Source organism: Mucilaginibacter mallensis (assembly GCF_900105165.1).
Classification (GTDB): Bacteria; Bacteroidota; Bacteroidia; order Sphingobacteriales; family Sphingobacteriaceae; genus Mucilaginibacter; species Mucilaginibacter mallensis.
This window is the reverse complement of the sequence record NZ_LT629740.1, coordinates 3,114,259-3,171,929: the sequence shown is the minus strand read 5'-3', so window position 1 is coordinate 3,171,929 and position 57,671 is coordinate 3,114,259. Positions and strand designations below refer to the sequence as shown.

Below are 57,671 nucleotides of genomic sequence, written 5' to 3'. Positions count from 1 at the left end.
CATCGAAAATAATTTAGTTGTTGATGCTACTAATGAGGATTGGGGCTGTCTCGGTATCAGCGCGGGTTATGTAAAAGGCATCAGGATCGAGCATAATGAGGTTTGTGATGTATCTTATTCCGGCATCAATGTAGGCTGGGGGTGGACTAAAGCCGCCAATGCTATGAGCGATAATATTATCCGTGCTAATAAAGTCCATCACTACGCCAAACACATGTACGATGTAGCGGGCATCTACACCTTATCGGCGCAGCTAAATTCTATTATCGACAGCAATTATGTAGATAGCATTTACAAAGTTTCCTACGCGCATGATCCGCAGCATTGGTTCTACTTATATACCGATGAAGGCTCATCTTACTTCACAGTAAAGAATAACTGGTGCCCGTCTGAAAAATTCCTGAAGAATGCCAATGGTCCCGGTAATGTATGGGAAAATAACGGGCCGATGGTGGCGGAACATATAAAGAATGCCGCAGGCTTGCAAACGTCTTATAAATACCTGTTAAATGGTATAAAAGTGAATACGGATTATCAACCCATAAATCATTAATATGTTAAAGCGACTGTTTGTTTTATTGTTGATAGGCATTGGTTTTATGACCGTTTATGCTCAATCCCCGATGAGTAACCCCGTGATTGTAGAGATAGTTGCAAAGAGCTCAGCTTTCAAATTTGGTGCTTTTGCCGACATGAAAGGTTATGGAATTGAGAACATTCAGCAATGGAATAACCGAGTGATAGTTTATGCAAATACAGACCGTCTACAGCAATTAAAAGATCGCCTAACAAAGGAGTATCCGGCAGATCAGGTCATATTATTTGAGAACCCATTCTACAATTTCAACAGAAAATATTGCAGCGATAAAACCGTAGCCAAAAAGTGGGATAACATTATCCTTTCTGCAAATCTGGTGAAAGATCAGAAACTTCAGCAGGAATATCTGAACTACCATGCAAAGCAGTTCCAAAAATGGCCCGAGGTATCGCAAGGCTTTTGTAATGCTGATTTTCAGCAACTGCTGGTATTTAAAACCGGTAGGCAGTTGATGCTGGTTATCAGCATACCCAAAGGCGAAAGCCTCGATAAATTAAACCCGCTCACTACCAAGAATAACCCGCGTGTGAACGACTGGAACAACATGATGAAGAAATATCAGGAAGGTATTTACGGGACTAAAAAAGGCGAAGTGTGGGTGTTTTTTAAAGATGTTGGCGACAAGAAATTTATTGAATAACAGAAAAGATAGATAAGATATTTATGTTAAAGTTAGGCATATTAGGATTAGGAGAAGGCCGCAGCACTATGTCGGCAGCATTAAACAGCGCTAAATACGAGCTGAAAATGGTGTGTGATATGAATATTGAAGTGTGTAAACAACGCGCGGAAGAGTTTAATTTTCACCAATACACCACCAGTTATCAAAAAATGTTGGATGACCCGAAAATCGATGTCATCGCTATTTATACCCCCGATCATTTACACGCCGAGCATGTTAAACAGGCTTTGCTGCATAACAAGCACGTGATCTGCACCAAGCCATTTATTGATGATCTAGCCCAAGCCCAGGAGCTTTTAGATCTGGTTGAACAAACCTGTAAAAAAGTATTCGTGGGCCAGAGTTCCCGTTTTTTTGAGCCTGCGAAAAGGCAAAGAAAGGATTATGAAGAAGGTTTGCTAGGCGATCTGATCACCATTGAAAGCCATTATCACGCGGATCATCGGTGGTTTTTGGAAAAACCATGGGCGCTTGAGCAAGCATTCAAATGGTTATATGGTGGGCTAAGTCACCCGGTAGACTTTATACGCTGGTACATGCCCAATGTTGAAGAGGTAATGGGCTATGGCATGATCAGCAATAATGGTAAAGTCGCCGGACTAAAAAATGAAGATACCATGCACTTTATTTTTAAAGCGACTGATGGTCGCATTGCGCGGGTAAGCGGCGCTTACACCGGTTACACTCAACCCACGCAACGCGATAGCGGTATGAGTGTAATATTAAGATGTGCCGAAGGCGCGTCGCAGGCAGATTATCACGAACTGCGTTATGCTGTTACAGATAAAACAGGTGAAGAAAAAATCATTTACTGGGGTGATAAAACGCTGAAATATTATTTCAGGTTTGGGGGGCAGAGCCATCACGCCGGTGAGTATCAAAACTATCTTGAATACTTTGCTGACTGTTTAGAGAGCGGGGAAACAGCTTTTCCCGACATTAAAGAGGGTATAGGCACTGTTGCGTTGTTACAAGCAATGGACAGGTCATTAAAAACCGGGCAGCCTGTAAAGGTTGCCGATATACTTGACGAATACCAGTTATCACCTGAAAAATTAAGCGCATGATGGTAGCAATGGGCAGTTTGGTAACCAATTTAACAACGCTGGATTACGCCATTGTAGTGGCCTACATCATTGTGCTGATGGTTATTGGTTACAGGGCCAGTTTTGCTAAAAAGAAAAAGACGGATGAAACGCTTTTTCTCGCTAATAAATCATTGGGTTGGGCAAGCATAGGCTTTAATATGTGGGGTACCAATGTAGGCCCGTCGATGCTGTTGGCTTTTGCCAGTATCGGCTATACAACAGGTATTGTAGCTGTAAATTTCGATTGGTATGCTTTTGTATTCTTATTATTGTTGGCGGTAGTTTTTGCACCCAAATACCTGGCAGCCAAAGTAAGCACCATGCCTGAATTTATGGGCAAACGCTATGGTGATTCAACCCAAAATATATTGGCCTGGTATGCGCTGATCAAGATCCTCATCTCATGGCTGTCGTTAGGCTTGTTTGCAGGCGGCTTTTTAGTGAGGCAGATATTGGGCATCCCTATGTGGGAATCAGTAATTGTACTGGTGTCCTTTGCTGGACTGTTCACCTTTGCCGGAGGATTGAAAGCCATTGCCAAAGTTAATTTCTTCCAGATGATATTGCTGATAGCCGTATCCTTATTACTCACAGTATTGGGTGTTATAAAAGCGGGCGGACTATCCGCAATATACCACAAAGTACCGCATGATTACTGGAACCTGATCCATCCCGCAAGCGATAAAAAATATCCCTGGTATGCTATTTTATTAGGATACCCGGTTTCAGCTATCGCTTTCTTTTGTACTGATCAGGCAATGGTTCAGTCAGTTTTGGGTGCTAAAAACCTGGAGCAGGGGCAATTGGGCGTAAACTTTATCGCATGGTTAAAAATATTGTCACTGCCGCTCTTTATCCTTACGGGGATATTGTGTTTTATCCTTTATCCCGGCTTAAAAGACCCTGCCGAAGCCTATATGACCATGGTTACCCATCTTTTCCCGCCGGGACTTAATGGTTTGGTGATCGTAGTGCTGATAGCCGTACTGGTGGGCACTATCGGCTCATCACTCAACTCATTGAGTACTGTGTTTACTATGGATGTTTATGTCAAAAAGTTTAATCCCAATGCCACCAACAAACAGATCATTAAAGTAGGCCGCATAGCAGTAGTAGCAGGTTGCCTATTTGCTGTTGCCGTAGCATTAGCTATCGATAATATTAAGGGGCTTAACCTGTTTGATGTATTCCAATCGGTTCTGGGCTTTATAGCCCCGCCGCTGGCTGTTGTTTTCCTGCTCACGGTATTCTGGAAAAGAACCAGTCGTAAGGCCGTGAATACAGTCTTATCTGCCGGTTCAGCATTTAGTTTGGGTGTTGGTGTGCTCTACCTGTGGGTTTTTACACCTGATAAATACCTCATTTGGCCGCATTATTTACTGCTGTCGTTTTACATTTTCGCATTCCTAATGGCTTTGGCAGTTGTTATTTCATTGCTGGATCAAAACCCTGTGATGTATATCCCCGATAAGCTGATAACCATTGTTAAGCCCACTAAACGGGTAAAAATTGCCTGGAGCGTTTTAATTATTGTAATGATATGCCTGTACCTGGTATTTAACGGACATTAATTTATGAAGAAGGATCAAACAGTTAACTTAAAATATGCAGTAGTAATTGCCCTGCTTGGCTTTATGCTGTTCAGCGGTACAGCAAAAGCGCAAAAGGCATCATGGATATGGTACCCCGGCGATTACGAAGTCTGGCTCAGCAATAAAATGCAGAACAGGCGTACCGAGCGTGGTACATTCCTGCCGCCATTCTGGAAACTCGATAGCCATTATGTATTGATGAACTTTCATAAGGATTTTGAACTGGCAGAACCGGAAGATGCTAAATTGTATGTAGAGGGCCAACACAATATTAGTTTGGATGGTACTACAATCCGTGGCTATCCTAAAACTATTCACATCCCGGCAGGCAAGCATCGAATCAGTTTAAAAGTATATAACCAGGCCAATGTGCCCGCCATATTTGTACAGGGTAGGCATTTGGTGTCAGATACCTCGTGGCTGGTAACTTGCGAGGATAAGGAATGGATCGATGCCTCGGGAAAAACATCGGATGTATCGGCCACAAAATATTTAATGGCAGGCAGCTGGGGTTTTAATGATCCTGTGGTGCTGCCATCAACTTATCATTTACCTGTTGAACCTAAAAAGGCAGTCAGCATAGATGAAAAGCCGCATCATATGTTTGTGGATTTCGGCAAGGAAACCTTTGGTTACATCAAATTAAACGGCATAAAGGGAAAAGGAAAAGTATCACTCTACTTTGGCGAATCACCCAATGAGGCAACGGATACAGCAAGATGCGAGCTGGCAGATAAAGTTGATATCGATCAACGAAGCGGTGATTATACCTTTAACGGTTCGAGGGCATTCCGGTACGTAAGCATTTATTATGATGATAATATCAGCATTAATGACGTATCCATGCTGTACGAATATTCACCTGTAAAGCAGCGGGGGAGTTTCAGATGTTCTGATGAAGAGGTCAATAAAATATGGGATGTAGCAGCCTACACGCTGCACCTGAATACCCGCGAATTTTTTATAGATGGCATTAAACGCGATCGGTGGGTATGGTCGGGTGATGCTTATCAGAGCTATCTGATGAATTATTACCTGTTCTTTGATTCGCCTACGGTTACCCATACGTTACTGGCACTTAGGGGCAAAGATCCGGTAACCAGCCACATCAATACTATTATGGACTATACGTTCTATTGGTTCCTGGGCATCAATGATTATTACCAATATACAGGCGATAAAACTTTCATCCAACAAAATTACCCACGTATGCAAAGCATGATGGATTTCTGTTTATCGCGCCGCGATAAGGATGGTTTTGTACAGGGCCAAACCGGGGATTGGGTATTTATAGATTGGGCCGACGGACTGAGCAAACAAGGCGAAGTAAGCTTTGAGCAGATCCTGTTATGCCGTAGCCTGGAAACCATGGCCGAGTGCGCCAAACTGGCTCATGACAGTACCAGAGCTGTAAAATATGCCCAGATAGCCGCTTACCTGAAAGCTAAGATATTCAGCTATTATTGGAACGATCAGAAACACGCGTTAGTGCATAGCCGCATCGATGGCAAGCCAACGGATAACGTTACTCGCTACGCCAACATGTTCTCCATATTTTTTAATTACCTGGATGAGGCCAAAAAGCAGGATGTAAAAAAATATGTATTGCTGAACAATGATGTGCCTAAAATCACCACGCCGTACATGCGTTTTTATGAACTGGAAGCCCTGTGCGCCATGGGTGAGCAAAGCTATGTGCTAAAGCAAATGAAGGATTACTGGGGAGGCATGCTCAAGCTGGGCGCAACCTCATTTTGGGAAGAATATAACCCGGCAAAAAGCGGTGCCGATGTTTACGCCATGTATGGCAGGCCCTACGGCAAAAGTTTATGCCATGCCTGGGGCGCAAGTCCTATCTACCTTTTAGGGAAATATTATTTGGGCGTAAAGCCAACATCGCCCGGTTATAAGGAGTATATAGTTGAACCTAATTTGGGGAGCCTGCAATGGATGCAGGGGAGTATACCTACGCCAAATGGCGATATCAGGGTTTATGCCAGCACAAAAGTAATAAAAGTAAGCGCCGATGATGGCGTAGGCACACTGCGTTTTAAGAGCAAAACTAAGCCGGTTTGTAAACAGGCTAACATCGTATCAAAAGATGATAATGTTTACGAGCTACAGATACAAAAAGGGCAGAATTTAGTGGTTGATTATAACGCGATGTAATGATGGCAAGTCCCTTTAAATATATTCTACTGTTTTTAAGTATTTTACCGTGCTTGAGTATTGCACAATTGGTAGATAAAACCCCCGCGCCGGTGCCTGTAGTACCTGATGTTTATCATTTCGATCCGTGGGAAGATCCCGCTATAGATGGCATAAATCGGCAGGCGGCTCATGCTACGGCATATTCTTACAGTAGTATTGAGGATGCTTTAAAAGGCAACAGGGAGCAGTCGGGGAGAATGATATCACTGAATGGTTATTGGGATTTTCGCTATTCACCAATGCCTGCTGATACGCCAAAAGAATTTTACAGGAACAGGGTAAAAGGGTGGGGTAAGATCATTGTACCATCGAGCATGGAGATGCAGGGCTATGGCAAGCCCATTTACAAAAGTGCGGTTTATCCGTTCAGGCCGGTTAACCCGCCGCACATGCCAACAACTGATAACAGCGTAGGTAATTATCAGCGCACATTTACTATTCCTGCAACCTGGAAGGATATGAACATCACACTGCATTTTGGTGGGGTAAGCTCCGGGTTTAAAGTATGGTTGAATGGCAAGTTTTTAGGCTATGGCGAGGATAGTTTTTTACCATCGGAGTTTAACATAACGCCTTATCTCCAAGCAGGTGAAAATGTGTTATCGGTACAGGTGATCCGCTGGACGGACGGCTATTTTCTCGAAGATCAGGATCAGTGGCGTTTAAGCGGTATTCACCGCGAGGTGATGTTATTGGCTGAGCCAAAGCTGCGTATCGCCGATTTCTTTTATCAAACTAAGCTAGATAAAGATTACAAGGACGCGCTTTTTGAATTAAGGCCGAGAATGGAAAACCTCACCGGCGAAGAAATCCACGGGTATAGATTGGAAGCACAATTGTTTGATAAACATAATCAGCCTGTTTTGGCAAAGCCGATGGAGAAAAGTGTGGAAGATATTATCAACGAGATCTATCCACGTCTGGGCAATGTTAAGTTCGGATTGATGGAAGCTGAGATAAAGAACCCCGATAAATGGAGTACAGAAGAGCCAAATTTATATACATTGACGCTGGCATTAAAAGATACAACCGGGCATATCCTGGAAGTAAAGAGCTGCAAAGTTGGTTTCCGGAGTATTGAATTTTCTAAAACCGATAGTAAGCTGCTCATAAATGGTAAAGTTACCTACCTGTATGGCGTAAATATGCCCGATCATGATCCTGTTAAGGGTAAAGCACTATCGCGTGAAGATATTTTAAGGGATGTCCAAACGGTAAAGCGCTTTAATTTTAACTGTATCCGTGCAAGTCATTATCCTAAAGATCCTTATTTCTACGATCTGTGCGATCAGTACGGAATTATGGTAATTGATGAAGCTAATTTAGAAACCCATGGCCTCGGCTCAAAGTTAAGCAATGACCCTACCTGGGCTTGCGCTTATATGGATAGGATGACCCGCATGGTTATGCGTGATAAAAATCATCCGAGTATCATCATCTGGAGCTTAGGTAATGAAGCCGGTCGCGGCCCCAACCATGCAGCAATGGCAGCGTGGACGCATGATTTTGATATTACCCGCCCGGTACATTATGAACCTGCGCAAGGAACGCCGCAGGCCGAAGGTTACGTTGAACCTGATGATCCGCGATATCCCAAAACAAATGATCACTCGCACCGTATTCAAAACCCTATAGACCAACCTTATGTAGATATTATCAGCAGGATGTACCCTGGCTTGTTTACAGCTGATCTGTTGGCTAATCAACAAAATGGCGATCACCGCCCAATATTTTTTGTTGAGTATTCACACGCCATGGGTAACTCCAACGGCAATCTGAAAGAGTTTTGGGATATATGGCGTAATACGCCGCGCATCATCGGCGGAGCCATATGGGAATTTAAAGATCAGGGTTTGCTTAAAAAGGATGCAAACGGCACGCCATTTTATGCCTTTGGTGGTGATTATGGTGAAAAATATTATGATGATTTCACCATTAAGGGCCTCGTTGCACCCGATGGCAGACCCAAACCTGCGATGTATGAATGCAAGCATGTTTTCCAGTCTGCCGAATGTAAATTGGTTGATACGGCTAAAAGAATGATCAATATCAAAAACTGGAATTCCGTTACATCATTAAACCATTATACGGTAACGTTACAGGTTAGAGAGGATGGTAATGTCATCATGAAAAAGATTTTACCGGCTATCAACTTGCCTGCCATGAAGGATACCACGCTATCATTATTACCATATCTGCCCGCTATGAAACCCGGGCATGAATATCTGGTTGATATTCACTTTACTTTACCCGGGGATGAGCCCTGGGCACCAAAAGGATATGAAATTGCGGAAGATCAGTTTGCATTAACAGGATTGCCGGTTATCAGTAAAAAAATAAAGAGCTATCCCGGACTGCAATTGCAGGAGAATACAGATGCCTATGTAATGAGCGGCAAAAATTTTAAGGTAATCATCAATAAAAATAATGGTGCTTTAAGTTCATATATCTCCAACGGTCAGGAACAGGTATATGCACCTTTATTGCCACATTTTACCCGTCCGCTTACAGATAACGACCGCCGTGGCTGGAAATCTAATAAAAAACTAAAGCCATGGTATGTAGATAGTGTGAAACTAAAAAATGTATCGTCACAGAAATTAAATAATGGCTTAATTAAAATAACCAGTAATTATACGCTCATCAATGATAGTGCCGCAGTACAGGTTAACTACATCATAAATGGTAATGGGATTGTTAAGGTCAATTATGCATTAAGCACTCAACCGGGCTTGCCTAATATACCCGAGGTAGGCATGCAATGCGGTATTAAACGCAGCTACGATAACATCAGCTGGTATGGCAGGGGATTGTATGAAAACTATGTCGACCGCCGCACAGGCTTCGAGGCGGGTATCTACTCACAACCCATCAATGAGTTTAATGAGCCTTATGTTGTGCCGCAGGAGACCGGTAATCGTACAGATGTTCGATGGATGTATTTGTCAGATAAAAATGCTAGCGGTTTTCTGGTAGTAGCTGATAGCCTGCTCAGCATGAACGCATGGCCTTATACCGAAAAAAATATCGAAGCGGTAAAACATACCAACAAACTAAAAGATGCCGGTTTCATCACTCTGAATATCGATCTGCTGCAAATGGGTGTGGGTGGTAATGATAGTTGGTCGGATGTAGGTGCGCCTTTGGATAAATACCAGATACCGGCTAAAGCTTATAATTATAGTTTTTACCTGCTGCCATGTGCTGCCAATGCTGAAAAAGCGGTTAAACTATCAAGGGAAATAAAGTTTAATGCGGCTAATTAATGATATGAAGAAGCTCATCCTTGTAATAGTAATTTATGTGTGTTGCCTTAACTGGTTTGCCTTGCAGGGATATGCGCAATCGAAAACTAAACCGGCCGACGAGCTTACACAAGCCTTTTTACATCCACCCGAAGCCGCAAAACCGTGGATCTATTGGTACTGGATGCAGGCCAGCGTGAGTAAAGCAGGTATAACCGCCGACCTGGAATCAATCAAAGAAGAAGGGATTGAGGGTGCTTACCTGATGCCTATAAAAGGCCCGGCAAACCCGCCTTACATGTCACCGCCTATTGAGCAGTTAAGCAAACCCTGGTGGGAAATGGTAAAATTTGCCATGAGCGAAGCTGACAGATTGGGTATAAAACTTGCCCTGCATGATTGTGATGGCTTTGCTGTAGCCGGTGGGCCATGGATCACACCCGAACTCTCCATGCAAAAAATAGTATCGTCAAAAACATGGGTAAGCGGTGGTAAAATGTACCATGATACCTTAACTAAACCACAGAGTTATAAAGGCTATTATAAGGATATTAAAATATTTGCTTATCCATCGCCGCAAGGCAGTGGTATAAGTACTAAAACTATTGTTCCTAAAGTTACGGCCAGTACTCATGTCGATGTGCAATACCTGGCTGTGCCCGGCAATAAAACAAGCTTTGCCAGCAGCGAACCATGTTGGATCCAGCTATCATTTGAGCAGCCATTCACCTGCAGGTCGTTAATCATTCATACTAATGCCAGTAACTATGAATCGGAAAGGTTGTTGGTTGAAACTAGCGACGATGGCATAAACTTTAAACCACTAACCCGCCTTGACCCGCCACGCCATGGCTGGCAGGATGGCGATGCGCCCATCACTAATGAAATTATACCTACTACTGCAAAATATTTTCGGTTTGTATATGATAAGGCAGGATCGGAACCGGGGTCAGAAGACCTGGATTTTGCCAAATGGAAACTTTCTTTAAGGTTATCAGGCATTGAACTATCTGCAGAACCGAGGATCCATCAATATGAAGGCAAAACCGGGGAAGTTTGGCGGGTAAGTAAGCGTACTAATACCCAGCAATTGCCAGATGATTTGTGTGTACCACAGGATAAAATTATTGATATTACTGATAAATTGGATGCGAGCGGCAAGCTAAACTGGGATGTTCCCGCAGGCAACTGGACAATCCTGCGCATTGGCCATACCTCAACCGGGCATACCAATGCAACCGGCGGTGCAGGAGCAGGATTAGAGTGCGATAAATTTAACCCGGCTGCAGTTACACTGCAATTCAATAGCTGGTTTGGAGAGGCGGTTAAACAGGCCGGGCCTGAACTGGCTAATCGTGTGTTAAAGATCTTTCATGTGGATAGCTGGGAGGCGGGCAGTCAGAATTGGTCGGATAATTTTGCTGTGGAATTTAAAAAACGCCGGGGATATGACCTGATGCCATATTTGCCTGTAATGGCTGGTGTACCGGTGCAAAGTGCATCAGTCTCTGAAAAAGTATTGAGCGATGTAAGGCAAACCATAGCCGAATTAGTATCGGATAAATTTTTTGGCACCATGGCTAAGCTGGCGCATGCGCAGGGGTGCAGCTTCAGTGCGGAAAGTGTTGCGCCAACCATGGTGAGCGATGGCATGCTGCATTACAGTCAGGTTGACATACCTATGGGCGAATTCTGGTTACGCAGCCCTACGCATGATAAACCAAATGATATTCTTGATGCAGTTTCGGGTGGGCATATCTATGGTAAAAATATTATACAGGCAGAAGCATTTACAGAGTTGCGCCTGATGTGGGATGAAAACCCTGCCATGCTTAAAGCCATTGCCGACAGGGAGTTTGCTTTAGGTATTAACCGCTTTACATTCCATGTGGATGTGCATAATCCATGGCTTGATCGTAAACCGGGGATGACACTGGACGGTATTGGCACCTTCTTTCAGAGAGATCAAACCTGGTGGAAACCCGGTAAGGCTTGGGTGCAATACCTGCAACGCTGCCAGGCTATGCTGCAAATGGGCTACCCGGTTACAGATATAGCCGTTTTTACAGGCGAGGAAACGCCTCGTCGTGCTATTTTACCCGATCGTTTGGTTAGCACTTTACCCGGCATATTTGGTGGGGAAAGAGTAAATGCAGAAGCTATCCGCCTTGCCAATAAAGGTGAACCCATGCGCACTATTCCCGATGGCGTAAATAGTTCGGCAAATATGGCTGAGCCACAACAATGGATAAACCCTCTGCGTGGCTATGCTTACGACTCGTTTAATCTGGATGCTTTATTAAGATTAGCAACGGTTCGAAATGGCAGGATTGAATTACCTGGCGGAGCAAGCTATGGTGTATTGGTGATACCGGGCGTACATCCGATATCGCCGGATAGTAGTTTGATGTCGCCGCGGGTCATAAGGAAAATACAGCAGTTGATTAAGAATGGTGCGACTGTGATTTGGGATACCCACCCAACACAAGCGCCTGGCATGGCTGATGATGCTGTTGTTAAACAGGTGGCTAATGAATTATTAAACGCATCAGGCACAAAAGGTAGAGTAATTACCGGGCCTTATACGGATGAAAGCTTTGATAAATTGGGGATAGAGAGGGATGTTATCGTTACTGACTCCACAGGAGCATTTGTAGCAAACATTGCCTGGAATCACAGGGCGGGTTCGGGATTTGATAGTTATTTTATTTCGAACCAGGAATTCCAACAGCGAACCATTACACTGTCATTAAGAACATCAGGCAAAGTGCCTGAATTATTTGACCCGCTTACAGGCGAGATAAAAACTGCAGGTAACTGGAAAATTGTAAATGGCAGGACGGTATTGTCCATAAAGCTGGATGCCAGCGGATCGGTGTTTATAGTTTTACGAAAATCTGTAGCTATCGCCTCAGTTTCAAAACATCAAAACTGGCCAAGCATAAAGCCGGTGCAAACACTTAAAGAAACATGGGTAGTAAAGTTTGATAAAGCATCTGGCGGCCCGGAACAGCCTGTTGTTTTTAATGATTTGGATGATTGGAGCAAAAATGGCAATGATGCCATAAAGTATTATTCAGGAACGGCAAGTTATAGCCAGCGCTTCAATTGGCAGGGTAATAAGCAAGCTGGTGATATATGGCTCGATCTGGGCAAAGTAGCCAACCTTGCCGATGTGTATGTTAACGGCATCCATTGCGGCACCGCGTGGACCTATCCTTACCGTGTTAACATCGGCAAGGCCTTAAAGAATGACAAAAATGAGATCAGGATCGAGGTTTCAAACACCTGGGCTAACCGCTTAATTGGTGATCATACTTTGCCTAAAGAGAAGCAAATCACTTGGACAAATGCTGTGTACAGGCTGGATGGCAAACCTTTGCTGCCTGCCGGATTATTGGGCCCGATACAAATAATAAAACTGGATTATTAATGAATTTGATGATAAAGAGTGTGTTGATTAGACTGGCAATAGTAATAATTGGGATTTTAGGTGTTAAAAGCGCGTATGCACAGGATAAGGCGCTGGTAAATACATCCGCCAGTCCATATGCTAAGCTAAGCAGTGTAAATATGGGTGATGTAAGCTGGACAACTGGTTTTTGGGCCGACCGTTTTAAAGTTTGCCGTGAGACCATGATTCCGAATTTATGGAAGATATACAGCGATCCGAAAATGGGTCATGCCATTCAAAACTTTGAAATTGCTGCAGGGCTAGATACCGGTTCACACGTGGGGCCGCCATTTCAGGATGGGGATTTTTATAAGTTATTTGAAGCAGTAGCAGCCATGTATTCTGCTACGCACGACCCAAAGCTCGACCAGTTGATGGATAATACCATCGCGCTTTTTGCTAAGGCGCAACGTGCTGATGGCTATATACACACGCCTACATCAATCGAAGAACGCAATCACCCCAAGCAGTCAAAAGCATTTGAAGACAGGCTGAATTTTGAAACTTATAATCTTGGGCATTTAATGACAGCTGCCTGTGTACATTACCGGGCTACAGGAAAAAGGAATTTTCTGGATATCGCCATAAAAGCAACTGACTATCTATACAATTTTTATAAAACCGCCTCGCCGGAGCTGGCACGCAATGCTATTTGCCCATCGCATTACATGGGCGTAGTGGAGATGTACCGCACTACACATGATCCCAAATACCTCGAACTGGCTAAAAACCTGATCGATATTCGTGGCTTAATGAAGGACGGTACAGATGATAACCAGGATCGTATCCCATTCAGGCAGCAAACCGCGGCAACAGGACATGCCGTAAGGGCGAACTATTTATATGCCGGCGCTGCGGACGTATATGCTGAAACAGGTGATACCACTTTACTGCACACCCTCAATTTGGTTTGGAATGATGTGGTTAACCGCAAAATGTATATTACCGGGGGATGTGGTGCCTTATACGATGGCGTATCACCCGATGGTACATCATATCTTTTAAAAGATGTACAGGAAGTGCACCAGGCTTACGGCCGCGATTACCAGCTGCCAAATTTTACCGCCCACAACGAAACCTGTGCCAGCGTAGGCAATGTGCTATGGAACTGGCGGATGTTACAACTTACCGGCGATGCCAAATATGCTGATGTAATGGAGCTTACCTTGTATAATGGAATGCTATCGGGGATAAGTTTAGATGGAAAAAGCTTTTTTTATACAAATCCATTGAGCGTTGATGATGACTTGCCGTTCAGGGACAGGTGGTCGAGGGATAGGGTGGGTTATATTGCTTACTCAGATTGTTGCCCGCCAAACGTAGTGCGTACTATTGCAGAGGTAAGTAATTATGCTTACAATATATCCGGTAAAGGCCTGTGGTTTAACCTATATGGTGGCAATAAATTATCTACTAAACTAAAAGATGGTTCGCCGATAAAATTAACCCAGACAACGGATTATCCGTGGAACGGAAATATCAAGATCCACTTTGATGAAACACTGGGAAAAGAATTTTCTGCTTTTTTACGCATCCCTGGTTGGTGCAAAAGTGCGACGTTAATGATTAATGGGAAGCCTGTGGGTATTAAACTAATCTCTGGTGAATACGTTGCTGTAACCCGTAACTGGAAAATAGGTGATGAAATGGAATTGCAATTGCCTATGCCTGTAAAAATGATGGAAGCAAATCCACTGGTAGAAGAAACCCGCAACCAGGTAGCCGTAAAACGTGGCCCGATAGTTTATTGCCTAGAATCAGTTGATTTGCCAAAGGGGAAAAAGATAGCTGACATAGCGCTATCACCAAAAGCAAAACTGAAACCGCAGTTAATAAAAATTGCTAACTGTGATATTATGAGTTTAACCGGCGTTGCTGATATAAGGGATGAAAATAACTGGAACAATAATCTGTATAAAGAAGTTTCATTAGCTAACCCAAATACCAAACTCAACATTCGGTTAATACCCTATTATGCCTGGGATAATCGCGGGCATGTAAATATGGAAACCTGGATACCTTTCGATAGGTAAGCTAAAGCATATTGATAATATCTTTTTCGCGTTCCTTAGGCAAAACGGTAAGCGATTCAACCTTACCATTTTTAACGGTGGCTTCAACAGTGGTGTTGTAAGGGGCGTGCAGTTTAAAATGTACGTTCCATGTTTTGGGCCATGCCGGGAACAGATAGATCTTTTTATCATCAACCTGCATCAGCATTTCCTGTAAACCTATCATGCCTGAACCGCCCCAATTATGGTCTGGTGTCCAGTCAAAACCCGGTCCCCAAAAAGCAGGAAAACGACGACCGGAGTTCTTAAGCTTAAACACGGTAAGATCAGCGGCTTCTTTAATCAATCCCATCCGCGCAGCAAAAATATTATCCTGTTTCCAGCCAATGCCGCTCCTGAATTCTATAGCCAGTGTATCATATTTCCAGGTGTTAATGGCTACATCCAGATCAGGCTTACCTACACCGTAAATTCCCCATGGGAAAACCGGGTAAAGCTGCATACTCTCTATATTATTTATCCGCTCCCAGCTTTTGGCCGGAGCGATGGTTTTGTGCCCTTCTATCTGTGTAAAGTTAATAGGTGGGATGCGTTTAAGCATGATTTCCCAATTTTTTCGTTCCGCATCGGTTAAATATTGCGGCGGTAATTTCAGCAGGGTAGTAAGTACAGTTTGCAGCGCGGCTATAGTTGAGGTAGAGTTATAAGCCATTTTATAGGTCTCGCCCGATGAACCGGGAAACAGCACCAAATGGCCATTTGCATCAAAAATGTTTATATCACGTTTTTTTGCAAGATACTGGTAATGCTCATTAAAAAAGGTAAGGCAACTTTCAATAAACGGAATGTATGGTTTAATATCTTTGCCCGTGTAGTGTTCTGTTTCGAGCATCATCTGGCAAAATTCCAATGCAGTATCCCACGTATATTCAAGCCAGGCATTATATTCTACACCCTTATCAAAATTTGTAGGGCGTTTTAATCCGTATTCGCCCATGTTTGGCAAGCCGAAGTTTTCAATTTGTTCGGTAAAGCAAGCACCATTATGCCCCCAGTAAACTTTGCTACGCAGTTCGGCATTGTGTAATGATCGTAAGTAGAAATCAAACTGCGGTTTCATCATGTCGAGATCGCCGCTTTTAAGCATGGGCCAGTAAACTAAACGCTGGTTTTGCGCGGTCATTAAGCCGCCGCCCCAGTTCCTGAAATCGGGTGTGAATTTATAAGTGGTATCAACATTTACGGGGTCATAAGTAAATAAGCCGCCGTTAAATTTTGTTGGATAAGTACCATACGCATTACACCCCAGCATATACCTGAACAATTGGTAATTGCGCCCGGCCTGCCATTCTGGACTTTGTGGGTTAGTATTATCCGGATTGATGAATATATAACTGCGTTCCCAATATTGTTTCCACCAATTTTGTGTGTTTTGTAAAGCTGTTTTTCTGTTTGAGGCAGCGTCACGAACAACACTATCCAGTTTTTGCGCCCATAATTGAGATGAGTTTACATAGCTTGTGTTTAAATATACCTCGATATTTTGTGTTGTTTTTGCCTTGGTGCTTTGCAGCCGCCAGCCCTCAAAATCGGTATTTTGATATTTGCCTTCGTTTGTTCCGGCAGCTTGCATACCATCGGCTTTCAACATACCGCCGAAGACCAGATGAGCAAGCGGGTTAAACATTCCGGATTTTACCGCATCCATGCCTTGCTCATGTACAGTAGCATCAAAAACTGTTGAATCCTGGTTTTGATGATAGAATTGTACCATGTTATTTTTAAAGGTGATATTATCCTTAAGTGTTTTTACAACCCCATCTTTCGACCATTTACGCGAATCCTGGTTGTTTTCGAGGCCATTTGCGTTGCGGTCGCGGTAACGCCAGCTTTCATAATCAGCTTCGGTTTTTATGGGCTCACTGCTGTTGATCTCTACATGCACAACCGGGCGATAAACATCAACCCAAAGCTTTACCTGTGTGCTTAAATTGCCGTTTTTACCATCAATGATGACCGAGCCATCCTGTAAATGCAGTTGTTGCGAAAAGTCAGTGCCGCCAAATGGGTTAGGGAATAATTTGATCGTTACACGACCAAGTTTCAAAAAAGTGTTATTCTCATCAAATGTGCCGCTTTTTGAAACATAGAAGTATAGCTCACCATTTTCCACCCAAACATTCAGGCCGATATCCCCACCACCGCAGGGCATGGATTCGCCGGAATTCTTACTTTGGCTTGTCCATGTTAAATTATAAGCGCTCAATTCCTCTGTTTGTGCATCAGACTTAAAAAAAGACAGACTGGCGAGGATGCACAAGAGCAAAAATCTAAGCTTCATTTATTTTTCAGGGATTTGTTCAATCAGCCACTTTACCAAATCGTTGGCTGCTTCAAAGTTTTGAAAATCATAAGGCAATTTACGCCCGTCGGTATATTCGTTATAAAACCATGGGTCGCCAACGGCAAAAACAGTGCCCTTGCCATATTTTGCTACCGCGATGATCACATCGTTTTTATCCGTTAATGCCGACGTAGCAGGAGGGCTCACCTTTAAAGTACTGATCTCTTTTATGTAGATCTTTTTTGCAGTCTTAAATATTTGATTTCCTTCGGGAATATAAATAGCGGCTTGTTCAAACTTATTGCCCTCTACATGATTACGGCTATCCTCGTTAAACTGTATGCCGAATTTTAGCATCAGGTTGTTCAAATGTTTAAATTCGGCGTTGCCGGTATCATTATTCAAAACCACCAATACACCGCCTGCATGTACCCACTCACTTATAGCTTTAATATGCGGTTCCTCAATATATTTTGTATTCGGATTTTCCTTCGGGATATCCGGGTCAACGATGATATAAATATTTGATTTACTTAAATTTTGAACGGTAGGAGCATCATAAAGTATCTTCGTTTTTACCCCGTAATTATTAAAAATATGGCCGAATGTAGAGAAACCATTGTTGGTCATCTCATCCCATTTGTAATGATAAGAAACAATTTTACCAGTTATATCCTCCCTGTGCTCATCATTGAAATAGCTGTCGACCGTTACCACTTTTCCATTACCTGCTGATAAATTAGCCAAACGCTCGATCTCCACGCTGGCCTGTATAAATACGCCAATGCCTTTAGGGTCGTTTTGTACAACCTTTTCGCTCAGGTAATATTTGTAGCTGCCATCACGGTAAGGTTTACCACCCAGGCCACCTACACTAACGGTGCCATTTAAATTAACCTGTCCGTTAGCATCGGTAGTAATAAATTTGTCAAGAATGCCCTGATAGCCCTTTTTAGCTATAGCTAAATAACTGGGGGGCAGATAACCTTCCCTCGCACCTTTGGCTAATGCATATACAAACATACATGAGGCTGATGCTTCAGGATAGTTCCCGATTTCAGTAGCCTTATCCATTACTTCATACCATAAACCTGTTTTTGGATCCTGGTATTTTTGTATGGCGATGGCGAGGCGGTTTAAAATAGCTAACAATTTAGCACGGTTTGGATTGCTGGCCGGGAATTTATCCAGTACATCAACCAAAGCCATAGCATACCAGCCATCGGCACGGCCCCAAATGTTTTGCGATAAGCCTGTTTTGGGATCGGCCCATTTCTCGGCACGACTTTGATCCCAGGCATGGTATAATAATCCCGTTTTTGGGTCACGGGCATGCTGCTCTATCACGATAAACTGTTTGGCGATATCATTATAGTCGGTATCTTCATGAAAAGCATAGGCATATTCAGCATAAAAAGGTTCGGCCATGTACAGGCCATCCAGCCACATTTGGTTGGTATATTTATTTTTATGCCAGAAACCACCCTCCGCATTACGCGGCTGATCTTTTAACTGATCGCGCAGCAATAGGGCAGCCTTATAGTACTTGGGTTTTTCGGTTACATTGGACAGGAGCATAACTGAACGCCCGCACATAATATTATCCAGACTAAAATCATCCTTTTTATAACCTTTTATAGTGCCATCATCCACTATCAATCCATCCATATAATTTTGGATGTATTTGAAATACTTTTTATCGCCGGTTTGCATCCAAACACCTTCTATGCCTTTAAGGACTACACCTTGCTCGTAGGTCCAACGGCCTGCCGTATCGGGCCACAATTTCATGGCAGTAGCAGCCATACGCTGTGACCATGGCTGTTGTGCATTGACGATAGTAAAACATGCAAAAAACAATATAATCAGGCAGATGATTTTTTTCATAGGTAGATGATGGACTGAATAAATATTTAACGTTTTATAACGAAACCCCTCTTTTCCATGGTATAAAATCATTTTGTCCATGCCTTACTGCGCTTACTTCTATTTCGCCGCTGGCAACTTTAACAATGTAATCGAGGATGCGCTCGCCGGCCTGCTCAATGGTTTCATCACCTTCAACAATAGTGCCGGTGTTGATATCCATGATGTCGCTCATGCGGCTAAACAGTTTTGTATTTGTAGCGATCTTAATAACTGGGGTTATCGGATTGCCGGTTGGCGTACCTAACCCTGTGGTAAATAATACCACATTAGCGCCTGATCCAACCTCAGCTGTGGTTGATTCCACATCATTGCCGGGTGTACAAAGCAGGTTAAGGCCGGGTTTGGTTACTTTTTCAGGATAATCCAATACATCGGTTACAGGCGAGGTGCCGCCTTTTTTTGCAGCACCTGCTGATTTTATGGCATCAGTGATCAAACCGTCTTTTATATTACCCGGTGATGGGTTCATATAAAAGCCGGAACCCACTTCCTCAGCACGCGCGCTATAAGCCCGTACCAGCGATGAAAATCGTTCGGCTTTGCTTTTATCTATACAACGGTCGATTAAATTCTGCTCCACACCGCATAACTCAGGAAACTCAGACAGGATAACTGAACCACCAAGTGACACCAGCAGATCGGAAGTATAACCAATAGCCGGGTTGGCCGAGATACCCGAAAAGCCATCAGAACCACCGCATTCCAAACCTATCACCAACTTGTTTAAAGGCGCGGGTTTGCGGGTAACTTCGTTAGCTTGTATTAATCCGGCAAGGGTTTGGCGGATGGCCAGTTCCATCAAATCAGTCTCTAGACCTACTTTTTGCTGATCCAGAATATAAAGAGGCTTGTTAAAGTCAGGTGCGCGTTTGGCAATTTCTTCCTGCAAGGTTTTAACCTCAGCATTCTGACAACCTAAACTTAAAACTGTTGCACCTGCCACATTGGAGTGGGTGATATAGCCAGCCAGTAAACCACATAAAGCGGTTGAATCCTGACGGGTGCCGCCACAGCCGCCTGTATGGGTTAAAAATTTAATGCCATCAACATTAGGGAATAGTTTATCCTGCCCGGCTTGCGCGGTATCGCTGCCAATTTCGGTATATAATACTTCTTCTATACCGCTGCCGGTACGTATTTTATTGATCAGTTGCTGCGCCTTTATCTCGTATGTCTTTTTGCGACCATAGCCTAAAGGTTTTATTAAAGCTTCCTGCAATACTTCGATATTGCGATTCTCACAAAAAACCATAGGGATCACCAGCCAATAATTGGCAGTGCCCACATCACCATTAGAGCGGTGGAAGCCATTAAAAGTGGCATTTTCCCATTTAGTGGTATCAGGGCCTTCCCAATCTAAATGATTGGTGCCGGTAACAAAACCGCTGGCAGCATGTTTAATATTAGTGATCGTTAACAAACCGCCAGCGGGGATATGGCTTTGTGTGCGGCCTACCAAAACACCATACATAATAATATCAGTTCCTTCAGGCAGATCATTTATTGCAAATTTGTGCTTGGCTGGTATAAATTCAAGGGGTTTATAAGTATCGCCCTGGTAAGTAACTTCTTCGCCGGTCTGCAGATCAGTGAGGGCAACCATTACATTATCTTTTGGATGTACCTTTGTGATTTTTTGTTTCATAGCTCTATATTTTTATACGGCAGTTAATTCTGTTATTCCGCCTGCCATAATTTTATCCAGATTATTTGTTACGGCCCGTTTAAAGCCGGGTAATACAGTAAGGTCTGTATCCCAAAGCTTCTGATTACTCAGTATCTGTTCTACTACTAAATTGGTATCGCTTGTTTGCCAAACTTTACAAAAATAAGGCGCCTGGCTATCATTAACTATATATTCACTGTCATTTATTGTGCCAGCATAAGTGCCATCCTCTTTTTGGGTTACTTTCATAAACTTGATGAAAGCTGCAAAGCCAAGTGCCATGTTGGGCGGTACAGCATGGTTTATTTTATAGTAGTTTAATAATAAGGGTAATACACGCATTTTAAGTTTGGCGGTATATTGCATAGAAATACTTAACCACTCATGCCTGATGTGCGGGTTGCGGAACCTGTCGAGCACCTTACCTGCAAAATCAGCTGCCGCATGCGGACTGATCTTGTAAGGTATGGATTGGATGATCTCCCCAAAAGCAAGCTGAGTAATAAAGTTTAAAAAGCCTTCATCATCCATCGCTTCCTTAACGGTATCAAAGCCCGAAAGGAATGCAAGCGCGCAGCTCAATGTGTGCGAACCATTCAATAAACGCAGTTTCAATTCCCTGAATAGTTCGATATCCGGCGTTATAACCACACCTTTATCGGTTCTGCTGAATGATAGAACCGCTGCCACGTCCTGATCGCCTTCAATGGCCCATAAACTATAGGTTTCTGACATTATATTTAATTTATCAGTATAACCACGTTCGGCTTCTAATTGTTGTTCCAACTCTTTTGATGGTCTGCCCGGAACAATCCTGTCCACAAGTGAATTGCAAAATTTATTATGATTTTCCAACCATTGCACAAATTCGGGCTCCATGTTATTTAAACGGGCAAGCTCAAATACAATAGCTTTTAATTTAGTGGCATTATCTACAATAAGTTCTGTTGGGATAATGATCAAGCCGCTATCGGATTGGTGATTATAGGCTTTATAACGCTCATATAAAACAGCCAGCAATTTCCCGGGGAATGATGCAGGAGGAGTGTTATATACATTGTCATCCTTATCAAATTGAATGCCGACTTCAGTTGTGTTGGAAATAATTACTTTTAAGTCGGGGCTTTTAGCCACTTCAAGTACAGCATCCCAATCACTCGCGGCAGATAATACCCTGCTGATGGCAGAGCAAATAATTTGCTCACTTACTTCTTTCGAGTCTTCAATTCCTTTGCCGTAGAAGGTGTACAAGTTGTCCTGATCGTCAAAATCAGTTGATGAACCTTTGTCGGTTGATTTAATAACCACAACACGACCATTGAAAACACCGTTACGGTTGGCTTTGTCAATAAAATAATCGGGCAGGCCCCTCAACAATACGCCGGTACCAAATTGCAGAACTTTTTCAGGCAGATTGAAAATGCTTTCGTCCGGTACTTGTAAACCCGGGACATCTATATTTTTAAAATTATCTTTTGATAGGATCATGATGCTTGATTATTAATTGATCGCTTCCACGTTCCAGCTATCTTTGCCGGAAAGTATATTCTTTATAGTATATGTTTTTATTTCTGCTGATGTTAACTGATGCGACCATGCTGCACGACCGGCTTTACTGGCACCCGGGCCTGTGCTTTCATATTCGGCAAAGTAGGCGGTTTTTTCATTGTCCGGGTTCCGCCAGTTATCCCAGCCGACAGGTATAATATGAGCACCCATTTCGGTACGGATATATACTGACCGGGCATAGGGCCGCCATGGTCGACCGAGATGTACTTTTTTAACAGATGAATCGGCTATGAGTTTACAATCAAAAAACACAAAGCCAAATTGCTGTCGCGGGGTAGTGGATGGCGCTGTGATATAGGAATCAGACAGGTTTTTGATCACGCAATGATCAAAGACTGCCATAGCTTCGCCAAAAATAAAATCCGTTGTCCCCTGAATAAAACAATCTTTATAATACTGACGGCTATTTTCTGTAGCCGCGTATAAAGTGTCCTGGTTGCCCAATAAATTGCAATTCTTTACAACGCACCTGTCGCCCTCAACGTGCAATGCTACAGCTTGCCCAACCCGTCCGGATGCGTTCTCAATAGTTAGATTTTCAACCACAAAATCATTCCCTTGCACTAATACAGTGTAAGAGGTATAGGTGGTGAACTTATCCTTGCCAAAAGCATCTTTACCACCTGGATTTGCTTTGCCTGAGTAATCGCTGTTAGTGATGATCGTGTGTTCTTTATCTTCGCCTATTAATGAGATTTTGGTTTTCCATGAGGGTATAACGAGTTTTTCGTGATAGGTCCCAGGTTTTATATTGATGATTACCTGTTGTTGCGAAAGATCGCGTACCGCGTTTACTGCTTCCTGTATAGTTTTAAAATCACCGCTGCCATCCTGCGCCACGGTAAAATGCGTAGGGTAGGTGGCAGTCTGCGCTATCAGCGTAGCTGATGAAAATAAGATTAAAGTAAACAGCAATAGCTTTTTCATTATTTAACTATTGTTAGTGAGTTATTATCTGCGCCGGTTTTAAAATCTGTCTTATTAACAGCTTTGGTAACATCAGTATTAGAGACTTTTATTTGTGCAGATTTTTTGCCGCTTACAGTAAACAGTGTTTGCGCATTTGAGTAAGTGATATTGTTAAAGCTGATATCATGGCTATTCTCAATATTAATAAGCGGCGATGTGTTTTTGCAGTCCAGTTGAACGTTTTTAAGGCTGATGCCCGTTCCTTCAATAATGTCAATCCCTTGATTTGTTTTTAATACCAAATTTTGCAGATTGATGTTTTTGATATTCATTTCAGGCAAACCGCGTACTTGCAAGCCTTTTTCAGCACCAATACATATCACGTTATCTACATGAAAATTTCTGAATTGTGGAGTTGCTTCGGTAACCGAGACAACTTTTTCATCACCAGCCGAATCTTCGCCGGGCGATTTACCCATGTAATACATGTCAAACAATATAGCATCGGTAACAATATTGCGCATGCTGATGTTTTTAATGTAGATGTTCTCCACAATACCGCCACGGCCGCGGGTAGTTTTAAAACGCAGACCAACATCGGTACCAATAAAAGTACAGTCGGATACAAATATATTACGTGCCCCGCCTGACATCTCGCTGCCGATAACAAAGCCGCCATGCGCACGATAAACAACATCATTTTTAACCACCATATTTTCCGTAGGTTTTCCCCTGCGACGACCCTCTTCATCCCGACCTGATTTTATGCAGATACCATCATCACCTGCTTCAAATGTACTGCCTTCGATCAATACATTTTTGCATGATTCCACATCAATGCCATCACCATTCTGCGCATTCCATGGGTTTTTAACGTGGATATTTTCCAATGTCAAATCCTCGCATATTAAAGTATGCAGGCACCACGCAGGGGAATTCTGAAAGGTAACACCTTGTAACAATACCTTTTTACAATTGGTAAGCACCAGCATATTAGGCCTGAAGAAGTCTTTCATCGAAGCATAATCTTCCAGTTTTTTACCGGGTTGTATAACGCCAGCATCGGGCGTTTTAAACCCGTCGACATAACTTTGGGATGGGTACCATGTTTTGCCGTTCTCGCTTAGTACGCCGCCTGATGTTGTCAGCGCTTTCCATTCGTTATCGGTAAGCCTGTCTTTACCAATAGCGCGCCAGGCTTCGCCGTGACCGTCAATGATGCCGTCGCCGGTAATAGCTATATTTTGTAAATCGGTGCCTGAAATAGGGGATTGGTTGCGTACCGCTGCATGGCCCTCATAGTTGCCTTCAACAAGCGGGTACTGGCTTTTATCGTCAGTAAACTGTAACAGAGCTGCACGGCTTACATACAGGTTTACATTTGATTTCATTACGACCGGCCCGGTAAGCCATAAACCCTGTGGTATTAGTACAACACCACCGCCTTTTGCGCTGCAATCGGCTATAGCTTTATTTATGCTTTGTGTGTTAAGCGTAACGCCATCTGCTTTAGCACCATAATTTACGATGTTTAAGGTATCCTTTTTAAAAACCGGAGTGCTCACTTTAGGCAAATGCTGCCACGAGAATTGCTCATTTTGAGCCGATGCTATTTGAGCGGCTGAAAACAACAAGGTGCTGATAAAAACGAATCTTTTTAAAATGAGCATTTCCGGTACAATTATTTGAGCAGGATACTATAATAGCTTGCCTCAAATGTTTTTGGTTTATAAATAAGTGTTTAATTCACTCTTATAGCAAATCTAAATACTCTGCACCAATAAAAAGCGAATATGAGTAACTAAAAACACTCCAACGTTATCGTAAATTACTGGTTACGAAAGGCTTTTTTGGAGTGTTTTTAATTGAGTATGAGATGTTGGCTCACTTAAAGGAGAAGTAGTTTTTGGCGTTATAATAGCAGATGTCCTGTACAATCTTACCAGTCCATTCCAAATCGGCAGGCAGTTCACCTTTCTCAATATCTTCGGCCAGCAGGTTACACAATAAACGCCTGAAATACTCGTGACGCGGATAGGATAAAAAACTGCGGGAATCGGTAAGCATACCTACCAGCTTACTTAATAGTCCCATGCTTGATAGGGAATTGATCTGCTTAGTCATGCCATCTTTCTGATCCAAAAACCACCATGCCGAGCCAAATTGTATTTTGCCCGCAACAGTACCATCATTATAATTACCGGCCATTGTTGCAAAAAGCTCGTTATCACTTGGGTTTAAATTATAAAGGATGGTTTTTGCTAATTGATTAGTGCTATCCAACCTGTTTAAGAAACGTGACAGCGCTTGCGCCTGCGTGAAATCACCTATGGAGTCATAGCCGGTATCCGGGCCGATTTCCCTGAAAGCACGCTCATTGTTGTTGCGCAATGCCCCCAAATGATATTGCTGCACCCAGTTTTTTTCATGGTCCCATATGGCAAATTCATATAGCATAGCTGATTTAAATTTCAACTTCTCAATTGCCTGTAATGGCACATTGTATCGGATTTTATTGAAGATAGCTGTTATTTCTGCCTCAGTATAATCTTCGGCATAGATCTGTTCCAAACCATGATCGGACACGGTACAGCCATTTTCAGCAAAGTAATCGTGGCGTTTTTTAAGGGCAGTCAGGTAATCCTGGTAATTGCCTATTGATGTATTGCTTACTGCTTCTACTTTATTGATGTACTCATTCAATGCTTTCGGATCATCAGCATTCATCGCCTTATCCGGGCGGAAAGCAGGGTAGACCTTAGTATTCCAGTTGACCTGTTTTATTTGCTGATGATATTCAAGGTTATCTATGGGATCATCAGTAGTGCAGATCACCTCCACATTCATTTTAGTAATGATGTTTTGTACAGTGTATGCCGGGGTTTGCAGTTTCGCGGTACAATCATCATATATAGCTTTGGCTGTTTTGGGCGATAATATATCATGCACATCAAAATAACGCTGCAACTCTAAATGTGTCCAGTGATATAAAGGATTGCGCAGGGTGTAAGGTACGGTAGCGGCCCAGTGTTCAAATTTTTCAAAATTAGTTTTAGTGCCGGTGATGTATTGCTCGTTAACACCATTGGCGCGCATGGCACGCCATTTATAATGATCGCCTTTAAGCCAGATTTCGGTAAGATTGGCAAAGCTTATATTGCCTGCAATCTGTGCAGGATCAAGGTGACAATGGTAATCTATAATAGGCAAGCCTGCAGCATAATCGTGGTATAAACGTTCCGCAGTTGCGCTTTGCAATAAAAAATTCTTATCTAAAAAAGGTTTCATAATATAGTATGGCAGTTTATCTGCAAACCAAATGTAGGACAGTTGTTAGCCTTAGGCAACATTTGGCGTATTATTATTTACTCAAACGTTGCAGTAGCTATTATATTCAATTTATTTAGAAATAAGCACTGGTTGTGATGAATCCCTGATAAACAATTCAGTAGGCAATACCACCTTTTGGAATTCGGTAATTGGGCGTTTAGTTTCAATAAGCCCGATCAGCATTTCGGTAGCTTTCTTGCCCATATCAAACCCTGGTTGGTATACAGCGCTTAGTGATGGATTTAAAACTTCGGCCAGATGGGTATTGGTAAAGCCCAATAAGGCAATATCCTGTGGTATTTTAACACCTAACCTGTGTAAAATCGTCAACGTTGTTGTTGTTATTCTTTCTGATGCCGTAAATATAGCTTCGGGACGATCAGTTGATTGAATGAGTTCAGCCAGCACATTCTCGATTTCGGCCAGGTCACGGCCCCCATGCAGGCAGTATTTTATATATTTTTCATCAATGGGGATATTGTTTTCTTCCAGGGCGAGTTTATAGCCTTTCAAACGTTCAGCAGTAATAGATACATGCGGTGAACTGGTAACATGCGCAATTTTACGAAAACCGACATCAATTAAATGTTTGGTAGCCTCATATGCTCCTTTACAGTTGTCGGCAATAACGCTATGTGTTTCAAGCTCATCCGTTACACGGTCGAAAAATACAATGGGCAGGCCCTTATCATGCAAATATTTAAGGTGATCAAGGTTCCTTGTTTCTGTTGACAGGGAGATCAACAGGCCATCAATTGCCCTTACTGTAAGGTGATTAACATTTGATAATTCCAGGTCATATGATTCATGTGTTTGGGTGATGATAACATTGTATCCTTTGCTATATGCGACCGATTCAATGCCATTTATCACCTGCGAGAAGAACTGGTTATCAATGGTCGAGATAACTATGCCCAGCGATTTACTATTGCCTCGCTTTAAGCTTTGGGCCATAGGGTTAGGTTGATAGTTATGTTTTTTGGCACATTCTAAAACCAGTTTTTTTGTTTTTTCACTGATCTCATGACTGTCTTTCAGCGCTTTTGAAACTGCTGAAGCTGATATACCCAATTCCTTCGCGATATCTTTAATGGTAACTGCCCCAAAGTTCATCTTATCCTATTTAAACAAATTAATTATGAATACCGGGCCATTGGTTATGCCCAAAAAGTAAACATAAGAAATTAAAGATAAATAAAGTTAATCTGTACTTAAAAGCAGGGTTACACGCCGCCAAAAATAGAAAATCCACCATCAACACAGATCATTGAACCGGTTACAAACTGCGATGCATCGCTCAGTAGCCATACCAGCGCGCCGATCAATTCATCCGGGTGACCGAAACGTTTAAATGGTGTTTGTTTGATAACGAGCTCGCCTCGGGGGGTATAGCCACCTTCTGGCTTGGTAAGCAGGTTACGGTTTTGTTCAGTAAGGAAAAAGCCGGGAGCAAGGGCATTCATCCGGATAGCATCGCCATAACGGTTGGCCAGTTCAACCGCAAACCATTGGTTATAGCAATCAACTGCTGCCTTACCAATATTGTAGCCCAATACTTTGGTTATGGCCCGTTTTGAGTTCATGGAAGAAATGTTCACAATGCTACCCCGGCCGGTTTGGGCAATAGCTTCACCAAAAACCTGTGTAGGGATGATGGTTCCCCAGGTGTTTACCTCCATGGTTCGCTTCATGCCGGCAATGTTCATTTTAAAAATGTCATCCTCATTTTGCAAAACACCCTCGGGCATGTTACCACCTGCGCCGTTTACTAATCCATCTAAACGACCAAAAGTATCCAGTAGTTTGGTTTTGGCGGTTTGTAGTTCTGCTTCATCCAAAACATCTGCTACCATAGCCACAGCTTTACCACCATTTTGATTGATTGCTGCTGCACGTTCTTCGGCTACGGCCGCGTTCCTGCCTAAAATACCTACTGCGCCGCCAGCCTCAACAATGCCGTTGATAAATGAGTTGCCTAATATGCCTGTGCCACCGGTAACAACAATTACTTTACCGGCTAATGAGAATTTATTTTCCAATGTTGTAGTTTTAATTTGGTGATGATTATCTTAAATCGGTTATAGCAATAGGGTCCATGTCGGTATAATCCAGGTTTTCGCCGGCCATACCCCAAATAAAGCTGTAGCTTGCTGTACCACTGCCTGAATGTATGCTCCATGGTGGCGATACTACGGCATCGTAATTATCCATGGTGATATGCCTTGTTTCGTTGCCCTCACCCATGTAATGGAAGATCTTTTGACCCTGGGGAACATCGAAATAAAAATAAGCTTCCATACGGCGGTCGTGTACATGTGAAGGCATGGTGTTCCATACACTGCCATCATGTAAAATAGTTAAACCCATTACCAGTTGGCAACTTTTTATGCCCTCTAAATGGATGTATTTATTTATTGTGCGATGGTTTGCTGTTGATGCTGAACCTAGTGTTACCTTAACCGCATCGGAATGAGTTAATAATGTGGTTGGATATACCGCATGAGCAGGAGCAGAGAGCATATAAAATACAGCCGGAGTCATTGCGTCCTTACTTTCAAAGGTTACCCTTTTTGTGCCTTTGCCAATGTACAGGCAATCCAGTTTTTTAAGATTGTACTTTACACTGTCGACAGTAACTATACCATCACCCGCAACGTTGATGATGCCGATCTCACGGCGCTCTAAAAAATACTCCGCACGCAAGTTGGGGTAATTAGGTAGTTCCAGTTGATGATTTACAGGATTAGCAAAGCCTACGATCATCCTGTCATAATGCGTATAGGCACAATTTATCTGATCAGGCTGAACCTGTTTGTCTATCAAAAAACGCTCTCTTATTAAAGCTGTTTGATAGGTTTTAAAATCATCCGGGTGTACGCTATGTAATACTTTCAAGGGTGTATGATTTAAATTATATAATTGCAATTACAAGTCTACAACGTTATGATATAATAAGAAAGACATTGTATCCATATTTCTACTCAAACGTTAAAGTAAATAATCAGCGCTTAATTTAGCACTTTTAACGAGTTAGCTTGTATAATTGATAATTCAAATCACCAATTGATAAATCATTAACTATGAACATCTTCCCGAATATTAAAAAGATCGCGCTATTTATTGCATTAATTTTCGCGAGCCATTCGTCCTTTGCGCAAACAGATTCACCCAGTAAAGTAAAGGCTGCAAATAAGTGGGTTAAAAGTAAAGTATGGGCCAAAAACCTTGAAATTAAAGTTTACCCTGATATAAACAGCGTTGAGTTTAAACGCCAGTACGAAGCCAATAAAACTATGTGGGATAAATGCTTCGCCTTTTTGGCTGATACCGCGAAACTGGCAAAATTAGCACCGGGTAAATACCCAATTGATGGAGAAAATGCCTACGCATCTATCACTGATATGCCTACCCGTACACCTGATGTAGCTAAATGGGAATCGCACCGTAAATACATCGACCTGCAATATGTGATTAAGGGGGAGGAAACGATAGGGGTGAGCCCTATAGCTACCGCTACCGTAACTGTTCCTTATGATGATAAAAAGGATGGCGCAAATTACACCGCGGATGGTAAATATTACCTGGCAACGCCAAGCGTATTCTATTTATTCTTCCCATCCGAAGTGCATAAGCCCAATATTAAAGTTGATGGTTACGATTCTGATAAGAAATTAGTTATAAAGATTAAATATGCTGAATAAGCACAGCGCATTGTAAGATTGAAATTGTTGTACGTTAAATTCTAAAAAACTACTGTCATTTCGAACGTTAGTGAGAAATCTTTTTCGTGTGCTGAGTCTACAGCAGAAGTTTTCTCCTCGTACCTCGTTCGAAATGACATGATCTTTTAATTTGGTTAAATCTTCTTTTATAAGATTAATCGCAAAGCAATATTTAATCTTTACCCGTTATACTGCAATTTTTGACGGTTTTAAAGTTAACAGCCTGATGATAGTCCACGCTATTATATATGCTAATGCACATACGGTAAACATGATCAGGTAAGCATCTTTAGGGTAGGAGGTATTTAGTATACCTGATAAGCGCTGAATCAACACACCTCCAATACCACCGGCCATTCCACCTATACCGGTTACTGAACCAATGGCTTTTTTCGGGAACATATCAGATACCGTGGTAAACAAATTTGCTGACCATGCCTGGTGTGCTGCTGCGCCGATGCAAATTACCGCGATGGCCAATATAGATGCATAGTCGCCAAATACTGCTTTATTGCCAAAGTATTGTGTTAATAGCAGGAACAAAGGAAATAGTGCAATAATAAACATGGCACGCATACGTGCTTTGTATACAGGTGTGCCGCGATTGATCATCATGCGGGGTAGGTTGCCGCCGAAAGTACTGCCGAAGATAGAGATGAAGTATACGGTAAAGGTGGGCCACATAATATGATGAACATCCATACCGAATTGCTTTTTCAGATAGTCTGGCAACCAGAATAACAGGAACCACCACACGCCATCCGTAAGGAATTTACCCCAGAAAAATGCCCATGTTTGCGGATACCTGAATAATCTCCCCCATGAGATATTTTCGTGCAGGGCCACATCTTCGGATGGTGCCGCATGTACAACCAGGTCGTCCTCATGTATCAGATCAAATTCCTCTTTTGTGAGATACTTGGATTTAGCAGGCGGATTATATAATAAGAACCAAAATATCAGCCATAAAAAGCCAACAGCGCCGGTTATAATGTAAGCCATTTTCCAGCCTGTAGCTTCGCCCCAATGAATGAGGCACCAGGGCACAAACAGGGCCGCTATCATAGCGCCGATATTGGATCCGCTGTTGAAAATGCCTGTTGCCAGTGCGCGTTCCTTTTTAGGGAACCATTCGGCAACTGTTTTTATTGATGCTGGAAAATTTCCTGCCTCACCAATGCCAAATAAACTCCTTACAATGGTATGTACTACAACTGAGCTACCTGCAAAAGCATTCAGGATACCAAAAGTCGACCATATAATAAGCGATAACGCTAGTCCCATTTTGGTGCCTATTTTATCAATAACCAAACCTGCAACTACAGTAATACCTGCATAAAATGCAGTAAAACACGCGGTAACGTAAGAGTATTGATTATCCGTCCAGCCGAAACCGCCTTTGGCTATGGGTGTGCAGAAATAATCCTTCACATAGCTGATCACCTGCCTGTCCATATAATTTATGGTGGTAGAAAATAGGAGCAGAGATGCTATTACCCATCTGTAGTTTCCAACCTTGGTTTCATTGGTCATAATTCGGTAGATATTAACTTATTTGGCGGCTTTTACAAGCTCCATCGCCTTAATAGTATCGTTATATAATTGGTCGTATAATCCTTTGGTCAATACATCCTTGGTAATGAGTTTGCTGCCCAAGCCTACAGCGCAAACCCCGGCCTTAAACCAGTTGCTGATGTTCTCAATATGCAGTTCAACACCACCTGTGGGCATAAATAATTGCCCTGGGAATAATTCCTTTATCGAACTTAAAAATGAATGCCCCAAAATATTGGCCGGGAATAACTTGATCAAAGCCGCACCATTTTGCTGCGCCGTGTAGATCTCGGTAGGTGTCATACAGCCGGGGCACCATAGTATGCCATGCTCATGGGCTACTTTTGCTACGGCTGGGTTTACAATGGGTGCAACTATAAAATCAGCGCCTGCAGCCACAAAATCCCTTGCTTCCTGTTCTGATTTTATGGTGCCTATGCCCAAGTGAAGCTCGGGCATTTCGCTTTGCTGTGCTTTTTTAAGTACTTTAAAGTTCTCAAGGGCAGCCGGGCCGCGGTTTGTATATTCAATAGCCCTAACACCGGCCCTGTATAATGTACGTGTAACCTGCAGGCTCACCTCAGCATCTTCATAAAAGAACAGGGGTAAAATACCTTGAGTTATAATGCCGGCAAGTATGGTTTCGTGGTTGCTCATTTGGTAATAGTTGTAGTTTTAATTTCCTCTACGGTTTTAGACGTGGCATCGGCATCAATAAATAGCTTATCAAAAGCTGCTAAAGTGGCGAACTCCAATATTTCGGCTGGTTCATGGCTATTATAAAAGCCATAAATGAGGCCCGCCATAAAGCAATCGCCGCTGCCTACTTTGTTTATTATTTTAAGGGCTGCGTGGTCAATAGTGCTGTGATATTCGCCGCCTGTATATAAGGAGGTGTAATAGGTGATCCCTTCGTTATTATCAAACCTGAAGGTATTGGCAACAGCTTTGCATTTTGGGTGCTTTTCGGTAATATGCTTTGATGTTTGTAAAGCGGCATCCAGATATTTGGCTTTTTGCCCAACAGCATGCAAGCCTTCCTCAACCGGGATACCCAGCATAATTTCAGCGGCCCATATATTACCCATCACCAGGTCACAATATTGCACCAGTTCAGGGATTACCTGTACAGGTGTTTTACCATATTGCCATAGTTTTGAGCGGTAGTTCAAATCAATAGAAATCGTAATGCCTTTTGCAGATGCGGCTATTAATGCCTCCTTACAAACATCGGCCACATGTTGATTGATGGCAGGGCATATAGCGCTGAAATGGAACCAGCTTACGCCATCCAATACTTTATCCCAATCTATCATTCCCGGTTTTAGTTCGGCGAATGCTGAGTGTGCACGGTCATAGATCAGCGAATCATTTTTCAAATCGGCACCCTTGGTTAGTATATATAAGCCAACGCGGTCGCCATGATGATAGATCTTTGAGGGATCAATATCCTTGCTTTTAAGATGGACTGTGATCTGCGCCGACATATGATTATCAGGCAGTGCAGTAAAATATTGCGAGGGTACATCCCATAAGGATAGGGCCGTGGCCACATTCAGCTCGGCGCCGCCCATAAAAAATGGCACTGCATTATTTTTTAACCAATTGCCACCGGCATCAAGGCTTATCCTGAATAACAGTTCGCCAAAGCATAGTACAGAACCCGTGTATTTTTTTTTATTAAATTGTTTATCCATTGGCAGCTTACAGATAGCAGGATTTAACGAATCGTTTTTTATCCGAAGTTAACTCCAAAAATATGTTGAAATATCACCCTTTCAAACTTTATGGAGTTATTATTTACTCCATCGTTATAGTGGCGAGATAGTTTTTATGTTTTTCTTTATAAATACATCCCTTTTTTAAGAGCTTGCAGGTTGTAAATATTATAATATTAAAAAAATATGTAAAACCCTTTTTAATTAGGATTAATATATGTTAATTTGACATGTATTATAAGCCATAGGCGTTATTAAGCCTTTATTACCGGATTTACAGTGTTAATTATGATAAATGGCCAAAATAATACTTTGGTTGAAATTATACTTTTATGTTAAAGCTATTTGGATATATTTACTAATAAGTTAACCGCCGCGTTAACCATAATAACCATTTTATAAACAATTAAAATTATTCAATGAGGATTTTAAATATTGGTTTGTTTGTGTTTATGCTTTTGATAGTAAAAACAGGATATGCCCAATTTAATAAACCTCAGAACAATGACGTAGCCAAGCTTAAAAATTATGCAATAAAAGCTTATGGAATAAATAGCGGTCTTCCATCAAATAGTACTACCTGCGCTATCAAGGATAAGAGTGGTTTCCTTTGGGTAGGAACTGAAAACGGTCTTTGTCGCTTCGATGGCTATTCATTTAAAACCTTCGTTAACATCCCGGGTGATAGTACAAGCCTTACCAATAATTATATTAACACCATTATTGAGGATAAAAAAGGTAGGATATGGGTGGGTACACTTGATGGGTTGAATTTACTTGATCCATTTACAGAAAAATTTAAGCGGTTTAGTCACCAGGATAAAGGCCCCGGCGCGCTGAGCAATAATAAGATATGGTCGCTTTTGGCTGATAAGGACAATAATATATGGATTGGTACTGATGATGGTTTTGACCGGTTTATTGAGAAAACTAAGAGTTTTGAAATATTTCAGCCTAATCCATCCGATGCAAATGCCATAAAAGGTAAATCTGTTAATGCGATAATAGAGGACCGGGCCAATAACCTTTGGTTGGGCAACTGGGGCAGCGGGCTTAACAAGTTTAACAGGTATACTAAAAAGTTTATCAACTTTCCCCAGGTTCAAAAAGCGAATGAAAGAAATCCGAATGATGTATGGAGCCTTTGCATGGATGAAAACGGCGATATCTGGGTTGGCACTTACTGGAAAGGGTTATTTAAATTTGAAGTAAAAACAAGCAAGTTTACATCGTATCCGTCTCCTGACAAGGAAAATCAAAGCGTTTTCAGGATTTTAAATTTAGGTCATCAGTTAATGATCCTGGCTGGTAATGATGGCTTTTACTGGTTCAATTCAGCAAACAAAAGTTGGCAAAAAATTAACGACCTAACAAGTTTTCAGCAGGCAGGCCTGTTTCGTGATAATAACGGGATCATCTGGATATGCTCAATGGAAGGTCTAACCAAGCTAGACAGCAAACAATATAAATTTGCTTTTTATCCGTTTTCGAACCAAAAACGGCTCGTAAAAAGTATATTGGTTAAAAACAATGTAGTTTGGGTGGGCACAGCCAATGGCTTAACCGCTATTCAGTTAAATACTAATGCATCCAAAACCTTTTTGCACTCCGATGATCCTAATAGTATCGGCAGTAACTCTATAAACAAACTGTACCTGGATGCCAGTAACAAATTATGGGATCTGACCGAATTTGGGTTTGATGAATATGATGATAAAACCGGGAAGTTTACGCACCATTCACATCATTCTAGTTTGGGAGGCTTTTTTAATGAGGATGTGTTTAGGGATATTTTAGAAGCAACCCCAGGTAACTACTGGCTTGCTACAGATGCCGGGCTTAAAGTTTATCATGCCCAAACTAACACTTTTAGTCATTATTTTAATCAAAAAGACAAGCCTTATACCCTGAGTAATAATCATTTGTATTGTTTGTTAAAAGATGCTGACAACGATATCTGGATAGGTACTGAAGGTGGTGGATTGAACCGCTTTGTACAATCATCGCAAAGGTTTTATAATTATTTGGCTAATGATAAAAAGGTAGGACATATTAGCAATAATGATATTCATAACATATTCCTCGATTCACATAAAAATGTCTGGATCTGTACGCAGGATGGTTTAAACAAATATGTCAGGAGTACAGACTCTTTCCAGATTTTTTCAAAAAATGATGGATTTGCCAGTAATGTATTTAAGCAGATAGTGGAGGATGTGAACGGTAAATTATGGATAGTAACTGAAACAGGTATATCGTGTTTTGATCCCCGCACAATGAAAGTGATCAACTTTGATGAGGGCGATGGCGTGTTTGCCAATTCTGTAATATGTAAAGTAAATGATCATCAGATCCTGCTGGGTGGTAATAAAGGGCTGGTTTCCTTTGATCCACTGGCCATTAATTACAATAATGTTGCGCCACCTGTATATTTTTCCGATTTGCAGGTATTCAATAAGTCGGTTATCCCGGGTGATAACAGTCCGCTTAAAGAACCCATTCAAAATGCGAAAGAAATAGTTTTAAAGTACAGCCAAAGTGTTTTTTCTATTGAATTTGTAGCGCTTAATTATACCCACACCGAAAAGAATAGTTATGCGTATAAGCTGGAAGAGTTTGATAAAAGATGGAATTATGTTGGCAATCAGCGTAAAGCCACTTATACAAACTTAAATCCGGGCAGATACGTTTTTCGCATTAAGGCATCAAATAACGATGGGGTATGGAATGATGAAGGAAGATCAATAGTAGTTATTATTACGCCGCCGTGGTATCTTACCTGGTGGGCTTATCTTATATATATATCGCTTTTTGGAGCCGCTGTTTATGGCTATATCTTTTATAATAACCGGCAGGCTAAGTTGAAATATGAGGTAAAACTGGCCCATATTGAAACTGAAAAGGAAAAGGAGCTACACGAAAAGAAATTATCATTCTTTACCAATATCTCGCATGAGTTTAGAACACCGCTAACCATGATCATTAATCCACTGAAAGAGATTTTATACACAGGGGGTAATGATATTGATCAGCAAAATCTCAACACCATAAACCGCAATGCCAAACGCCTGCTAAGTTTGGTTGACCAGCTACTATTGTTTAGAAAGGCGGATGCAGATGCGGACGAATTAAAACTGGCAAAAATTAATATTGTTGATCTGAGCAAGGAGGTTTTTTTATGCTTCACGCATCAGGCAAATGCGAAGAAACTAAAGTTTGAATACAATTGTACCGAAGAGTACATAGAAATTATAGCCGATCGCGAAAAGATTGAGATCGTTTTATTTAACCTGTTGTCAAACGCTGTAAAATTCACGGAGCCTGGCGGAGAAGTGGAGATGAGTATAAGCCAGACGAACGATAAGGTTAATATACAGGTGAGGGATACAGGATGTGGTATAGCGCAAACGGCCGGAGACAAGCTTTATCATCAATATTACCAGGAGTATCAGCATAATACCTTATCAAAAGGCGGCTTGGGGATAGGATTATTCCTGGTGAAAAATTACGCCGAGCAGCATGGTGGCGCAATAAGCTACGAAAGTGAAGCCGGGAAAGGAACGGTTTTTAACCTGGAACTGCTTAAAGGAGCATCGCATTTAAGATCAGCATCAATAATAGAAGAAGCCCCGCAAAGGTCTGTTTTCTTTAACGAACTGATGGCAGAGGATGATGGCAATAATATGCAAGTTGTACCTGATACAGTTTTGCCTGCTGCTGCAGAAATTACCTCGGATTTTAAGTCCATGCTCATTATTGAAGATAACAAGGAAATAAGCGATTATATTAAACAGGTTTTTGTGTCGGAATATATTGTATATGAGGCTGATAATGGAGAATCCGGCTTAAAAATGGTAATTGAATTAATGCCCGATATTATTATTAGCGATGTAATGATGCCGGGTATGAGCGGAATAGAACTATGCAGTCGCATAAAAGAGGACCCCGATCTTAGCCATATACCGGTTATATTATTGACGGCTATTACCGCACCTGAAATTAAGCTGAAAGGAATTGAAGGCGGTGCTGACGATTATATCAGTAAACCTTTTGAAAAGGAAATGCTGATAGCACGTGTGAAAGGTATACTTAAAACCAGGAATAACCTTCAACGATATTTTTTCAATGAGATAACGCTGAAACCAAATAATCTAAAAATATCCCAGGAGTATAAAGAGTTTTTACAAAAATGTATAGATATCGTTGGCTGCCATTTGAACGATCCTGATTTTACGATTAAGATGTTAGCCGGGGAAATGGGGATGAGCCATTCGAACGTTTATCGGAAAATTAAATCCATCTCGGGGCAATCGGTTAATAGCTTTATCCGCTTTATACGGTTAAAAAAAGCCGCCGAAATATTGTTAACCAGCGATTGTACTATTGCGGAAGCTGCATATCAGGTGGGTTTCCTTGATGCTAAGCATTTTCGGGAGCAATTTGCCAAGCTGTTCGGTTTAAATCCATCAGATTATATAAAGAAATACCGTGATTCTTTTCATAATGATTTGACTATTAACCGGGATGTTATAAAAAATCAAAAGTAGGTGTATAAGCAAGTTATATATGCTTTTTCGGCATCTCTCAATCATCTGCTTAATTTACCCCGTATGATTGCCGAGATTACCCCTAAAGTATTTAGTTTTAATTATTTAGTTTAGTTTCCAATTAGCCAGTGTAAACCAGTCCTTTCCAAAGGATAAACTGTGAAATTTGAATGATCTTGATAAGGTGTTCTGAATAGTTCACTAATTGAATTATTTCATTAATTTAATAGAAATTTGTATACAATTAATTTAGTTGTAGCATAAATAAAGCAAATGATTACAAGAAAACCCCTATGTCGTCCGCTACTGCCTTCAATTTTAAAGAAGCGCATTTCTATCGTTTTAAATTGCTTGGTAATTTTGGGGTTTGTATCCTGTGTTTGTAGTTGCAAATCAACCCCCTCAAGCAATGACAGTGAGGTCCCCAAAAACACGCTTTTTAAATTGCTGCCATCCGACCAAACACACGTCGACTTTAGCAACACGTTAACAGAGGGTTTGAACACTAACGTGCTGATGTACGAATACTTTTATAACGGCGGTGGCGTAGCAGTAGGCGACCTGAATGGTGATGGATTGCAGGATATTTATTTTACAGGCAACATGGTTGATAACAAGCTGTACCTTAACAAGGGGCATATGCAGTTTCAGGATATTACGGATGAGGCGGGTGTAGTAGGCCGTCCCGGCCCATGGAAAACGGGAGTGACGCTGGTTGATATCAATGGGGATGGTAAGCTGGATATTTATGTATGTTATTCGGGAAAGATAAGCCCTGAGAAACGGGTAAATCAATTATTTATTAACCAGGGGAACGATGCGAATGGTGTGCCCCAGTTCAAAGAAATGGCTGCTGAGTATGGTCTTGATTTTCCGTCATCCAGTACACAGGCCTATTTTTTCGATTATGACAGGGATGGTGATCTTGATCTTCTTTTAGTTAACCACAACCCCAAACGGATCAACACACTTGACAATACCTCGGTAAAAGAGCTGATGAGCAAAACGGACACCGAAGCCGGCATAAGACTTTTCCGGAACGATAATGGCCATTTTACTGAGGTAACTAAACAGGCAGGCATCATAAATACAACATTATCCTATGGTTTGGCTGCCGGTATAGCCGATGTAAATGGTGACGGCTGGCCGGATATCTATATCTCCAATGATTACAGCGTGCCCGACAGGCTGTATATCAACAATGGCAACGGCACGTTTACAGATCAGCTTCAACAGCAGGTTGGTCACACTTCGCTGTATTCGATGGGGAACGATATTGCCGATATCAACAATGATCTTACCCCAGATATTTATACGCTGGATATGCTCCCTGAAGATAATAGACGGCAGAAGCTATTGTATGGAGGCGATAATTATGAGGCCTTTAACCTGAACCTGCGCTCGGGTTTCTACTACCAGTATATGCGCAATATGCTGCAAGTAAATAATGGTAATAATACTTTCAGCGAGATAGGACAGGTGGCCGGGATCTCAAACACCGACTGGAGCTGGGCGCCGCTGTTCGCTGATTATGATAATGATGGCTGGAAGGACCTGTTTGTGAGTAATGGCTATACCCGGGATTATACCAATATGGATTTCCTGAAATTCATGGGCGATAACCTGCAGAACAGGCAGGTAATGCGGCAGGACCTGCTGAACCTGGTGAGCCAGATGCCCTCATCAGATGTGGAGAGCTATTTCTTTAAAAATAATGGCAACCTCACCTTTACCAATACCAGTGCCGATTGGGGTATCAATCAACCATCAAACAGCAACGGTGCAGCCTATGCCGATTTAGATAACGACGGCAACCTCGACCTGGTGGTGAACAATATCAATAAACCAGCCTTTATTTATCAGAATCAGGCCACAACACAAAATGGGAACCATTACCTATCCATCAACCTTAAAGGGGCGGATAAGAACACGCAGGGGATAGGTGCAAAGGTCATTATTTACAGCGGCAATAAACACCAATACCTGGAGCAAATGCCTACCCGCGGCTATGAATCCAGCGTATCACCGGTATTGCATTTTGGCTTAGGTAAAGACAAACAGGTGGATTCCTTAAGGATCATCTGGCAGCGTGGTAAAACCCAGCTATTGAAAAACGTAAAAGGGGATCAGCAGATCACGCTCAATGAAAAGGATGCATCAAATAATTACAGCGAACCACCAGCAGTAAAGCCATTGTTTTCGGAGGTAAAATCGCCCGTAAATTATCATGAAACAATAAATACCACCAATGATTTTAAACGCCAGCCGTTGCTGGTAAACCCGCTTTCCTTTTCAGGTCCATGTGTAATAAAAGGTGATGTGAATGGCGATGGTTTGGAAGATGTATATGTTGGCGGAACGAATGGCAAAGCAGGCAGCCTGTATATTCAGCAAAAAAATGGCAGCTTTATTTTAAAACCTCAACCCGCTTTTGAAGCCGATAAGAAAAGTACTGATGCGGCGGCCATTTTTTTTGATGCTAACGGCGATGGCAGGCCTGATCTGTATGTTTGCTCGGGTGGTTATGGCGATTATGCGCCGGATGACCCGTTGCTGCAGGACCGACTGTACATTAACGATGGCAAAGGCAACTTCACTAAATCAAATAACGCGTTGCCTAAAATGCTGAGCAGCAAATGCTGTGTAAAAGCAGCAGATATTAATGGTGATGGTAAAATAGACCTGTTTGTAGGCGGCAGAGTAGTTCCCGGTCGTTACCCTGAAACACCTGAAAGCTATATCCTGATCAATGATGGCAAAGGGCATTTTACCGATGAGACGAATAAATACAACCCGGCCTTAAAACACATCGGTATGGTAACCGACGCTGCCTGGGTAGATATGAACGGTGATAAAAAGCCTGACCTGGTTATAGTGGGCGAATGGATGCCTGTTACGGTTTTTGAAAATACAAACGGAAAGCTAACTGACGCCACTGCTAAATATTTCGACAAAAAATATACAGGCTGGTGGAATTGTTTACAGGTAAGCGACATCAATCACGACGGTCACCCGGATTTGCTTGTGGGCAATCTTGGTTTAAACTCCCAATGTAAGGCCTCGGATACCGAACCCGCTGAAATGTACTATAAGGACTTTGACGATAATGGCTCGGTTGACCCTATACTGTGTTTTTATATCCAGCATAAAAGCTACCCCTGCGTAACCCGTGATGAACTGCTCGACCAGATCAGTATGATGCGTGGGCGTTTTCCGGATTATAAAAGCTATGCGGATGCTACTATAAACGAGGTGTTCACACCCGAGGAAATGAAGGGGGCGAAGTACCTGTCGGCAAATACCCTGTCAACTATGCTATTCATCAGCAATATAAAAGGAAAGCTTCACCCTGTAACCCTGCCATTACAGGCACAGTACGCTCCCATATATACCATAAGTACACTGGATTATGACCATGATGGGAAAGATGACCTGTTACTTTGCGGTAACATGAACCAGGCACGTATCCATTTTGGGAAATACGATGCCAATTACGGAGTGCTGCTCAAAGGCGATGGTAAAGGCAATTTTACCTACATCCCACAGCTACAATCGGGCTTTAAACTAAAGGGCGATGTGAGGAGCGTAATAGATATCAATAATACTTTGCTCTTCGGTATAAACGGAAATGGGATATTGGCTTACAAAGAGAAATAAATGAAAAAAATATATAGTATCCTAATCGGTTTATTGTTAATTACCATAACAAACAGCTGCCACAACCATAAAAAGGATAGCATATTAACGAACCGTGATATCAGTAAGGTAATCCACCAAATGAGCGCGGTAATGATCCATGATGTGACCAATCCGCCACTGGCAGCCAGATTCTTTGCTTATACCTGTTTGTCGGGTTATGAGGTTGTATCAGAAAATGATAAACAGGTTAAAAGCATGTACGGCGTATTAAACCAATATCCGGTTATCAGTAAGCCTAAACAACTATCAGGTTACAATTACCAGCTAAGCGCGGTATTGGCCATGTATAAAACCGCCGAAAAACTACAGCCATCAGGCAGTACGCTGATGTTAAAGAATGAAGAAAAGTTTATTGACTCCTGCAAAGCCATTGGTTTTGATGAGGAAACGATTGACAGCTCGCAAAGCTACGCGCAGATCATCAGCAAAAAGATACTGGCCTATGCCAAGGCGGATAAATATAACCGCATCAGCAATTACCGCCGTTACACCCCGGCAGGTACGCCGGGAAGCTGGGATCCAACACCGCCCTCATACATGTCGCCGGTTGAACCTTATTTTAATACTATCAGACCCTTAACGCTTGATTCCGCAGCCCAGTTTGTACCTGATGCGCCGATACCGTTTTCCACCGATAAACATTCCGCTTTCTACAAATACCTATTACTGAGCTACGCCAAAAGCGGCAATGGCCTAACACAGGAAGAAAAGAACATCGCCAACTTCTGGGATTGTAATCCCTTTGCGGTACAGAATGACGGGCATATGCTAATTGGTTTAAAAAAGATCTCACCCGGGGCGCATTGGATGGGCATAGCCAATATCGCCTGTGAAAAAACAAAAGCCGGCTTTTCAAAAACTATACAGGTAAATACCGTGGAGGCCATCGGTTTGTTGGATGGTTTTATCTGCTGCTGGGAAGATAAATATCGTACCAACCGCATCCGCCCCGAAACAGCTATCCGGACATATATCGATCCTAACTGGAAACCATTGTTGCAAACCCCACCATTCCCTGAATATATTAGTGGGCACTCCGTGGTATCAGCTACATCTTCAGTTATCCTTACCCATTATTTCGGGGATAATTTTGCCTATACCGATAATGTGGAACAGAGTTTCGGTATCCCTCCACGAAAATTCAGCTCATTCAAGCAAGCTGCACAGGAAGCTGCCATCTCGAGATTCTGGGGTGGTATCCATTTTATGGATGCTATAAACAATGGCCTTAAGCAAGGTACAAATGTGGGCAATTGGGTGCTGGGTAAATTAAAATGAAATTTACCACTATTAAAAAATAGAGTGTTCCACTCTATTTTTTAATAGTGGTAACGACAAGTTAAGATAGACTTGCCGGCTGCATAAATATGCTTTGAGTTTTAGACTGCAAAAACTTGACCAACCAGTGCACAAAAGATAGTCTCCAAATTGGGTTAAAAGCAAAAAAAGCTCTTTTATAGCTATTTTCGTCCTTTTTTGCTGAATTTGACCCGTTAGATTGCAGAATTACCCCCTAACTCATCAGTTAAAAATCTCCCAACTTAGCCTTTAATTAACCAATTAAAGCCGCTTACCATTTCAAAACATTAAACGCTCAGGAAAAAGTGATTTTTTTACTTTTCTCTGCTGATTGATGCAAGGTCCCGATGATAGCGGCAAGAAATTAAAACCAATTAATAAATTATGAAATCAAATTTACAAATCACGTATTCTCCGCACAGGAAAAAATTCCCCGGCCGTTTACGCTTGTTTACCGGCATGGCAATAGCCTGCTGTATCACCTGCGTGCAACCGGCTATGGCCCTTGCAGCTAACAAAATTCCAAAAGAGATTGCAAGTGTTCACATAAACGGGCAGGTAACTGACGATAGGGGGGCTGTATTGCCGGGTGTAAGTGTTTCACTCAAAGGTACTGGAACGGGGGCTATTACCGACAGGAATGGTGATTTTTCCATCACCGTGCCCGATGCTTCTTCAGGTATGCTGGTATTTAGCTATCTGGGTTATATAAGCCAGGAAGTTGCCTTAAAGGGCCAAACCAATATTAAGGTAAGCCTGCAGGTTGATTCAAAGTCGCTGAATGAGGTGGTTGTAGTAGGTTATGGTACACAGAAAAAAGCGACTTTAACAGGATCCATCTCTGTTATTAAAGGTGCTGATATGGTTAAGAGCCCTGAACCGGATCTTTCCAACTCTTTTGCCGGTCGGGTATCGGGCGTTATAGCCAATAACGTTTCGGGCGAACCTGGTTATGATGGTTCAAGCATTTTAATAAGGGGACTTGCCACTACCGGCAGCAATAATGTATTGGTGGTTGTAGATGGCGTTCCCGGACAGATTGGTGGTTTGGAACGATTGGATCCGAATGATATTGAAAGCGTATCTGTATTAAAAGACGGAACTGCAGCTATTTATGGAAGCAGGGCTGCGAATGGTGTAATCCTGATCACTACAAAACATGGTAAAACAGGCAAGGCAACAGTTACTTACAGCTTTAATCAAGGCTTTGACTCGCCTACACGTTTGCCAAAAATGGCTGATGCTGCTACTTACGCGCAAATAGTTAACGATATCAGTTATTATGATTCACCTACCAATGGTATGAACCAGGTATATAGCGCCGCACAGATACAAAAATTTAAAGATGGTTCGGATCCGGTTAATTATCCAAATACCGATTGGGAAAAATTAACTTTAAAAAGTGTGGCCCTCCAAAATCAGAATAGCCTGACAGTATCTGGTGGGAATGATGATGTAAAATATTTTACATCAGTAGGTACGGTTTACCAGGACGGCCTTTACAAAGATGGTGCAACTAACTATCATCAATATAATGTGAGATCTAATTTAGATGCTAATGTTGCTAAAGGCTTTAAAATCGGATTATCGTTGTCAGGCAGGGAGGAAGATCGCCAGTATCCAACCACAAGCGCAGCTAGTATTTTTCGCGGAATTTACAGGTCATATCCAACTTCGGCAGGTTTTTACCCTAATGGTTTACCTACTACGGGAATTGACCAGGTGAACCCAGCACTTGTTGGAACCAGTATTGGAGGAACCAATCAAAATCCTACATTAACATTTAATGGCATATTAAAGGCCAGTTATGATATACCCGGAGTTGAAGGCCTATCAATAGACGGTTTCTTTTCCGCTGATAAATCAGGAACTTCAAGCAAGGTTTTTTCTGTTCCTTACACTGTTTATAGTTATAACAGTACAACTAATATCTATACACCAAGCATTGAGGGTGGCGGGCCAAACGGTTTGGCTTCTCTTTTTCAATCACAGCTTAACCAATCCTTAATAACTTCAAATATAAAATTGAACTATGCCAGAAAATTTGGCAAGCATGATGTAAATGCTTTTGTGGGTTATGAGCAAAGTAAAACTACTTACAGTTACTTTTGGGCTCAGAAAAATGATTTCCCTACAGCAACCACTCCAGAACTATCGGAAGGTGGAACCGCTGCATCTGATGCTACAAATGGTGGCAGCAGCAGTGATAATAACGGGAACTTTGATTATAATCGTAAGAGCGTGATCAGCCGTTTGGCTTATAATTATGATGAAAAGTATTTGTTGGAAGGGCAGTTTCGTGCTGATGGTTCTTCTTTATTCGCGCCCGGGCATCAGTGGGGTTATTTTCCTTCAGTATCTGCGGGTTACCGTATTTCAAAAGAAGATTGGTTCTCCAAAACTATCAGTTTCATAAATGATCTGAAGATCAGGGCATCATATGGTGTATTAGGTGATGATCTTGTTGGGCCTTACCAATACTTTGATAACTTTTCCTTTAGCAACTATGTTGTAACTGATAATGGTTCGGGAGCTGCTGTTCAGCCGGGTATTAATTTAACTAAGCTGGCTAATCCGAATATTACCTGGGAAACTGCTAAGAAAACAGACATAGGTATCAACGCAACTTTCTTAAATAACTTTACATTGGAGGCTATTTACTTTAGACAGGTAAGGTCAAATATATTGGGTTATAAAAACGGGTCTATTCCGGCCACATCCGGTATCGTAAACCCATATAATGGCGATATTGTTCCTGCAGAAAATATAGATAAAGTAAACAGCAATGGCTTTGAAGGCACGCTGGGCTATAATCACCCGGGCAAATTTAGTTGGGGCGTTTCGGGCAACTTTACTTATGCAAAAAGCAAAATTGTTTATATAGATGAAGCATCCGGTACTTTACCCTACCAATCACAAATAGGTGGCCCGTTAAATAACTATTTATTATACAATGCGATCGGTATTTTCAGGTCACAGGCACAATTAAACAGTATACCTCACGTACCGGGAGCACAGGTTGGCGATTTAATATATGAGGATTATAACCATGACGGGAAAATAACGGCTGCCGACCAGACCAGGACTAAATATGGTAACATACCACAAATTGTTTACGGCTTTACTGTAAATGCAGCTTACAAGAGCTTTGATTTGTCGATCTTATTTTCAGGACAAGCAGAAGTTAGTCAGTATGTATTGCCTGAATCAGGAACAATCGGTAACTATTACAGCTCATGGGCTAATAATGCATGGAGTCCGACAAATCCAAACGGCACTTATCCCCGCGTTTCAGACAGGGCTTCAGATGCAGTAAGCGGCGGCTCGTTCCCAAGTACTTTTTGGTTGAACAACGCAGCTTTTTTAAGGCTTAAGAATACACAATTAGGTTATACACTTCCTCAATCAGTAATTTCCAAACTTCACATCGCGTCATTAAGGCTATTTGTAGGCGGCTTTAATCTGTTAACCTTTACTAAGGTTAAAGATTATGACCCTGAAGGCACCAGTGGCAGTGGTCAGTTCTACCCTGAACAAAAAATTATTAACGTAGGTGTAAATGTTAAATTATAAAACCAAAACAATGAAACCGCTAAAAAGAATATCATGCTTATTAGTCCTTTCAGGGCTATTGTTCTCAGCATGTAAAAAGAATTTTCTCGATCTTAATCCAACAGATCGTTTAACAGGCACATCCATAACATCTGATACATCATTATTTGAAGCCTATGTAATAAACAGGTATTTAGGCGAACAAGTAGGCGTTAATGAGGGCGAAGGATCGCCTCCGGGATTTGGACGTGGCTTTGAATATGCTATGGCCAGTTCGGTTACAGATGAATCAATGTATAATACCGATAATGGTTCATGGTTGATTGAGCAGGGACAAATGGCTGCAAACAATACAGGCTTTTTAGGTACACTATATGCCCGTAGCTATGCAGGTATACGTGATTGTAATTATGCGTTAAGCCTTATTAACGGCCTGCCCTTAAGCACAGGCCATAAGAACAGACTGATCGGTGAGCTTGAATTTATACGTGCCTACAGGTATCAGGATTTGATCCGTAACTATGGCGGTATAGTGTTGATAGGCGACCAGGTTAGTCAGCTAACTGATAATCTGCAAAATCCTGCGCTTTTTAAACGTGCAACTATACAGGAATCCATTGCCTATGCAACAGCACAGCTTGATGATGCCGCAGCAAAATTACCTTTAAATAATAGTTCTACATGGGCATTGGGCAGAGCTACTAAAGGTGCTGCAATGGCGTTGAAATCAAGGTTGCTGTTATACGCAGCCAGCCCTTTATATAGTGCAGGTACCTGGCAAGATGCAGCAGCAGCAGCTAAGGCGGTTATGGATCTGGGGAAATACAGTTTATCTCAGAATGGTTACCAGCAATTATTTTTATCGCCTAATGATAACGAGATCATTTTCGAACGTTTATTTGTAGTAAATACGGCAAGGCATGTTTGTATGGAAATATCAAACGGGCCAAATGGCTATGATGGTTGGGCTGGTAATACACCATTCCAGAACCTGGTAGATGATTATGATATGGATAATGGTAAATCCATAACCGATCCAACATCTGGCTATGATCCGCAAAACCCTTATGTAAAACGTGATCCTCGTTTTTATGCTACTATTCTATACAATAAAGCACCTTACAGGGGTAGCACTGTGGATGTTTATTTACCGGGTGGAAAAGACAGTAATCAAGGGCCATCAAACTGGAATGCCAGCCAAACCGGTTATTACTTAAGGAAATTTATGAATGATGCCTATCCTATTGATAACCCATGGAGTGTAGCAGGCGGACAACCATGGATCTACATGAGGTACGCCGAAATATTGCTCAACTATGCGGAGGCGCAGAATGAGGCATCAGGCCCAGACGCGACTGTTTATGCTGCCATCAATAGCATCAGGGCGAGGGCATCAGTAAATATGCCTCCTTTGCCAGGCGGGTTGTCACAAACTGATATGCGTACAGCTATTCAGCATGAAAGACGAATCGAACTTGCGTTTGAAGAGCACCGTTTTTATGATGTGCGCAGATGGAAAATTGCTATGCAAACAGAAAACGTACCGGCATATGGTGTGAGTGTTACAGTTAACGCTGCAAACCCATCAGGTTATACCTATGCACGGAAAATATCGCTTGCTAACCGTTCTTTCCTGCCGCAACATTATTGGCTGCCTATACCATTAACTGAAATACAGGCATCCGGTGGTCAATTGCAACAAAACCCAGGCTATTAAGCCATTCACAAATCTTGTACAAATAAAGGAAGCCCATCATCGGGCTTCCCTTCTATACTCATGTCTAAAACAAATTTTAAAACCTAAAACTTGATATTATGAGAAGAGTTATTTATTTGATTGTATGCGCCGGGCTATTATTGGCCGGTTGTAAAAAGGACGAAGTTGCCAAAGTTGCTCCTGTTGCCAGTACAGGCCAGTCGGCAAAAGTGGGAAAAACGCTAAGCTTAACCGCGGGCCAGGCGTTGCAAGGAGTTAACTGGGCTTGTGATGGTGATAACTTTAGCGACACTATATTAGTGTTAAGTGGTTTAACATCAGCTGATAGTTATGCTACAGTAACCTCTAAAGCTTCTACTATACTTACAAGCCTGCAAACCAATACGGGGGCTAATACTATCCGTATTCCGCTTAATTATTCCACTGTATCAACAGCCTGGTGGAATTCCTATACCGGTGTTATTGACGAAGCAGTGAGCAAAGGAATGAATGTTATAGTAGGTTATTGGGAGGGATCGTCATCAGAAGACGGGCTGATTGATAACACCACCCAATTCTGGTCGATGTGGCAAACCGTAGTAAATAAATACGGCACCAACTCACATGTGTACTTTGAGATATTTAACGAGCCACATGGCTATACCTTATCAGCATGGACTACCATTTGCGCGCAATGGCTAAGCAATTATCCAACCGTACCGCAAGGCCATATACTTATTGATGGTACATCATATGCACAGGATATTACAGGCGTAGGAGCAGATAGCCGCTTTACTAATTGCCTGCTATCTATACATGATTATACCTTTTTTAGCAGTGGCGGCCTTACTACAGCAGCTCAATGGGAAAGCAGGCTTAAAGGTAATGTAGGCAGTTATGGTAACCGTGCAGTGTTGACGGAGTTTGGCGATACCATGAACAGTGGCATAAATTATACTGGTGCTATCGGCGGTAGCCAGGATAACGCTTACATACAAGGTATGACTAATGAAGTGCGCACGTTGGGTATGGGTGCTGTATACTGGCCGGGCATTCGTAATGGTGATAGCTATGCCATGCAATCATTGAGTGGCACAACGCTTTCTAATACCAATGCATCGGGCTTAAGCAGGTTAAAATATGCCTGGGGTGTGGGTACAGGTGGCACCGATGTGTTTTATACCGGCGCTTACTACCGTTTTCTGAATATTAACAGTGGCCAGGCACTCGATGTGAACGGTGCTTCTACAGCCAGTGGCGCAGCCATTATTCAATGGCCGCAAAATGGCGGAAACAACCAGCAATGGGTAATTACAACCGATGGCAGTTATTATGAGATCACTAACAGAAACAGTGGATATGCACTTGATGTTAGTGGTGCTTCAACAGCCAGCGGTGCAAACGTTATTCAATATCCATGGTCGGGAGCAAATAACCAGCAATGGCAGCTTACGGCTGTGTCAACCGACATATATAAAGTTACAAACCGCAACAGCGGCGATGTGCTGGATGTAAATGGCGCATCAACCGTAAACGGTGCAGGCATTATTCAATGGCCATCGAATAGTGGCACAAACCAGCAATGGCAAATTGTACAACAATAAAATAAAACAGGCGGGTATCACAGTTTTATGCTGTGATACCACGCTTTTTACACATGATGATAACTAATTTTATAAAAAAACTTATACCGGTAATTGCACCGTTAATGCTGTGCTGCAGTTTTGCAAAAGGCCAGGATAGTGTAGTTACTGTAAATGTCGATCTGAACAAAACTTATCAGCATATGGATAATTTTGGCGCATCGGATGCATGGTCGTGCCAGTTTATTGGCAATTGGCCAAAAGAAAAAATGAATAAAATAGCCGACCTGCTTTTTAGTAAGGATACACTCGCTGATGGTTCACCTAAAGGTATTGCCTTATCCTTATGGCGGTTTAATATAGGCGCAGGCAGCACGCAACAGGCAGATAATAGCGGTATTAAAAACGAATGGCGCAGATCTGCATCATTTTTAAATGCTGATGGAACTTATAACTGGGGAAACCAGGCCGGGCAGGTATGGTTTTTAAAAGCCGCCAAAACGCGGGGAGTTAAACAGTTCCTGGGTTTTGTAAATAGTCCGCCGGTAAATTTTACTATTAATGGTAAAGCGTATGCCACTGGCGGGAAAGCAAACCTTTCTGCCGATAAATACGACGCGTTCGCAAATTACCTGTCAACCGTGGTAAAGGGAGTTAAAAAAGCAGCAGGGATCGAGTTTAATTATATCAGCCCGGTAAATGAACCGCAATGGGATTGGAGCGATGGCGGCCAGGAAGGCTGCCCATATACCAATTCGGAAATTGCCGGTTTGGTACGTTCAATTGACAAATCATTCACTCAAAATAAAGTTCAATCAAAAATATTAGTTGGCGAAGCAGGCAGTATTACATACCTATTTTCTGCAGCCGACAAACCCGCCAAGGGAAACCAGATCAATGATTTTTTTAAGACGGGATCTCCCGATTATATCGGCGACCTGAAAAATGTAGATAAAACCATCATAGCGCATAGCTATTTTACTACATCACCTATGTCATCAGCCATAAAATTGCGGCAACAGTTGACCCAGGCTGTAAGTGATGTCCCGGGATTGTCCTACTGGGAATCAGAATATTGTATCCTCGGCAATAATGCCGGCGAAATAGACGGTAATAAACGCGATCTGGGTATTGATGCGGCCTTGTACTTGGCAAGAGTTATCCATACCGATCTCACCGCGGCTAATGCCTCAGCTTGGCAATGGTGGACAGCTATTTCTCCGGTTGATTATAAGGATGGCCTTATCTATGTAGATCAGAATAAAACCGACGGTAATTTCTATACCAGTAAAATGCTTTGGGCTATGGGTAATTACAGCAGATTCATCAGGCCTGGAGCTATAAGGATTGATGCGGCTGTTGCAGGTGAATCTTCATTGAAAAGTCCATTGCTTACATCTGCTTTTAAGGATGGTAAGAAGCTTATCATCGTAATTATTAATAATAATGCTGAAGATGTGTCTGTGAGCTTAAATGCCGGCAGCAATAAAATATCAGATACGAGGGCATATATCACATCTGCATCGACAGATCTGCATTCGCAAACCATGGTTGGTGCAGGAAACAAAATATCAATCCAAAGTAAATCAATCACCACAATAACCGGAACTATTCAATAGCATATACATCCAATGAAAAAAAATAAATCCTGTATCTTTTATCTGTTTATCATTTTGCTGTTACCCCAGGCATTAAGAGCGCAAACCAATGTTGGTGCGCCCGTTTTATTTAATGATGCCTGGCTGTTTCACAAAGGTGATCTTACCGGTGGCAGTACAGGAGGCACTACGGATCTTTCGTGGAAATCTGTACAATTACCGCACGATTGGAGTATTGAAGAGCCCTTTAGTGAGGAGTGGGCCAGCGCTACGGGCTATTTGCCCGGTGGCATCGGGTGGTATAAGAAAACTTTCACGGCCAATAAAAGCTGGGCTGCTAAGCAAGTGTACATTTATTTTGATGGTGTATACAAGAACAGCGAAGTATGGATAAACGGGCATCTCTTAGGTAAAAGGCCGAACGGGTTCATCCCATTTCAGTATGAAATATCACCGTACCTGAATTACAAAGACCCCAATACAATTACTGTAAAAGTAGATCACAGTGAATTTGCCGATTCAAGGTGGTACACCGGATCAGGTATCTATCGTAATGTATATCTCATTGTTAAAAACCCCGTGCATGTTGGTTTGTGGGATGTAGCTTTTACAACTCCTGAGGTGTCAGCAAGCAAGTCTACAATAAAAGTTAAAGTAACGGTTACTAATAGTAAACCGTCAACTGCGGGTGTTAATCTTAAAGTTAATTTACTTGATGCATTAGGTAAGGCTGTTGCATCAATTCAAAAGCCACTTGTCGCAAAAAAAGGAGAGAATGAAGTTGACCTCAATAGTCAGGTTACTTCACCACAATTATGGAGTATCGAGCACCCGTACCTATATCAGTTGCAGGTACAGGTATTGCAAAATGGTAAACTAATTGACCAGATAAACCAGCAGGCAGGTATCCGCAGCATCCGTTTTGATAAGGATAAAGGCTTCTTTTTAAATGGCAAAAGCACCAAGATAAAAGGCGTATGTATCCATGACGATGCCGGTGCTTTGGGAGTTGCCGTGCCCGAGGAAGTTTGGGTGCGCCGACTTAAAACCCTAAAAGAAGCAGGTATAAACGCGCTGCGCCTGAGCCATAACCCTCATGCTGATTATCTATATAAATTAGCCGATGAAATGGGCTTTTTAGTAATGGATGAAGCTTTTGATGAATGGGCGATTGGTAAAAATAAATGGGTTAAGGGCTGGAACGTAGGTACACCATCAAAAGATGGTTATCATGAATATTTTAAAGAATGGGCCGACCGTGATCTTGGCGATATGATCCTGCGGGACAGGAATCATCCATCCATTATTATGTGGAGCATCGGTAATGAAATTGATTACCCTAATGACCCTTATAGCGATAAAGTATTAAACACCGGCATAAATCCACAGATATATGGCAAGGGTTATTTGCCTGATCACCCGCCCGCAAGCGGACTTACGGTTATTGCAAAGCAATTGGCTAAGGTAGTTAAGTTGATCGATCAGTCACGCCCGGTTACCGCGGCGTTGGCAGGAGTAGTAATGTCGAACGAAGTGGGTTACCCCGAAGTGTTGGATATAGTGGGTTATAATTACCAGGAATACCGCTATCCCGAAGATCATAAGAAATATCCGGAGCGGGTGATTTATGGCAGTGAGAATAGCATGAGAAAACAGGCATGGGATGCGGTTGATACCAATGCCTACATCTCAGCACAATTTCTGTGGACTGGTATAGATTACATGGGCGAGGCCGGCAAATGGCCGCAAAGAAGCAGTGGCGCAGGTTTGCTTGATCTGGCAGGGTTTAAAAAGCCGGGATATTATTACAGACAAAGCCTGTGGGCCGATAAGCCAATGGTATATCTTATCGGCAGAGAAATTACGCCTGCCGATAGCAACCGCCGCGATCGCTGGGAAATGAACCCGGCATGGAACTGGCAGCCGGGCAATAAAATACAAGTTGAATGTTACACGAATTGCCAGCAGGCCGAGCTCTTTTTAAATGGGCAATCATTAGGCAAAAAATCAAGAGCGGAAGCAAAAGGTCAGATTCCGCAATGGGATGTAGATTATCAACCCGGTGAATTGTTGGTTAAGGGTTATAATAATGGTGTTAAGGTAAGCAGCTATTCCATTAAAACCGCTGGTGATGCAGCAAAAATTAGCACCGTAACCAGTAAAACGTTGTTCAAAGCTAATACAAAAGGATTAAGCCAGGTTGAGATACAGGTAACTGATGATAAGGGCAACCCAGTTTACAGTGCCACCGATGAGATCAGCATTCAACTAACAGGTCCGGCCCGTTTATTGGGGTTGGAAAGCGGTAGTCTTAGCAGTCATGAAAGTTATCAGGCTGATAAAAGGAATGCCCTGCATGGGCGGCTTCTTGCATATATACAAACTACGAGTAAGCCCGGTAAAATACAGGTAAACATCAGCTCGAAAAATCTTAAACCGGCAACGGTTCTATTAACTGTTCAATAACACATAATTTATAATATATAGTATTCTTCCACATGGTCTTCAAAAAAACACTTATTTTATCTTTAATACTACTGTTAAACCTGGGTATAAAAGCTCAGGAAGTAACGCATACATTTACTTTGGGCGATTCTGCATTTTTGCTGGATGGCAAGCCTTTTCAGATGATCTCGGGTGAAATGCATTACCCGCGCGTACCCCGTGAGGCCTGGCGAGCGCGCATGAAAATGGCCAAAGCCATGGGCCTGAACACCATAGGTACCTATGTGTTCTGGAACCTGCACGAACCCCAGAAAGGCAAATTTGATTTCAGTGGGAATAATGATGTGGCTGAATTTGTTAAAATAGCAAAGGAAGAAGGTTTATGGGTGATATTAAGGCCCAGCCCTTACGTATGCGCCGAATGGGAATTTGGTGGTTACCCATACTGGCTGCAAAATGAAAAAGGCCTGGTAGTACGCAGCAAGGAAGAAAAATATCTGAAGGAATACGAAACCTATATAAAAGAAGTGGGCAAGCAACTGGCGCCGCTGCAGGTTAATCACGGTGGTAATATCTTAATGGTGCAAATTGAAAACGAATATGGCTCTTATGGCAGTGATAAAGAATATTTGGCAATAAACCAACGCTTATTTAAAGAAGCCGGTTTTGATGGTCTGCTCTATACTTGTGATCCCCCGGCAGCGATAGTGGATGGTCATCTGCCCGGACTGCTGCCTGCCATAAATGGGATTGATGATGTTGCAAAAGTAAAAAAAATGATCAGTGAGAACCATAATGGCAAAGGCCCTTTCTATATAGCTGAATGGTACCCGGCCTGGTTCGATTGGTGGGGTACAGCGCACCATACCATACCCGCTGAAAAATATACAGGCAGACTGGATAGTGTGTTATCAGCCGGGCTCTCCATTAATATGTATATGTTCCATGGCGGTACTACACGTGGTTTTATGAATGGCGCCAATTATGATGACAGCCATCCCTATGAACCACAGATCAGCAGTTATGATTATGATGCACCATTGGACGAAGCGGGTAATGCTACGCATAAGTTTATGTTGTTCAGATCTGTAATAGCCAAACATTTACCTGCCGGGCAAACGCTGCCGCCTGTACCTACAGCCAAGCCAACCATCGCTATAAATGATATTAAATTGAATAGGTCGGCCGGGTTATTGGATATTTTGCCAAAGCCTGTTCTTAATAAAACACCCTTAACATTCGAGGACCTTAACCAGGATTATGGGTTTGTATTATATAAAACAACTATTACCGGTGGCAGAACCGGTACCCTTGAGCTTAATGAACTGCGTGATTATGCGGTGATCATGGTAAATGGTAAAAGAGTAGGGGTGCTTGATCGCAGGCATAACCAGAACAGTCTCAAACTTACCTTACCTGCGGGTAAGGTAAAGCTGGATATATTGGTTGAAAACATGGGCCGGATAAACTTTGGGCCGTACCTGCTTAACAACAAAAAAGGTATAACAGAAAATGTAATGTTTGATGGCAAAGAGGTTTATAATTGGACTATGTATAGCTTCCCATTTAACCAGGTAAACAATATTGTATATGCCAATAAAAAAGTAACCAATGCACCTGTTGTAAGAAAAGGTAGCTTTCAGCTATCGAAAGTTGGAGATACCTATTTGGATATGAGCCGTTGGGACAAAGGGGTAGTATGGATAAACGGGCATAACTTAGGCCGGTACTGGTCAATTGGCCCGCAACAAACACTTTATGTGCCGGTGGAGTGGTTGAAAAAGGGTAATAATGATATTGTTGTGCTTGAATTACTGGATGGCGATAAAAACATATTAAATAGTACTGATGTACCTGTGTTAAACAAGTTGCAATAGTTTGTTGTAAAGTATATCAGTATAAGCTTAATAAATATTAGATAGATAATATCAATATATAAAGACATTTGTAAGTGTGGTTGCTTATAAATTGGTTGGTGCTTATTTCTGGCGCTGGAGGTAACACAGGGTAGTAGCAACTGCCCTGTGTTTTTTTATGTTCACTGGTTTAATTTCAGGTGCATAATTCAACGATCTCCCAGAAAATCCTTTCATTCAGTTAAGGCCGTTAGAAGAAATAAGACTGTATAAGCAGAAGATCACCTGGAAAAAAGCGATAAATAGGTAGAAAATACATTCATTTATTGCAATCGATTACAAAATATTGATTGTTTTATCGCTATTCCGGCTTTATAGATCTTCAATCTTAATCTCTTTTTTGCCATTTAAATAATGTGGTAAAACTGCATAATGCGAAACGGTTATTTGTCTGGTAAAATGTTTTAAAGAATATTTAATGCAGGAACATAACTGTATAAGGCATTTTATTTTTTATTTAACAATTACCTAGGGGCTGTCCGAGCTGTATGGATATTGTATGTTAGTGAGTTCTCTTCCTGTTTTAAAAAGATTATTTGAAAAATATTTTTTGCAATCGATTGCATTATTAATTTTTTATTCTCACTTTTATTCCGAGTTAGTCACCAATTATAACTTCTTAATCAAAAAAACCAAAAAAGTACAAGACCATGTTTTGAGATATTAATATTTCATGACGTGAACTATTTAATTAAAACCAATTAATCCATTTATAACCCCACAACCAATCAATCATTAAATGAAAAAATGTGAAGAGAATTCAACTTAATGCTATTACAATGCAAAAGTTAGTATTTGATAGCCACTTAAGTATTGCTATCAGCTAAACTTATAAAAACTCATAATCATTAAATGCAAAATTTATACACCAATTAATTATGGAAAAACTTAAACTCATGAAATGCTGGAAAACAATGTTCATACTGTTATGTATGAGCTTAATTTCAGTGCCGATTTTTGCTCAAAGCTCTACCGTTACCGGTAAAGTAATTGATGAAAAAGGCGAAACAATTATTGGCGCTACAGTGAAACTAAAATCACATCCCAGCGCCACTTCTACGGGGCCGAATGGTAAATTCAGTATCAGCGTTCCTGCTGGTGAAAATGCACTGGTTATATCATTTATAGGATACAATACCCAGGAGGTGCACATAACCCCTCAAAGCAATAACCTAAAAATAACACTTATAGCCAATGCCAACAGCTTAAATGAAGTTGTGGTTGTGGGCTATGGTACGCAAAAGAAAAGGGATGTTACAGGTGCCATTTCAACTATTAGCCAGGAAGCGCTTGCAGCGGTCCCGTCTGATAACGTTATCGATCAGTTAAAAGGCAGGCTTGCCGGTGTTGATATTGTGAGCAATAGCACACAGCCAGGCGCCAGTAATCAGATCAGGATAAGGGGTGAGCGTTCATTAGGTGGAACGCAAAGTCAGGCTGATGCTCAAAACCAACCGTTGATAATTGTTGATGGTGTACCATTTATAGGTGGTACTATGAATGATATAAACCCGAACGACATTTCCAGCCTTGATGTTTTGAAAGATGCATCAGCTACTGCGATTTATGGATCAAGGGCATCAGGCGGTGTAATTTTGATAACTACTAAAAGGGGCAAGGCCGGGAAATCGGTTATGACTTATAATGCCTATTATGGTATCAGTCACATAACCGACGAATACCCGGTATTCAGCGGTAGCGAATATGCTGCTT

General features: G+C 42.0%; 32 protein-coding genes (2 of these 32 only partly in view). 19 read left to right on the top strand and 13 right to left on the bottom strand.

Annotated features, from left to right (window positions below; all coding sequences use genetic code 11):
* The 8 genes in view from BLU33_RS12975 to BLU33_RS12940 are tightly spaced (at most 53 nt apart) and all read left to right on the top strand, a layout consistent with a single transcriptional unit that may run on beyond the window.
* On the top strand, positions 1 to 553 hold the 3' portion of the coding sequence (locus BLU33_RS12975) for a right-handed parallel beta-helix repeat-containing protein (protein WP_091380498.1). Its footprint begins 1,373 nt before the window's first position; 553 of the gene's 1,926 nt are visible here — the last part of the coding sequence; its start codon lies off the left edge, out of view; the stop codon is at positions 551 to 553.
* Between the two features lies 1 nt (position 554).
* Entirely contained in the window at positions 555 to 1,238 is a 684-nt protein-coding gene (locus BLU33_RS12970; protein ID WP_091373394.1) for an L-rhamnose mutarotase, read from the top strand.
* 23 nt (positions 1,239 to 1,261) lie between these two features.
* On the top strand, positions 1,262 to 2,347 hold the full coding sequence (locus BLU33_RS12965; protein ID WP_091373390.1) for a Gfo/Idh/MocA family protein: 1,086 nt from the start codon (positions 1,262 to 1,264) through the stop codon (positions 2,345 to 2,347).
* Positions 2,344 to 3,939, top strand: coding sequence for a sodium:solute symporter family transporter (locus BLU33_RS12960; RefSeq protein WP_232009267.1), 1,596 nt, complete (start codon positions 2,344 to 2,346; stop codon positions 3,937 to 3,939). Before BLU33_RS12965 ends, BLU33_RS12960 begins: the two co-directional genes overlap by 4 nt.
* Positions 3,940 to 3,942: 3 nt before the next feature.
* A complete protein-coding gene (locus tag BLU33_RS12955; protein ID WP_091373387.1) occupies positions 3,943 to 6,129 on the top strand; it encodes an alpha-L-rhamnosidase-related protein in 2,187 nt (728 codons plus the stop codon).
* Positions 6,130 to 6,182: 53 nt separating this feature from the next.
* Entirely contained in the window at positions 6,183 to 9,437 is a 3,255-nt protein-coding gene (locus tag BLU33_RS12950) for a glycoside hydrolase family 2 TIM barrel-domain containing protein (protein WP_232009266.1), read from the top strand.
* A gap of 4 nt (positions 9,438 to 9,441) precedes the next feature.
* A complete protein-coding gene (locus BLU33_RS12945) occupies positions 9,442 to 12,849 on the top strand; it encodes a glycosyl hydrolase (protein ID WP_091373380.1) in 3,408 nt (1,135 codons plus the stop codon).
* Complete coding sequence (locus BLU33_RS12940; RefSeq protein WP_232009265.1) at positions 12,849 to 14,903, top strand: aceric acid hydrolase; 2,055 nt, start codon at positions 12,849 to 12,851, stop codon at positions 14,901 to 14,903. The genes BLU33_RS12945 and BLU33_RS12940 overlap by 1 nt, the downstream gene beginning before the upstream one ends.
* 1 nt (position 14,904) lies before the next feature.
* On the opposite strand, the gene BLU33_RS12935 is transcribed toward BLU33_RS12940, so the two are convergent.
* The 10 genes from BLU33_RS12935 to kduI form a co-directional block, all read right to left on the bottom strand.
* Positions 14,905 to 17,223, bottom strand: coding sequence for a DUF5703 domain-containing protein (locus BLU33_RS12935; protein WP_091373376.1), 2,319 nt, complete (start codon positions 17,221 to 17,223; stop codon positions 14,905 to 14,907).
* Positions 17,224 to 19,113 (bottom strand): glycoside hydrolase family 88/105 protein, encoded by a 1,890-nt coding sequence (locus BLU33_RS12930; protein WP_091373373.1) that lies wholly within the window; start codon positions 19,111 to 19,113, stop codon positions 17,224 to 17,226. It abuts the gene before it with no gap.
* Positions 19,114 to 19,147: 34 nt separating this feature from the next.
* Positions 19,148 to 20,800: a UxaA family hydrolase gene (locus tag BLU33_RS12925; RefSeq protein WP_091373370.1), complete on the bottom strand. Its 1,653-nt coding sequence runs from the start codon at positions 20,798 to 20,800 to the stop codon at positions 19,148 to 19,150.
* A 12-nt stretch (positions 20,801 to 20,812) separates the two neighbouring features.
* On the bottom strand, positions 20,813 to 22,309 hold the full coding sequence (locus BLU33_RS12920; protein WP_091373366.1) for a tagaturonate reductase: 1,497 nt from the start codon (positions 22,307 to 22,309) through the stop codon (positions 20,813 to 20,815).
* A gap of 12 nt (positions 22,310 to 22,321) precedes the next feature.
* On the bottom strand, positions 22,322 to 23,317 hold the full coding sequence (locus BLU33_RS12915) for a pectinesterase family protein (RefSeq protein WP_091373363.1): 996 nt from the start codon (positions 23,315 to 23,317) through the stop codon (positions 22,322 to 22,324).
* The gene (locus BLU33_RS12910; RefSeq protein WP_091373360.1) at positions 23,317 to 24,969 is read right to left on the bottom strand and encodes a glycoside hydrolase family 28 protein; all 1,653 of its coding nucleotides are present in this window, start codon (positions 24,967 to 24,969) and stop codon (positions 23,317 to 23,319) included. Before BLU33_RS12910 ends, BLU33_RS12915 begins: the two co-directional genes overlap by 1 nt.
* Before the next feature lie 214 nt (positions 24,970 to 25,183).
* A complete protein-coding gene (gene uxaC, locus BLU33_RS12905) occupies positions 25,184 to 26,587 on the bottom strand; it encodes a glucuronate isomerase (protein ID WP_091373357.1) in 1,404 nt (467 codons plus the stop codon).
* 111 nt (positions 26,588 to 26,698) lie between these two features.
* Positions 26,699 to 27,742, bottom strand: a complete 1,044-nt coding sequence (locus tag BLU33_RS12900; protein ID WP_091373355.1) for a LacI family DNA-binding transcriptional regulator — start codon at positions 27,740 to 27,742, stop codon at positions 26,699 to 26,701.
* 110 nt (positions 27,743 to 27,852) lie between these two features.
* Entirely contained in the window at positions 27,853 to 28,668 is an 816-nt protein-coding gene (locus tag BLU33_RS12895) for an SDR family oxidoreductase (protein ID WP_091373353.1), read from the bottom strand.
* Positions 28,669 to 28,693: 25 nt separating this feature from the next.
* A complete protein-coding gene (kduI, locus tag BLU33_RS12890) occupies positions 28,694 to 29,524 on the bottom strand; it encodes a 5-dehydro-4-deoxy-D-glucuronate isomerase (protein ID WP_091373350.1) in 831 nt (276 codons plus the stop codon).
* 185 nt (positions 29,525 to 29,709) lie between these two features.
* Here kduI and BLU33_RS12885 point away from each other — a divergent pair, with 185 nt between their 5' ends.
* Positions 29,710 to 30,330, top strand: a complete 621-nt coding sequence (locus BLU33_RS12885) for a YhcH/YjgK/YiaL family protein (RefSeq protein WP_091373347.1) — start codon at positions 29,710 to 29,712, stop codon at positions 30,328 to 30,330.
* A gap of 207 nt (positions 30,331 to 30,537) precedes the next feature.
* Here BLU33_RS12885 and BLU33_RS12880 read toward each other — a convergent pair whose 3' ends face one another.
* From BLU33_RS12880 to BLU33_RS12870, 3 genes are read right to left on the bottom strand one after another with little or no spacing between them, the layout of a single operon-like run.
* The gene (locus tag BLU33_RS12880; protein WP_091373344.1) at positions 30,538 to 31,884 is read right to left on the bottom strand and encodes an MFS transporter; all 1,347 of its coding nucleotides are present in this window, start codon (positions 31,882 to 31,884) and stop codon (positions 30,538 to 30,540) included.
* 18 nt (positions 31,885 to 31,902) lie between these two features.
* Complete coding sequence (locus BLU33_RS12875; protein ID WP_091373342.1) at positions 31,903 to 32,562, bottom strand: bifunctional 4-hydroxy-2-oxoglutarate aldolase/2-dehydro-3-deoxy-phosphogluconate aldolase; 660 nt, start codon at positions 32,560 to 32,562, stop codon at positions 31,903 to 31,905.
* Positions 32,559 to 33,602, bottom strand: coding sequence for a sugar kinase (locus BLU33_RS12870; RefSeq protein ID WP_091373339.1), 1,044 nt, complete (start codon positions 33,600 to 33,602; stop codon positions 32,559 to 32,561). Before BLU33_RS12870 ends, BLU33_RS12875 begins: the two co-directional genes overlap by 4 nt.
* A 440-nt stretch (positions 33,603 to 34,042) precedes the next feature.
* Here BLU33_RS12870 and BLU33_RS12865 point away from each other — a divergent pair, with 440 nt between their 5' ends.
* The 10 genes from BLU33_RS12865 to BLU33_RS12820 all read left to right on the top strand — a co-directional run.
* Positions 34,043 to 38,170, top strand: coding sequence for a two-component regulator propeller domain-containing protein (locus BLU33_RS12865; RefSeq protein WP_091373336.1), 4,128 nt, complete (start codon positions 34,043 to 34,045; stop codon positions 38,168 to 38,170).
* Between the two features lie 444 nt (positions 38,171 to 38,614).
* Complete coding sequence (locus BLU33_RS12860) at positions 38,615 to 41,827, top strand: VCBS repeat-containing protein (protein WP_197684499.1); 3,213 nt, start codon at positions 38,615 to 38,617, stop codon at positions 41,825 to 41,827.
* Positions 41,828 to 43,147, top strand: a complete 1,320-nt coding sequence (locus BLU33_RS12855; protein ID WP_091373330.1) for a vanadium-dependent haloperoxidase — start codon at positions 41,828 to 41,830, stop codon at positions 43,145 to 43,147. It begins immediately after the preceding gene.
* Between the two features lie 405 nt (positions 43,148 to 43,552).
* Positions 43,553 to 46,741 (top strand): SusC/RagA family TonB-linked outer membrane protein, encoded by a 3,189-nt coding sequence (locus BLU33_RS12850; protein WP_197684498.1) that lies wholly within the window; start codon positions 43,553 to 43,555, stop codon positions 46,739 to 46,741.
* Between the two features lie 10 nt (positions 46,742 to 46,751).
* Positions 46,752 to 48,437, top strand: a complete 1,686-nt coding sequence (locus tag BLU33_RS12845) for a RagB/SusD family nutrient uptake outer membrane protein (protein WP_091380490.1) — start codon at positions 46,752 to 46,754, stop codon at positions 48,435 to 48,437.
* Positions 48,438 to 48,535: 98 nt separating this feature from the next.
* The gene (locus BLU33_RS12840) at positions 48,536 to 50,020 is read left to right on the top strand and encodes an RICIN domain-containing protein (protein WP_091373326.1); all 1,485 of its coding nucleotides are present in this window, start codon (positions 48,536 to 48,538) and stop codon (positions 50,018 to 50,020) included.
* Between the two features lie 53 nt (positions 50,021 to 50,073).
* Positions 50,074 to 51,618: a glycoside hydrolase gene (locus BLU33_RS12835; protein ID WP_232009264.1), complete on the top strand. Its 1,545-nt coding sequence runs from the start codon at positions 50,074 to 50,076 to the stop codon at positions 51,616 to 51,618.
* A 12-nt stretch (positions 51,619 to 51,630) separates the two neighbouring features.
* A complete protein-coding gene (locus tag BLU33_RS12830; RefSeq protein WP_091373322.1) occupies positions 51,631 to 54,063 on the top strand; it encodes a glycoside hydrolase family 2 TIM barrel-domain containing protein in 2,433 nt (810 codons plus the stop codon).
* A 32-nt stretch (positions 54,064 to 54,095) separates the two neighbouring features.
* Positions 54,096 to 55,919 carry a glycoside hydrolase family 35 protein gene (locus BLU33_RS12825; RefSeq protein ID WP_091373320.1) on the top strand — a complete coding sequence of 608 codons (1,824 nt, stop codon included), beginning with the start codon at positions 54,096 to 54,098 and terminating at the stop codon, positions 55,917 to 55,919.
* 917 nt (positions 55,920 to 56,836) lie between these two features.
* Positions 56,837 to 57,671, top strand: partial view of a SusC/RagA family TonB-linked outer membrane protein gene (locus tag BLU33_RS12820; RefSeq protein ID WP_091373318.1) — the start only. The gene runs 2,276 nt beyond the window's last position; the window shows 835 of its 3,111 coding nt (coding positions 1-835); its start codon is at positions 56,837 to 56,839; the stop codon falls past the right edge of the window.

What these genes read in the sequence shown, in the direction of transcription:
- BLU33_RS12855 (WP_091373330.1), top strand. Translation starts at nt 41,828, where the DNA reads ATGAAAAAAATATATAGTATCCTAATCGGTTTATTGTTAATTACCATA.
- BLU33_RS12835 (WP_232009264.1), top strand. Translation starts at nt 50,074, where the DNA reads ATGATGATAACTAATTTTATAAAAAAACTTATACCGGTAATTGCACCG.
- BLU33_RS12920 (WP_091373366.1), bottom strand. Translation starts at nt 22,309, where the DNA reads ATGATCCTATCAAAAGATAATTTTAAAAATATAGATGTCCCGGGTTTA.
- BLU33_RS12935 (WP_091373376.1), bottom strand. Translation starts at nt 17,223, where the DNA reads ATGAAGCTTAGATTTTTGCTCTTGTGCATCCTCGCCAGTCTGTCTTTT.
- BLU33_RS12840 (WP_091373326.1), top strand. Translation starts at nt 48,536, where the DNA reads ATGAGAAGAGTTATTTATTTGATTGTATGCGCCGGGCTATTATTGGCC.
- BLU33_RS12945 (WP_091373380.1), top strand. Translation starts at nt 9,442, where the DNA reads ATGAAGAAGCTCATCCTTGTAATAGTAATTTATGTGTGTTGCCTTAAC.
- BLU33_RS12845 (WP_091380490.1), top strand. Translation starts at nt 46,752, where the DNA reads ATGAAACCGCTAAAAAGAATATCATGCTTATTAGTCCTTTCAGGGCTA.
- BLU33_RS12955 (WP_091373387.1), top strand. Translation starts at nt 3,943, where the DNA reads ATGAAGAAGGATCAAACAGTTAACTTAAAATATGCAGTAGTAATTGCC.
- BLU33_RS12915 (WP_091373363.1), bottom strand. Translation starts at nt 23,317, where the DNA reads ATGAAAAAGCTATTGCTGTTTACTTTAATCTTATTTTCATCAGCTACG.
- BLU33_RS12870 (WP_091373339.1), bottom strand. Translation starts at nt 33,602, where the DNA reads ATGGATAAACAATTTAATAAAAAAAAATACACGGGTTCTGTACTATGC.
- BLU33_RS12850 (WP_197684498.1), top strand. Translation starts at nt 43,553, where the DNA reads ATGAAATCAAATTTACAAATCACGTATTCTCCGCACAGGAAAAAATTC.
- BLU33_RS12900 (WP_091373355.1), bottom strand. Translation starts at nt 27,742, where the DNA reads ATGAACTTTGGGGCAGTTACCATTAAAGATATCGCGAAGGAATTGGGT.
- BLU33_RS12910 (WP_091373360.1), bottom strand. Translation starts at nt 24,969, where the DNA reads ATGCTCATTTTAAAAAGATTCGTTTTTATCAGCACCTTGTTGTTTTCA.
- BLU33_RS12865 (WP_091373336.1), top strand. Translation starts at nt 34,043, where the DNA reads ATGAGGATTTTAAATATTGGTTTGTTTGTGTTTATGCTTTTGATAGTA.
- BLU33_RS12875 (WP_091373342.1), bottom strand. Translation starts at nt 32,562, where the DNA reads ATGAGCAACCACGAAACCATACTTGCCGGCATTATAACTCAAGGTATT.
- BLU33_RS12880 (WP_091373344.1), bottom strand. Translation starts at nt 31,884, where the DNA reads ATGACCAATGAAACCAAGGTTGGAAACTACAGATGGGTAATAGCATCT.
- BLU33_RS12925 (WP_091373370.1), bottom strand. Translation starts at nt 20,800, where the DNA reads ATGAAACAAAAAATCACAAAGGTACATCCAAAAGATAATGTAATGGTT.
- BLU33_RS12970 (WP_091373394.1), top strand. Translation starts at nt 555, where the DNA reads ATGTTAAAGCGACTGTTTGTTTTATTGTTGATAGGCATTGGTTTTATG.
- BLU33_RS12940 (WP_232009265.1), top strand. Translation starts at nt 12,849, where the DNA reads ATGAATTTGATGATAAAGAGTGTGTTGATTAGACTGGCAATAGTAATA.
- BLU33_RS12930 (WP_091373373.1), bottom strand. Translation starts at nt 19,113, where the DNA reads ATGAAAAAAATCATCTGCCTGATTATATTGTTTTTTGCATGTTTTACT.
- uxaC (WP_091373357.1), bottom strand. Translation starts at nt 26,587, where the DNA reads ATGAAACCTTTTTTAGATAAGAATTTTTTATTGCAAAGCGCAACTGCG.
- BLU33_RS12830 (WP_091373322.1), top strand. Translation starts at nt 51,631, where the DNA reads ATGAAAAAAAATAAATCCTGTATCTTTTATCTGTTTATCATTTTGCTG.
- BLU33_RS12960 (WP_232009267.1), top strand. Translation starts at nt 2,344, where the DNA reads ATGATGGTAGCAATGGGCAGTTTGGTAACCAATTTAACAACGCTGGAT.
- BLU33_RS12965 (WP_091373390.1), top strand. Translation starts at nt 1,262, where the DNA reads ATGTTAAAGTTAGGCATATTAGGATTAGGAGAAGGCCGCAGCACTATG.
- BLU33_RS12825 (WP_091373320.1), top strand. Translation starts at nt 54,096, where the DNA reads ATGGTCTTCAAAAAAACACTTATTTTATCTTTAATACTACTGTTAAAC.
- BLU33_RS12885 (WP_091373347.1), top strand. Translation starts at nt 29,710, where the DNA reads ATGAACATCTTCCCGAATATTAAAAAGATCGCGCTATTTATTGCATTA.